At 45.4% G+C, this 57,100-nt stretch carries 62 protein-coding genes (1 of these 62 cut by a window edge); 58 read left to right on the top strand and 4 right to left on the bottom strand.

Annotated elements, in window-relative coordinates; translation table 11 throughout:
- The 3 genes in view from uvrA to B5D48_RS04805 are tightly spaced (at most 35 nt apart) and all read left to right on the top strand, a layout consistent with a single transcriptional unit that may run on beyond the window.
- On the top strand, positions 1-1,082 hold the 3' portion of the coding sequence (uvrA, locus tag B5D48_RS04815) for an excinuclease ABC subunit UvrA (protein WP_023935693.1). 1,747 nt of this gene lie to the left of the window's left edge; 1,082 of the gene's 2,829 nt are visible here — the last part of the coding sequence; its start codon lies beyond the left edge, outside the window; its stop codon occupies positions 1,080-1,082.
- Between the two features lie 35 nt (positions 1,083-1,117).
- On the top strand, positions 1,118-2,494 hold the full coding sequence (locus B5D48_RS04810; protein ID WP_036888278.1) for a hypothetical protein: 1,377 nt from the start codon (positions 1,118-1,120) through the stop codon (positions 2,492-2,494).
- A 4-nt stretch (positions 2,495-2,498) separates the two neighbouring features.
- Positions 2,499-4,838, top strand: a complete 2,340-nt coding sequence (locus B5D48_RS04805; protein ID WP_023935688.1) for an ATP-dependent helicase — start codon at positions 2,499-2,501, stop codon at positions 4,836-4,838.
- 109 nt (positions 4,839-4,947) lie between these two features.
- Here B5D48_RS04805 and B5D48_RS04800 read toward each other — a convergent pair whose 3' ends face one another.
- Positions 4,948-5,184, bottom strand: coding sequence for a protease inhibitor I9 family protein (locus B5D48_RS04800; protein ID WP_036888073.1), 237 nt, complete (start codon positions 5,182-5,184; stop codon positions 4,948-4,950).
- A 93-nt stretch (positions 5,185-5,277) separates the two neighbouring features.
- Positions 5,278-6,873: a S8 family peptidase gene (locus B5D48_RS04795; RefSeq protein WP_023935684.1), complete on the bottom strand. Its 1,596-nt coding sequence runs from the start codon at positions 6,871-6,873 to the stop codon at positions 5,278-5,280.
- A 448-nt stretch (positions 6,874-7,321) separates the two neighbouring features.
- On the opposite strand from B5D48_RS04795, the gene pnp reads away from it, so the two are divergent.
- From pnp to B5D48_RS04530, 53 genes are all read left to right on the top strand, one after another.
- Positions 7,322-9,538: a polyribonucleotide nucleotidyltransferase gene (pnp, locus tag B5D48_RS04790; protein ID WP_023935678.1), complete on the top strand. Its 2,217-nt coding sequence runs from the start codon at positions 7,322-7,324 to the stop codon at positions 9,536-9,538.
- A gap of 207 nt (positions 9,539-9,745) precedes the next feature.
- Positions 9,746-10,246, top strand: a complete 501-nt coding sequence (locus B5D48_RS04785; RefSeq protein WP_036888275.1) for a DUF4199 domain-containing protein — start codon at positions 9,746-9,748, stop codon at positions 10,244-10,246.
- Positions 10,247-10,290: 44 nt separating this feature from the next.
- A complete protein-coding gene (locus B5D48_RS04780) occupies positions 10,291-11,247 on the top strand; it encodes a glycosyltransferase family 2 protein (RefSeq protein ID WP_036888274.1) in 957 nt (318 codons plus the stop codon).
- 286 nt (positions 11,248-11,533) lie between these two features.
- Positions 11,534-12,118, top strand: coding sequence for a BamJ family beta-barrel-assembly machinery protein (locus tag B5D48_RS04775; protein ID WP_023936950.1), 585 nt, complete (start codon positions 11,534-11,536; stop codon positions 12,116-12,118).
- A gap of 48 nt (positions 12,119-12,166) precedes the next feature.
- A complete protein-coding gene (locus B5D48_RS09300) occupies positions 12,167-12,928 on the top strand; it encodes a BamJ family beta-barrel-assembly machinery protein (RefSeq protein WP_023936949.1) in 762 nt (253 codons plus the stop codon).
- Between the two features lie 113 nt (positions 12,929-13,041).
- Positions 13,042-13,878 (top strand): FKBP-type peptidyl-prolyl cis-trans isomerase, encoded by an 837-nt coding sequence (locus tag B5D48_RS04765; protein ID WP_036888272.1) that lies wholly within the window; start codon positions 13,042-13,044, stop codon positions 13,876-13,878.
- A 157-nt stretch (positions 13,879-14,035) separates the two neighbouring features.
- A complete protein-coding gene (panD, locus tag B5D48_RS04760) occupies positions 14,036-14,386 on the top strand; it encodes an aspartate 1-decarboxylase (protein ID WP_023941348.1) in 351 nt (116 codons plus the stop codon).
- 75 nt (positions 14,387-14,461) lie between these two features.
- The gene (gene ffh / locus B5D48_RS04755) at positions 14,462-15,805 is read left to right on the top strand and encodes a signal recognition particle protein (RefSeq protein ID WP_023936943.1); all 1,344 of its coding nucleotides are present in this window, start codon (positions 14,462-14,464) and stop codon (positions 15,803-15,805) included.
- Positions 15,806-16,040: 235 nt separating this feature from the next.
- Positions 16,041-16,433, top strand: a complete 393-nt coding sequence (gene rpsL / locus B5D48_RS04750; RefSeq protein WP_036888070.1) for a 30S ribosomal protein S12 — start codon at positions 16,041-16,043, stop codon at positions 16,431-16,433.
- 264 nt (positions 16,434-16,697) lie between these two features.
- Positions 16,698-17,174, top strand: a complete 477-nt coding sequence (gene rpsG, locus B5D48_RS04745; RefSeq protein ID WP_023936940.1) for a 30S ribosomal protein S7 — start codon at positions 16,698-16,700, stop codon at positions 17,172-17,174.
- 9 nt (positions 17,175-17,183) lie between these two features.
- Complete coding sequence (gene fusA / locus B5D48_RS04740) at positions 17,184-19,307, top strand: elongation factor G (protein ID WP_023936936.1); 2,124 nt, start codon at positions 17,184-17,186, stop codon at positions 19,305-19,307.
- An 18-nt stretch (positions 19,308-19,325) separates the two neighbouring features.
- On the top strand, positions 19,326-19,631 hold the full coding sequence (gene rpsJ, locus B5D48_RS04735) for a 30S ribosomal protein S10 (protein ID WP_036888069.1): 306 nt from the start codon (positions 19,326-19,328) through the stop codon (positions 19,629-19,631).
- Between the two features lie 32 nt (positions 19,632-19,663).
- Positions 19,664-20,281, top strand: a complete 618-nt coding sequence (gene rplC, locus B5D48_RS04730) for a 50S ribosomal protein L3 (RefSeq protein ID WP_036888067.1) — start codon at positions 19,664-19,666, stop codon at positions 20,279-20,281.
- On the top strand, positions 20,281-20,919 hold the full coding sequence (rplD, locus tag B5D48_RS04725) for a 50S ribosomal protein L4 (RefSeq protein WP_023936931.1): 639 nt from the start codon (positions 20,281-20,283) through the stop codon (positions 20,917-20,919). The genes rplC and rplD overlap by 1 nt, the downstream gene beginning before the upstream one ends.
- A 3-nt stretch (positions 20,920-20,922) precedes the next feature.
- Positions 20,923-21,216, top strand: coding sequence for a 50S ribosomal protein L23 (gene rplW / locus B5D48_RS04720; RefSeq protein ID WP_023936930.1), 294 nt, complete (start codon positions 20,923-20,925; stop codon positions 21,214-21,216).
- An 8-nt stretch (positions 21,217-21,224) separates the two neighbouring features.
- Positions 21,225-22,049, top strand: a complete 825-nt coding sequence (gene rplB, locus B5D48_RS04715) for a 50S ribosomal protein L2 (RefSeq protein ID WP_023936929.1) — start codon at positions 21,225-21,227, stop codon at positions 22,047-22,049.
- 19 nt (positions 22,050-22,068) lie between these two features.
- Positions 22,069-22,338 (top strand): 30S ribosomal protein S19, encoded by a 270-nt coding sequence (gene rpsS / locus B5D48_RS04710; protein ID WP_023936928.1) that lies wholly within the window; start codon positions 22,069-22,071, stop codon positions 22,336-22,338.
- A gap of 60 nt (positions 22,339-22,398) precedes the next feature.
- The gene (gene rplV, locus B5D48_RS04705) at positions 22,399-22,809 is read left to right on the top strand and encodes a 50S ribosomal protein L22 (protein ID WP_023936927.1); all 411 of its coding nucleotides are present in this window, start codon (positions 22,399-22,401) and stop codon (positions 22,807-22,809) included.
- A gap of 6 nt (positions 22,810-22,815) precedes the next feature.
- Positions 22,816-23,565, top strand: coding sequence for a 30S ribosomal protein S3 (gene rpsC / locus B5D48_RS04700; RefSeq protein ID WP_023936926.1), 750 nt, complete (start codon positions 22,816-22,818; stop codon positions 23,563-23,565).
- A 21-nt stretch (positions 23,566-23,586) separates the two neighbouring features.
- Positions 23,587-24,012 carry a 50S ribosomal protein L16 gene (gene rplP / locus B5D48_RS04695; protein ID WP_023941352.1) on the top strand — a complete coding sequence of 142 codons (426 nt, stop codon included), beginning with the start codon at positions 23,587-23,589 and terminating at the stop codon, positions 24,010-24,012.
- Positions 24,013-24,030: 18 nt separating this feature from the next.
- Positions 24,031-24,228, top strand: a complete 198-nt coding sequence (gene rpmC / locus B5D48_RS04690) for a 50S ribosomal protein L29 (RefSeq protein ID WP_023936923.1) — start codon at positions 24,031-24,033, stop codon at positions 24,226-24,228.
- A 2-nt stretch (positions 24,229-24,230) separates the two neighbouring features.
- Positions 24,231-24,488 (top strand): 30S ribosomal protein S17, encoded by a 258-nt coding sequence (gene rpsQ / locus B5D48_RS04685; protein WP_111759316.1) that lies wholly within the window; start codon positions 24,231-24,233, stop codon positions 24,486-24,488.
- Positions 24,488-24,853 carry a 50S ribosomal protein L14 gene (gene rplN / locus B5D48_RS04680; protein WP_023936919.1) on the top strand — a complete coding sequence of 122 codons (366 nt, stop codon included), beginning with the start codon at positions 24,488-24,490 and terminating at the stop codon, positions 24,851-24,853. Before rpsQ ends, rplN begins: the two co-directional genes overlap by 1 nt.
- A gap of 24 nt (positions 24,854-24,877) precedes the next feature.
- Positions 24,878-25,198 (top strand): 50S ribosomal protein L24, encoded by a 321-nt coding sequence (rplX, locus tag B5D48_RS04675; RefSeq protein WP_023941354.1) that lies wholly within the window; start codon positions 24,878-24,880, stop codon positions 25,196-25,198.
- Between the two features lie 11 nt (positions 25,199-25,209).
- Positions 25,210-25,764, top strand: coding sequence for a 50S ribosomal protein L5 (gene rplE / locus B5D48_RS04670; RefSeq protein ID WP_394341827.1), 555 nt, complete (start codon positions 25,210-25,212; stop codon positions 25,762-25,764).
- 1 nt (position 25,765) lies between these two features.
- Positions 25,766-26,035, top strand: coding sequence for a 30S ribosomal protein S14 (gene rpsN, locus B5D48_RS04665; RefSeq protein ID WP_023936913.1), 270 nt, complete (start codon positions 25,766-25,768; stop codon positions 26,033-26,035).
- A gap of 148 nt (positions 26,036-26,183) precedes the next feature.
- The gene (gene rpsH, locus B5D48_RS04660; protein WP_023936909.1) at positions 26,184-26,582 is read left to right on the top strand and encodes a 30S ribosomal protein S8; all 399 of its coding nucleotides are present in this window, start codon (positions 26,184-26,186) and stop codon (positions 26,580-26,582) included.
- A 15-nt stretch (positions 26,583-26,597) separates the two neighbouring features.
- Positions 26,598-27,149, top strand: a complete 552-nt coding sequence (gene rplF, locus B5D48_RS04655) for a 50S ribosomal protein L6 (protein WP_023936907.1) — start codon at positions 26,598-26,600, stop codon at positions 27,147-27,149.
- 21 nt (positions 27,150-27,170) lie between these two features.
- A complete protein-coding gene (gene rplR / locus B5D48_RS04650; RefSeq protein ID WP_036888061.1) occupies positions 27,171-27,515 on the top strand; it encodes a 50S ribosomal protein L18 in 345 nt (114 codons plus the stop codon).
- A gap of 8 nt (positions 27,516-27,523) precedes the next feature.
- Positions 27,524-28,042 (top strand): 30S ribosomal protein S5, encoded by a 519-nt coding sequence (rpsE, locus tag B5D48_RS04645; protein ID WP_036888060.1) that lies wholly within the window; start codon positions 27,524-27,526, stop codon positions 28,040-28,042.
- 24 nt (positions 28,043-28,066) lie between these two features.
- The gene (gene rpmD / locus B5D48_RS04640; protein ID WP_023936902.1) at positions 28,067-28,246 is read left to right on the top strand and encodes a 50S ribosomal protein L30; all 180 of its coding nucleotides are present in this window, start codon (positions 28,067-28,069) and stop codon (positions 28,244-28,246) included.
- Between the two features lie 25 nt (positions 28,247-28,271).
- Positions 28,272-28,718 (top strand): 50S ribosomal protein L15, encoded by a 447-nt coding sequence (rplO, locus tag B5D48_RS04635; protein WP_023936900.1) that lies wholly within the window; start codon positions 28,272-28,274, stop codon positions 28,716-28,718.
- 3 nt (positions 28,719-28,721) lie between these two features.
- Positions 28,722-30,059, top strand: a complete 1,338-nt coding sequence (gene secY / locus B5D48_RS04630) for a preprotein translocase subunit SecY (protein ID WP_023936898.1) — start codon at positions 28,722-28,724, stop codon at positions 30,057-30,059.
- A 23-nt stretch (positions 30,060-30,082) separates the two neighbouring features.
- Positions 30,083-30,868, top strand: a complete 786-nt coding sequence (gene map / locus B5D48_RS04625; RefSeq protein ID WP_023936896.1) for a type I methionyl aminopeptidase — start codon at positions 30,083-30,085, stop codon at positions 30,866-30,868.
- Positions 30,869-30,871: 3 nt separating this feature from the next.
- Complete coding sequence (gene infA, locus B5D48_RS04620; RefSeq protein WP_023936894.1) at positions 30,872-31,090, top strand: translation initiation factor IF-1; 219 nt, start codon at positions 30,872-30,874, stop codon at positions 31,088-31,090.
- 15 nt (positions 31,091-31,105) lie between these two features.
- Positions 31,106-31,222, top strand: a complete 117-nt coding sequence (gene ykgO, locus B5D48_RS04615; protein WP_023936892.1) for a type B 50S ribosomal protein L36 — start codon at positions 31,106-31,108, stop codon at positions 31,220-31,222.
- Positions 31,223-31,262: 40 nt separating this feature from the next.
- Positions 31,263-31,643, top strand: a complete 381-nt coding sequence (gene rpsM, locus B5D48_RS04610) for a 30S ribosomal protein S13 (RefSeq protein WP_023936890.1) — start codon at positions 31,263-31,265, stop codon at positions 31,641-31,643.
- 10 nt (positions 31,644-31,653) lie between these two features.
- Positions 31,654-32,040 (top strand): 30S ribosomal protein S11, encoded by a 387-nt coding sequence (gene rpsK / locus B5D48_RS04605; RefSeq protein WP_023936888.1) that lies wholly within the window; start codon positions 31,654-31,656, stop codon positions 32,038-32,040.
- 286 nt (positions 32,041-32,326) lie between these two features.
- Entirely contained in the window at positions 32,327-32,932 is a 606-nt protein-coding gene (gene rpsD, locus B5D48_RS04600) for a 30S ribosomal protein S4 (protein ID WP_023936886.1), read from the top strand.
- A gap of 11 nt (positions 32,933-32,943) precedes the next feature.
- Positions 32,944-33,942 carry a DNA-directed RNA polymerase subunit alpha gene (locus tag B5D48_RS04595; protein WP_023936884.1) on the top strand — a complete coding sequence of 333 codons (999 nt, stop codon included), beginning with the start codon at positions 32,944-32,946 and terminating at the stop codon, positions 33,940-33,942.
- A gap of 12 nt (positions 33,943-33,954) precedes the next feature.
- Positions 33,955-34,434, top strand: a complete 480-nt coding sequence (gene rplQ, locus B5D48_RS04590) for a 50S ribosomal protein L17 (RefSeq protein ID WP_023941362.1) — start codon at positions 33,955-33,957, stop codon at positions 34,432-34,434.
- An 847-nt stretch (positions 34,435-35,281) separates the two neighbouring features.
- Complete coding sequence (gene ftsY, locus B5D48_RS04585) at positions 35,282-36,235, top strand: signal recognition particle-docking protein FtsY (RefSeq protein ID WP_023936878.1); 954 nt, start codon at positions 35,282-35,284, stop codon at positions 36,233-36,235.
- Entirely contained in the window at positions 36,232-37,539 is a 1,308-nt protein-coding gene (rimO, locus tag B5D48_RS04580) for a 30S ribosomal protein S12 methylthiotransferase RimO (protein WP_023936877.1), read from the top strand. Before ftsY ends, rimO begins: the two co-directional genes overlap by 4 nt.
- A gap of 23 nt (positions 37,540-37,562) precedes the next feature.
- On the top strand, positions 37,563-38,966 hold the full coding sequence (locus B5D48_RS04575; RefSeq protein WP_023936876.1) for a LysM peptidoglycan-binding domain-containing protein: 1,404 nt from the start codon (positions 37,563-37,565) through the stop codon (positions 38,964-38,966).
- A gap of 3 nt (positions 38,967-38,969) precedes the next feature.
- Positions 38,970-39,968, top strand: coding sequence for an AAA family ATPase (locus B5D48_RS04570; protein ID WP_023936875.1), 999 nt, complete (start codon positions 38,970-38,972; stop codon positions 39,966-39,968).
- Between the two features lie 17 nt (positions 39,969-39,985).
- Positions 39,986-40,873 (top strand): DUF58 domain-containing protein, encoded by an 888-nt coding sequence (locus B5D48_RS04565; protein WP_023936874.1) that lies wholly within the window; start codon positions 39,986-39,988, stop codon positions 40,871-40,873.
- Complete coding sequence (locus B5D48_RS04560; protein WP_023941370.1) at positions 40,870-41,868, top strand: hypothetical protein; 999 nt, start codon at positions 40,870-40,872, stop codon at positions 41,866-41,868. Before B5D48_RS04565 ends, B5D48_RS04560 begins: the two co-directional genes overlap by 4 nt.
- Entirely contained in the window at positions 41,865-42,848 is a 984-nt protein-coding gene (locus B5D48_RS04555) for a vWA domain-containing protein (RefSeq protein WP_023936872.1), read from the top strand. The genes B5D48_RS04560 and B5D48_RS04555 overlap by 4 nt, the downstream gene beginning before the upstream one ends.
- Before the next feature lie 12 nt (positions 42,849-42,860).
- Positions 42,861-43,880, top strand: a complete 1,020-nt coding sequence (locus B5D48_RS04550; protein ID WP_023936870.1) for a VWA domain-containing protein — start codon at positions 42,861-42,863, stop codon at positions 43,878-43,880.
- Positions 43,877-44,578, top strand: a complete 702-nt coding sequence (locus B5D48_RS04545; RefSeq protein WP_023936869.1) for a tetratricopeptide repeat protein — start codon at positions 43,877-43,879, stop codon at positions 44,576-44,578. Before B5D48_RS04550 ends, B5D48_RS04545 begins: the two co-directional genes overlap by 4 nt.
- Positions 44,578-46,416: a BatD family protein gene (locus B5D48_RS04540; RefSeq protein ID WP_023936867.1), complete on the top strand. Its 1,839-nt coding sequence runs from the start codon at positions 44,578-44,580 to the stop codon at positions 46,414-46,416. Before B5D48_RS04545 ends, B5D48_RS04540 begins: the two co-directional genes overlap by 1 nt.
- Positions 46,413-47,303: a tetratricopeptide repeat protein gene (locus tag B5D48_RS04535; protein WP_023936865.1), complete on the top strand. Its 891-nt coding sequence runs from the start codon at positions 46,413-46,415 to the stop codon at positions 47,301-47,303. Before B5D48_RS04540 ends, B5D48_RS04535 begins: the two co-directional genes overlap by 4 nt.
- Positions 47,304-47,898: 595 nt before the next feature.
- Positions 47,899-48,093 carry a hypothetical protein gene (locus tag B5D48_RS04530; RefSeq protein WP_023938507.1) on the top strand — a complete coding sequence of 65 codons (195 nt, stop codon included), beginning with the start codon at positions 47,899-47,901 and terminating at the stop codon, positions 48,091-48,093.
- Between the two features lie 722 nt (positions 48,094-48,815).
- Here B5D48_RS04530 and B5D48_RS04525 read toward each other — a convergent pair.
- Both B5D48_RS04525 and B5D48_RS04520 read right to left on the bottom strand, forming a co-directional pair.
- Positions 48,816-49,871 carry a L,D-transpeptidase gene (locus tag B5D48_RS04525; protein ID WP_023938510.1) on the bottom strand — a complete coding sequence of 352 codons (1,056 nt, stop codon included), beginning with the start codon at positions 49,869-49,871 and terminating at the stop codon, positions 48,816-48,818.
- Between the two features lie 225 nt (positions 49,872-50,096).
- Positions 50,097-51,917, bottom strand: a complete 1,821-nt coding sequence (locus B5D48_RS04520; protein ID WP_023938511.1) for a DUF349 domain-containing protein — start codon at positions 51,915-51,917, stop codon at positions 50,097-50,099.
- Positions 51,918-52,435: 518 nt separating this feature from the next.
- Between B5D48_RS04520 and B5D48_RS04510 the strand changes: the two genes are divergently transcribed.
- Together B5D48_RS04510 and B5D48_RS04505 are read left to right on the top strand one after the other, a co-directional pair.
- Positions 52,436-55,207, top strand: coding sequence for a T9SS type A sorting domain-containing protein (locus tag B5D48_RS04510; protein WP_078801683.1), 2,772 nt, complete (start codon positions 52,436-52,438; stop codon positions 55,205-55,207).
- 433 nt (positions 55,208-55,640) lie between these two features.
- Positions 55,641-57,100, top strand: a 1,460-nt coding sequence (locus B5D48_RS04505; protein ID WP_143742807.1) for an InlB B-repeat-containing protein, incomplete at its 3' end; no start/stop codon positions are given.

Here is a 57,100-nt window from a genome sequence, read left to right as displayed (position 1 = left end):
ATCTTGTAGGGAGGAGAGAAATCTCCGTACCTGTCGAGAGACGAAAGGGAAAAGGAGTGGAGCTGGTACTCAAGGGTGCTATGGGGAATAACCTCAAAAGTTTGGATGTGCATTTCCCTCTTGGTACTCTTATTTGTGTGACTGGAGTCTCAGGTAGTGGCAAAAGTACCCTCATCAACGAAACGCTCTATCCTATCCTGAGCCAGCATCTTTATCGATCTCTCGAAAAACCTTTGCCTTACAAGGAACTGCAAGGAGTGGAGCATGTAGATAAGGTGATAGCAGTAGATCAGTCTCCTATTGGGAAGACTCCTCGCAGCAATCCAGCTACTTACACAGGGCTGTTTACCGATATTCGAGCCTTATTTGTAGCTTTGCCGGAGGGTAAGGCTCGTGGCTACAAACCGGGTCGGTTTTCTTTCAACGTGGCTGGTGGAAGATGCGAAACCTGTAGTGGCAATGGCTTCAAAAGCATTGCTATGAATTTCCTGCCCGATGTATTGGTGCCTTGTGAAGATTGCGGTGGTAAGCGATACAGTAGAGAAACCCTTGAGGTGCGCTACAAGGGGAAGTCTATAGCGGATGTGTTGGATATGACCATCAATGTGGCCATAGAGTTTTTTGACCAGGTTCCACAGATAAGACGCAAGTTGGATGTGTTGAAAAGCGTAGGGCTTGGCTACATCAAGTTGGGTCAGCCATCAGCAACGCTCTCGGGAGGAGAGAGCCAGAGAGTGAAGCTTGCCACGGAATTGATGAAAAAAGACACCGGACGCACCGTGTATATCCTCGATGAGCCGACCACCGGCCTGCATTTTGAAGATATCAGAGTGTTGCTGGATATTTTGAATAGATTGGTTCACCGCGGCAATACGGTGATTGTGATTGAGCATAACATGGATGTGATCAAGTGTGCAGACTATATTGTGGATATAGGTCCCGAAGGGGGAGCGCAAGGAGGGCAGCTCGTCTTCGAAGGAACGCCAGAGAATTTGATCACTTGTGGAAGAGGCAGTACTGCCATTTATCTGAAAGAAGAGTTGGAGCGTAGCACTGATGAGAAAGCAGTTGCGTTAACCTGAACCTAATAATGTATTGGTAGTTTATGGACTTGAAAATGAATGAATCGAGACTTTCGAATAAGATTTGTCCGGAAGGGATGAGTGTGGAGGAATGGCAGGCTCAGCTTAGAAGAGAAAGCGCTGCCGAGGCGAATTTTCAGATAGAGCACCTGGATGACAACCGTATCTGGGGCGACTATCTGGTGTACAGCGGTACAGGCAAGTACAAGGTCGCATTTCGTGGGGTGAGATCGGACAAAAATTACTGCTCTTGTCTGGATTTTCGCACCAACGGTTTGGGTACTTGCAAGCATATAGAATCGGTAACAATGCATTTGGCTCAAGAGGTCCCCGGATACCCATGGGCCAATATTACCTATTCGGCTCCCTATTCCTCTATTTATGTGAGTTATAAGGGAGGTCGGTCTATCAAATTCCGAGTTGGAGATAATTTTAGTCGGGAATTTAATGCTCTCAAGAGGGAATATTTCTCCGAGGATGATACGTTGCCCGTTGAGAGGTATAAAGACTTGGATGAGATTTGCGAACGGGCGATTGCCATTGACAGTTCTTTTCGTTGTTACGAAGACGTGTTTGAGTTTGCACGGCAGATAAACGACCAAATTGTCTGGGAGAAAAATGTAGAGCAGCTTTTCCCGACACATAAGGTGGATACCCCCTATGCCATGCAGCTGCCCGAGTCTTTGAGAGCTAAGGTTTATGATTATTGTCACCAGGGATATGGTTTGATAGTCAATATCACAGATACTGTCGTTGCACATGAAATACTGGCTTTGGCAGAGGCTATATGTACAATTGAGACTGATCATGAGCCTTTGGGTATAATCCTTGTGGAGGATGTGATTCGCCTGAATTACTGGAGAGCTTTGCTCGATCAGTCCGGTTTGGATGACCTGCCTATACAGGTGGTCATAGACCAACAGTTTGCCAAGCAGGTATATACAACAAGCCCTACCAGCTCTTTCGTGTATGTGGATAAGGCCGATAATCTGAAAGAGTGGCGCAATCCGGTTTCTTCGGCTCTGAAGAGATTCAAGACCGAACATTTGTACATGCGTATCTCTAATATCTCAGCCCTTACGCCCGTGCAGCTGTCTTCTATTTTGCAGCATATCAATCCATATGTGTTAGGGCCGTTCTACAAGTTCATTCACCAGTATAGACCCATTTTCCCTCTGCATAATGACGGATCCAATTTGCCCGACCTCTTAGCTCCTTTTGTTTTTTTCCACGACAAGGAGGATATCACAAGGACAACCAAGGATCTGATGCGAATGGTGCCGAATGTCCTGACTCCCGGTATTGAGACCAACAACAAAAAGGTGAGTGATTTTATCGCAGCCTTGGGTCAGGTATTGGAAGATCAGACTGCCAGAGAGAAATTATTGGAGCTACTCAAAAGGTGCATATAGACAGGTGACAGAGGGACAAGAGACCTATCTCGACCATTTGAGTCCGGCGCAGCGAGAAGCTGTGGAGTATATCTCCGGGCCAGCTCTAGTTATTGCCGGAGCTGGCTCCGGCAAGACGCGTGTGTTGGTGGCTAAGGTGATCCACTTGCTGCAACAGGGGCTGTTACCCCAGGACATCATGGCTCTCACTTTCACCAACAAGGCTGCCAAAGAGATGAAAGAGCGAATTTCCAGGGAATTGAATATGCGACTGCCTTGGAATTTCAGAGTTGGTACTTTCCATTCCATTTTTTTGAGAGAGATCAGGAATCATGCCGAAAGGCTTGGACTGAAGTCGGATCTTACCGTTTATGATACTGTGGATCAGAAGTCGCTTGTCAAACTTGTTGTCAAGGATTTGCTGTTGGATGATAAGGTCTATACACCCAAATTCTGTTTGTCACGAATATCCAATGCCAAGAATCGCTTGATAGATGCTCGCGAGTATGCAGAGAACAGGGAGTTTGTTGCTTATGATGCAAAGAATAGAGTTGGTCGATTTGCAGATGTCTATTCCCTCTATCAGTCTCGATTGAGAGCTTCTAATGCTGTTGATTTCGATGATATATTGGTTTGTACTAATGTCCTTTTGAGAGATTTTCCCGATTTGAGGGATGAGATGAGAGCACAGACCAAGTATCTGCTTATCGATGAGTATCAGGATACCAATTTGGCGCAATACGAAATTGCTTATCGTCTGATGGGCGAGAATGGCAAGGTCTTTGCCGTAGGAGACGATGCCCAATCGATCTATTCTTTTCGAGGGGCTAATTTGGACAATATCTTGAAGTTCCAGCAGGCTTTTCCCACAGCAAGGCTCTTTAAGTTGGAGGAGAATTATCGCAGTACACAAAATATCGTGCGCACGGCCAATCGTTTGATCGCTCGCAATACACGACAGATTCCCAAAGAAATTTATTCATCCAGGCCAGAAGGGGATGAGGTAGAGGTACATTCTTGTTATACGGATATTACCGAAGCTGTGTATATCTCGGAACAACTGAGTGAATTGCATCAAAGTGAGCACATCCCATTTGCCCAGATGGCAGTTCTTTACCGCACCAATGCCCAGTCTCGTCTCTTGGAGCAAGAGTTGAGGAAGAAATCTATTCCTTTTCATATACATGGAGGGATGTCTTTTTTCTCCTACAAGGAGATAAAAGATATTATGGCATATTTGAAACTCATTGTCAATCCTGATGATGAGGAGGCTATCTATCGCACAATAAATTTTCCACGTCGAGGGATAGGCGATACAACGATTGCCAAGTTGAGAGTACTTTCCCGAGAGAAGGGGCTCTCTCTCTCGGAATTGATAGCTTCTCCTGCACGGATGAGTGAGGCGAATATTCAGCGATCTGCAATAGTCAAGATCTCCGGCTATGTCGAATTGCTCGATAGGTTGCGGCAGATGGCACAGGATGATTTGACAGCATTGGTTCGGGAAGTGATGTCCGACACTGGTATTGCAGATTTCTATTTCGGAGACAAGAGTGTGGAAGGTATTTCGCGTCAGGAGAATATCCGAGAGTTGCTCAGTGGCATTGCACAGTATCAAGAAGCAGAAAATGAGGATGGCCGTGTACCTACTCTCACTTCATTCCTCAATGATATGGCTCTGCTTACTGATCAGGATCGTTCTGACGAGGAGGAAGATCAGGTTACTTTGATGACCATTCACGCAGCCAAAGGTCTGGAGTTCCCCTATGTCTTTGTTGTTGGTTTGGAGGAGAATCTTTTTCCCAGTTCTTTGTGCAATACTCCCGGAGAAATGGAGGAGGAGCGAAGGTTGCTCTATGTCGCCATTACACGAGCGAAAGAGAAATGTGTACTTACGTTTGCGCATAACCGTTACCAGTCCGGTCGTTCCGAGATGCGTGCACCAAGCCGTTTTATCAAAGAATTGCAGGGAGAAGGTTGTAGGACTGCTGGCAAATTGTCGAACCTTGGTGTTTTCTCTGGTTTGAAAGATCAGTATGGGAATGGACAGGAGCGTCCGGAATGGATGTTGCGTCCGGCCACTGACATGGAGCATGCGCCCGAGCATCAACCTAAAACATCCGGTCGTAAGCTCAGGAGAATTTCCTCTGGAGGAAATCTTCTGGCAAAATCTTTCGGGGAAACCCAAGAGGGAGAGACAGAGGATTTTGCTGTCGGAGACAGAGTCCTTCACAGTCGTTTTGGAGCCGGTGTGGTCACATCTTTGGATGGATTGGGGAGCGATGCAAGAGCTACGGTTTTGTTCGATACTGTTGGGCAAAAGTTGCTTTTGCTTCGCTTTGCCAAATTAAAGAGAATAGGATGAAGGTTCTGCTTATCGATAGAAAAGAAAAAGGTATCAGAATAACCATTCTGATACCTTTTTTCTTTATGCTTACCGGCTTCTCCCAGTCGGGGCTTGCAAAAGCCTGAGTTTAGAGAATCTCTACCTCGGAATCTTCTTCTATTGCGAGGATTTCAGGCTTTTTGCTCAACTCTCGTATCTCTTGGGGGCTTAGAATGGCTGAGATAACATTAGGGGTTAGAGTTTTATAGGACTGCAACCCAAGAGAGCTTACTTCGCTATCCTCTTTCATAACGAGCAGTACACTCATCGGTTTTGCTTCATTTGTTTGGAGGAGTTGCTCCAACTGCGGATGTATTTTAGCCATGGTTGTATTGTATTTGATCAAAAAAACTTGAGACTGTTTCGTTCACTGACTTAGAGAGTCAATCCCAAAACAGTCTCAAGCTGCTAAAAGGTTTTATTTCGTTGCCTCATCGCAATTGATGAGCCCTGCTCCATGGGCGGTGTCGAATCCACTGCTTCCAAGGTCAATGGATGTTGCAGCTATTGCTCGTTTGATTTTGGCGACTCTTTCCGAGGCCGGAACTTTTTCGAAATGTTGTGTCAGCAATGCAGCCAGACCAGCAACGTGCGGACAAGCCATACTGGTCCCTGATTTCAGGCCATAAGAGTTGCCGAGTATCGTAGAGTTAACTCTATACCCGGGAGCCACGCAAGTGACAGGGTTCCAGTCGGAATGTCTCGTTCCTCTGGAAGAGAAATATGCGATGGTACCTCTCTTATCCACTGCTCCCACAGCAATTGGGCTAGCATTAGGGCGACCCTTTATAAAGGAATTGGCAGGGCAGTTTACCCAAGGGAATTCCGGATTATCAAAATCATTCCCTGCAGCTACAACAACTGTTATACCCTGATTTTGGCATCTCTCTATCGTCGATGCGTAGGCCACTGAGGGACCATTTAACGATCCTAAGCTCAAGCTGGCTACATGGATGTTGTTCTTGAGACACCATTCCAATCCCGCTATTATGTGGCTATCCCTACCTGCTCCATTTTTATTCAACACTTTTACTGCATAGAGATTAGCCCCTGGTGCTACACCCACCACTCCGGATGAATTGTTTTTTGCTGCAACAATACCGGCACAGTGGGTTCCGTGGCTATGATCATCACTGTAACTGCTCACTCCTGGAACAAAAGAAACACCTCCGGATATCGAAAGGTCTACGTGAGAGGCAATGCCTGTATCCAGGATTGCTACATTCACGCCCTTGCCGGTGATTTTTCTATTCCATGCGGAAGGAGCTTGTACCAAGGAGATGTTCCAAGGAGTGTCCTGATACTCAGGTGGAGTGTAAGGTTCATACCCTCTGTTGGGGATGTTCCTCAATAGGGATTGATACACGTCATTCATTATTTTGCGCATGATCTCCCTTTTCCATGGACTGATGAGGGGGGGGAAAGGTGGCACGGGTCTTACAGGTCGCTCGGGTTTCATAGGAGGCCAAGGCTTGGGCAAAGGCCTGAACCACCATGGAGGTGTCGGACAGGGATCTCCCGGGATGGGTCCTGGGATAGGTCCTGGACGAGGTATTTTATGAGGGGGGCGGATTGGTATATTAGGCCTCAAGATACCGTCTGGGATTCTGTTCCGCCTAGCTGATATCTCCTCCCCTGCATCTTCATATCCTTCATCGGCATACCTCCCTTCTAAACTGTAGTCTGATTCGTCGTAGGCCCTTTCTAACAGACTTTCCAATAGGTCTTGTTCTTCTTCGCTGAGGTAGGATACGAAGACTTCTCTATCTTCTTCCACAGCTAATACCTCTTCCTTGCGTTGCAATTCAGCGACTTCAGTCTCTGACAAATCCAGCATAGAAACACCCATCTTCTCGAAGTGCAGGACATCCGATCCTCCCGGAGCCTTTTCCTGACTCAAGATTTCGATGCCGTCTTTACACTTCGTCTTGGGGATTCCCAAAACACTCATCGCATCTTCCTTGCTCACGTTCCCACTGGTGTAGGTGACTAGATACGTTTTCTTCTTTTCCATATTTTCTCTTATTATGTCGTTATGTGCTCCTCCTTGTTCTCTCTTGAGGAGAAGCTTTTTGTATTCTGCTCCAAGTTGATCGGATTTGTATACCCCGACCCTATCTAGATTCTCTTATTCCGATCTCTTTTTCTTTCTCTATGGCAAATGTATGTATGTTTTTCATATATCAAACAAAAAAGATTCGCTCTGGGGCGAATAAATATCCGAATGGATAAAAAATGGCTTTTTGTTGGTATTTTTGTTCGTACAGCTAAAGCTCAATCGCCAATTCCTCTTTTTTTATCTCAATAACTCTCTGTCTGTGCCAATCAAGAATAGAGTGATTGGGGGGATATTCTTCCGTAGTACATTGATTTTTAGGCTCATCAAAAATGATAGCGCCGTTTATTTGTGTACCTTTGCAGTCGAAACTTAGAGTGTGAAAAAATAAAGCATTACAAAATTCATGAATGTAATCAGTAAGACGATAGTGTTGCCGGATGGGCGTGCTATTACTATTGAAACCGGCAAGTTGGCTAAACAGGCTGATGGTGCCGTGACAGTAACCATGGGTAATACGGTACTCTTGGCTACTGTTTGTGCAGCCAAAGATGCAAATCCTGGCTGCGACTTTATGCCTTTGCAAGTAGAATACAAAGAGAAATATTCGGCATTTGGCCGCTTTCCTGGAGGCTTTACCAAAAGAGAGGGTAAGGCATCGGACAATGAGATTTTGACTTGTCGCTTGGTGGACCGGGCTTTGCGTCCTCTTTTCCCGAGCGATTATCACGCAGAAGTGTTTGTCAATGTGATTCTGTTTTCTTCCGATGGTATAGATATGCCTGATGCATTGGCTGGTTTGGCTGCTTCGGCAGCCCTGGCTGTCAGCGATATCCCATTCGAAGGCCCTATTTCGGAGGTGCGTGTAGCTCGTGTTAATGGGCAGTTGATTATCAACCCTACATTTGAGCAGCTTGAGAATGCCGATATCGATATGATGATCGGGGCTACGGAGGAGAATATCATGATGGTGGAGGGCGAAATGGAAGAAGTGCAGGAGAGTGAAATGCTCGAGGCAATCAAGTTCGCACATGAGGCCATCAAGCAGCAGTGTCGAGTTCAAAAGGAACTTGAAGCCGCTGTCGGAAAAGTTGAAAAACGTGTTTACTGTCATGAGGTAAATGATGAAGACTTGCGCAAACTCGTGCACGATGAGTGTTACAGCAAGGCTTATGCAATTGCTACATCCGGAACTGACAAGTTTAGTCGTTCCGAGGCATTCGAGGAGATTGTGACAACATTCAAGTCTCGCTATACAGAGGAAGAGCTGGCGGAAAAAGAAGAGATGATCAACCGCTATTACCATGATGTAGAAAAGGAAGCGATGCGTCGCGCTATCTTGGACGAAGGTAAGCGTCTCGATGGCCGAAAGACAACTGAGATACGGCCTATCTGGATAGAAACGGCATGTTTACCTGGCCCTCACGGATCAGCTATTTTCACCCGAGGTGAAACCCAATCTCTTACCACTGTTACATTGGGAACCAAAAGTGACGAAAAGCTTGTGGATGACGTCCTTAATCGCTCCTATGAAAGATTTTTGCTGCACTACAACTTCCCTCCTTTCTCCACAGGAGAGGCCCGTCCTCAGCGTGGTGTGGGGCGTCGCGAGATAGGTCATGGTAATTTGGCTCACCGGGCTCTCAAGCGAATGATTCCGGCTGATTATCCCTATGTGGTGAGAGTTATGAGTGATATATTGGAGTCTAATGGCTCAAGCTCCATGGCTACTGTTTGTGCTGGAACTTTGGCTCTTATGGATGCTGGTGTAAAGATCAAAAAACCTGTGTCTGGTATTGCCATGGGTTTGATCTCTGAAAATAAGGGACAGAATTATGCTATCCTGTCCGATATTCTCGGAGATGAAGACCATTTGGGAGATATGGACTTCAAGGTGACCGGTACAAAAGATGGTATCACGGCTACCCAGATGGACATCAAGGTAGATGGGCTCAGCTATGAAATCTTGGAGAATGCTTTGGCACAAGCCAAGGCTGGACGTATGCATATCCTGGGTAAGATTACAGAAGCTATGCCTGCTGTTCGTGAAGATCTGAAGCCCCATGCTCCTCGTATCGAGGTTCTCCACATCGCCAAGGAATTTATCGGTGCTGTTATTGGCCCGGGTGGAAAGATTATTCAGGGTATTCAGGAGAAGAGCGGAGCTTCTGTGAATATCGAAGAGCTAAATGGAGAAGGAGTAGTTGAGATCAGTAGCAATAATAAGGAATCTTTGGAGGCTGCTTTGGCTATGGTCCGCTCTATCGTGGTAATGCCGGAGGTGGGAGAAACCTATCATGCCAAGGTAACTTCCGTGATGTCTTATGGATGTTTCGTGGAGTTTCTCCCCGGCAAAGAAGGCTTGCTGCATATTTCCGAAATTGATTGGAAGCGTTTCCAGACAATAGAGGAGACCGAGTTGAAAGAAGGGGATGAGTTGGATATTAAACTGCTTGACATAGATGCCAAGACAGGTAAGTTCAAGCTCTCTCGCAAAGCTTTGATACCTAAGCCAGAAGGCTATGTGGAGCCACAGAGACGGGAGCGTCCGGCTCGTACTGATCGTCCCGACCGTGGAGGAGAGAAGGATGGTGGAGACCGTCGTTATTCTCACCATAGATAATACACGTATAGGCAAAGGGGATTATCTGCATCCCAGTAGAGAATAGAAAGGGAAAGGGGGTGCCACAAAATAGAGATTTGTGGCACCCCCTTCTTCTTGGGAGAAAGGATATGTTTCAGGGGAGGAAGGAGTCCCGTGCAACAGTTTCATTGCAATGTCTCAGTCAAGATGTTACCTTTGCTCTCAGATCAATCTGTACACAATTCGATGCAAAGAACTTCCAGTCTCTATGGAGCAGCCGCGACCTATGGCCTTATTTTTGGAGCTTTTTGGGTGATTAAGTATGTCTTCTTTATGAGTGCTTTCAGGTCACCCCTGTTGGGTCTGCTCTATTTGCCTCTTACATCTTTGGACCCCGTAGTTGCCTACTATCTGACTCGGCGATATCGCAATAGTTTGCCAGAGAGAGCTTTCAGTTTTGGCCAAGGCTGGCGTTTCGGGGTTTTGTTATACTTTTTTGCTGCCATATTGGTTTCGATACCTCACTATTATTTCTACCACAGTATATTGCCACAACATTTACCCTTGTTTATGGAGCAAATGGAGGAGGTTCTACGGCCAATGATGGACTCTTCTGTGTGGGAGGAAATGCAGAGAAACCTAACTTCTACCTCTCCGATCAAACGGGTGATCAATGATATTTGGAGTAACTGTATTTGGGGGATCCTTCTCTCTCTGCCCGTTGCTGCCATACTCAGACGCAACTGATTTTTCCTTGTTTTGTGTATGTGGACAAGAAGTGTTAAATGGCTATGCTAGATGTATCAGTAGTTATTCCTCTGTATAATGAGGCCGAATCTCTTCCGGAACTGGAGAGCTGGATTCGTCGAGTGATGGAAAGCAATCACTTGAGCTATGAGATCATATTTGTCGATGATGGAAGTAAGGATAATTCCTGGCAAGTGATTGAGCAACTGAGCCAACTCAATCCGGCTGTACGAGCAATCCGATTTCGGCGCAATTATGGTAAGAGTCCCGGCTTGCATTGTGGTTTTGCTCGGGCTGAGGGAGAGGTCGTAATAACTATGGATGCCGACTTGCAGGATAGTCCAGAGGAAATCCCCGGCTTGTATCGCATGATTACGGAGGAGGGATACGATTTGGTGAGTGGTTGGAAGAAAAAACGCTATGACCCGAAGTTTAGTAAGAATCTTCCTTCAAAGCTTTTCAATGCCTCAGCCAGGCGTATTTCCGGAATACATAATCTGCATGACTTCAATTGTGGCCTTAAAGCATATAGAAACAATGTGGTAAAGTCTATCGAGGTCTACAACGATATGCACCGATACATCCCCTATTTGGCCAAGGAGGCCGGATACACACGCATTGGAGAGAAAGTGGTACAGCATCAGGCTCGCAAGTATGGTAGTTCTAAGTTTGGTATCAATCGTTTTTTTAATGGGTATTTGGATCTGATCACGCTTTGGTTTACTTCTTCTTTTGGTAAGAAGCCAATGCACTTTTTTGGTTTTCTCGGATCTCTGGTCTTCTTGCTCGGCTTTATTGCCTTGTTGATTGTGTTGATTATCAAATTTGTCGCTATCATACAAGGAACCACTGCTCCCTTAGTAACCGATAGACCCTATTTTTTCATTTCTCTCACTGCAATGATCATAGGTTCTCAACTTTTCTTAGCTGGTTTTATAGGAGAGCTTATCAGTAGACAGGCTGCCGATCGTAATGCTTACAAGATAGAGCATGAGATTTGACTGCGAGTGAGGCAAAAGATCATAAGAAACATGAATAGTAGGGAGTGGGTGAGCTTTGGCAGGCCGACTCCTCTTGTAGGGGTTGCGAAAAATAGGCCTGCGTATTCTCATGCATGTTGAGAGGTTTTCGTTGGTTTATCCTCCCTCAATTAAATATTCGCTACTTTTGCCTCGATTGGGAGTCTTGTTTCGGACCTGAGTCGGGAGAGAATAAAAAAACAGTCTTCCCTCGAAGTCTCGGAGACAGGACCTGATGAGTATTCATGCATTTGTAATAGAAGTAAGAATGGACAAGATTAGTTATGCGCTCGGTCTGAGCATTGCCAATAACTTTAGAGCTACCGGTATAGAGACAGTCGATATGGACGAATTTGTACGTGCTATGAATGATGTGATGCACGGAAAACAGACTGCAATCACTTATGAAGAAGCACAACAGGTCCTGAATAGTTTTTTTGCTGCTTTGCAGGAGAGAGTAAAAGATCAGAATAAAGAGGCCGGAAAAGAGTTTCTTAAAATTAATGGAATGAAACGAGGTGTGACTACAACTGAGACAGGTCTGCAATATGAAATTCTGGTCAAAGGGGATGGTCCCAAACCGAAGCTCGAAGATACTGTGCGTTGCCACTATCATGGTACGCTAATCAATGGAGAGGTTTTTGACAGCTCTAAGCAAAGAGGAGAGCCAGCCGAATTCCCCCTCAAGGGGGTTATTTCAGGTTGGACTGAAGTCTTGCAGTTGATGCCTGTTGGCTCTACCTGGCGTGTCACTATCCCAAGTGAATTGGCGTATGGCGAGCGTGGAGCAGGATCCTCCATTGGTCCCAACTCAACTTTGATTTTTGATATTGAGCTGCAAGCAATTGTTTGAGCTAATTTTATGTAGAAAATAATTATTGACTGATAAATAAGGATTTATATGAAGCGAATTTGTTTCCTATTGGCTTGTTCTCTTTGTGTGAGTGCAGTCTGTATGGTGGCTTCTGCTGCCAATCCCAAGAAGAAAAAGAAAGATGCAATAGTCTTGAAGACGCAGATCGACTCTGTGGCTTATGCGATAGGGGCTTTGAATGGAGAGGGCTTTAGACGCAATCTTGAGGAATTCCCTGGAGATTCTCTCGATTTTGCTCTGGTGATGAAATCTTTTCAACAGGCTTTTGAGGGTAGTGATGTTCTGATTTCTCAAGAACAATCCAAGACATTGGTGTCGGACTACTTTCGTCGTATGCAGGAAGTAGAGGAGAAGGCTCATAAGGCAGAGAATGAGGCCTTTATGTCTGAATACAAGATGCAGGAAGGTGTGAAAACAACAGCCAGTGGATTGGCGTATAAGGTTATTTTTGAAGGGAATGGACAAAGACCGACAGTTCAGGATACTGTTGTTGTGCACTATGTGGGCAAGACAATCGATGGCAAAGAGTTCGATAGTTCTATTTCGAGAGGAGAGCCTGCTACTTTTGCCCTGCTTCAAGTGATCCCGGGTTGGACCGAGGGGCTTTGCCTGATGAGTCCGGGAGCTAAGTACGAGCTCGTGATTCCTCAAGAGTTGGGTTATGGTAGCAGAGGTGCCGGAGGTATGATTAAGCCTTATTCCACCCTCGTATTTGAAGTAGAGTTGTTGGAAGTGAAACCGTATGTGGAGCCAAAAGGCTTAGTGGAAGTATCGGCAGACAAAGACTGAATGTTGAGTTAAAGAGTAAACTTTTTGTTCCTCTTCAGATTTTGATATTAGGTTGCTCTTACTCCGAGAGAGAATGATAAGTAAATAGTATGAAATCAACTGATAAAAAGATTATGAAAAAAGTATTTGTTGCGGCTGCAGCCGGTTTGATGTTTATCGGTGTGGCTTGTAATCGTACAGTTACTCCAGAGGCACCCAAGACTGCCGAAGATAGTTTGTCTATGGCCTGGGGTGTATTTGATGGATCTCAATGGATGCAGAATCTTAAGATCTCTGCACAGCAGAAGCGTCCAATTGACTCTATGGCCTTTTTCAAAGGCTACGAAGAGGGGCTGAACGACACAACTCGTTTTTCTTATTTGGTGGGAGCCATCACTGGTGTGCAGAGGCGTATGTCTATAAAGAATGATACAATTGATTATGCGAAATTCTTGGCATCATTTCGTGCTGCACTCTTTTCCGATTCTACTAACGTGTTGATGACTCCAGAGGATGCTCTCTCTTATATTCGTGCCAATGAGGAGAAGAAGCAAGAGCGTGAGCTGCGTGCGCAGTATGGCAAGAATATCGATGCTGGGAAAGAATTTATCGCCAAATACTGCAAAGAGCATTCTGATTGCAAGAAAACCAATTCAGGATTGATCTACCGTGTGATTGCTGAAGGTACTGGCGATGCCATGCCGAAGGATGGTCAGGTTGTTAAGGTGAAGTATGTGGGAACAACCATAGATGGTAAGGAATTTGACAAGAATGAAGATGGAGCGGAATTTGGCTTGGGTCAGGTAATTCCAGGCTGGACAGAGATGCTCAAGCTGATGAAGAAGGGTCAAAAAGTGGAATGCGTAATTCCTCAAGAGCTGGCTTATGGCTCAAGAAGTGTTTATCTCATAGAGCCTTTCAGTACACTTGTTTTTACAGTGGAACTGCTTGACTTCAAAGATGCTGAATAAAGTCGCATAATAGGGTTTTCCCTTGGCTCCCAGTCAAGAGCCTCGGAGGAGAGTTCGTTCTCCTCTGAGGCTCTTTGTCTTTCCTTTTTGAGCTGGCTCGGAACCCTTTATGGACAAATGCTTACCTTTGCGCGGATTTTAATCTATGCGGATGCATATGTATGTAGAAGTTCTTAAGTCAAAAATTCACAGGGCTGTAGTTACCGAGGCTAATCTTTCTTATGTGGGAAGTATTACCATAGATCAGGACCTGATGGATGCGGCCCGCATTCTGCCGGGGGAGAAAGTGCAGATAGTAAATAATAACAATGGGGCCAGGCTGGAAACTTATGTGATTGCTGGTCCTCGGAGGAGTGGCGTGGTCTGTCTCAATGGAGCAGCTGCTCGCTTGGTACAGCCGGGTGATATTGTAATTATCATGGCTTATGCCTGGATGTCTCTGGAAGAAGCCAACGACTTTGAGGCTTCTGTGGTTTTCCCTATGCCGGGAAATAAACTTCCGCAGTAAGTGAGAGATATCCGAAGAGTTAGGTCTTTTTAGACCCTGTTGTAGAAAAATAAAATCTAACCAGTATACATTCCTATGTTTGAGAATCTAAGCGAAAGGTTGGAGCGGTCATTCAAGATCCTTAAGGGTCAAGGGCAGATTACAGAGCTTAACGTGGCCGAGACGCTCAAAGACGTACGCCGAGCTTTGCTCGATGCAGACGTCAATTATAATGTAGCCAAGAAGCTTACAGATGAGATAAAAGAAAAGGCCATTGGTCAGAATGTCCTTACATCTGTTCGTCCTAATGAGTTGATGGTCAAGATCGTGCGTGATGAGTTGGCTGTGCTCATGGGGGGTACAGCTGCGGAGTTTAAGCTCGAAGGGAAACCTGCTATCGTGTTGATGTCGGGTTTGCAAGGCTCTGGTAAGACAACTTTCTCCGGCAAGTTGGCTTCTATGCTTAAACATAAGCAGGGACGCTCTCCTCTTTTAGTTGCTTGTGACGTCTATCGTCCGGCTGCTATTGAGCAGCTTCATATTCTTGGCGAGCAGCTGTCTGTGCCTGTTTTTAGTCGCCCTGATAGCAAAGACCCCATAACAATAGCTCGAGACTCAGTTGTTGAGGCTGAGAAGTTGGGCTGTGATGTTGTGATTATAGACACAGCGGGTCGTTTGGCCATTGACGAGGAGATGATGCAGGAGATTGAAGCAATCAAGAAAGCGGTCAATCCCTCCGAGACGCTCTTTGTTGTCGATTCGATGACAGGTCAGGACGCCGTAAATACAGCTCGTGAGTTCAATGAGAGGTTGGATTTTGATGGAGTTGTCTTAACGAAACTCGATGGGGATACTCGGGGTGGTGCTGCCTTGTCTATTCGTAGAGTCGTCGACAAACCAATCAAGTTTGTCGGAACAGGAGAGAAGATGGATGCACTGGATGTCTTCCATCCTGATCGTATGGCAGACCGCATATTGGGCATGGGAGACATTGTCTCTTTGGTAGAGAGAGCTCAACAGCAGTATGACGAAGAAGAGGCTCGTAAGCTGGAAGCTAAAATCGCGAAGAACCAGTTCGATTTTAATGATTTTCTGGCTCAGATTCACCAGATCAAAAAGATGGGTAACCTCAAGGATCTTGTGAGTATGATTCCGGGGGTGGGCAAGCTTATCAAAGACATTGATATCAGTGACGATGCTTTCAAGGGTGTAGAGGCTATTATCTATTCTATGACTCCGGAAGAGCGAAAGCATCCTTCTTTGTTGGATGGACGCAGGCGGAAACGTTTGGCAGAAGGCAGTGGTACTTCCATACAGGAGGTGAATAGGCTAATTACCCAATTCGATCAAATGCGCAAGGTAATGCGGCAGATGTCCGGAGGGAAGGGAGCCAAGTTGGCCAAAATGGCAGCTGCCAAGCATCAGCGAGGTCGCAGATGAAGGATTAAGAGTCTCTATTCTATTTTCGGTTACATAGATTTTCCGCTTGTGAGTATCCGTGTGGATACACCTCAATCGGGGAGTCCTTTGGGTGGGGGTATTTGTTCGTTTGTGAAATATCACTACCTTTGCCAGCCGATAGTATGCGTTTTTGTGCATCGGTCGGTGCTGGTGTGTGCTGTCTAGTATAGAATTGGGAATTAGTATTGATAGTTAAATAGGAGTAAAGTAAGAAATGCCTACAATTCAACAGTTGGTTAGAAAAGGCCGTACTACTTTCGAAGAGAAAGGTAAGAGCCCTGCGCTCGAAGCCTGCCCACAGCGTCGAGGTGTGTGTGTGCGTGTGTACACAACTACCCCGAAGAAGCCAAATTCGGCTATGCGCAAGGTGGCTCGTGTGCGCCTGACAAACGGCAAAGAAGTAAATGTCTACATCCCGGGCGAAGGTCACAACTTGCAAGAGCACAGCATTGTGTTGGTGCGTGGAGGTCGTGTAAAAGACTTGCCAGGTGTGCGTTATCACATTGTTCGCGGGACTTTGGATACCGCAGGTGTGAACGGCCGTACGCAGCGCAGATCGAAGTATGGGGCTAAGCGTCCTAAGCCGGGAGCTGCTGCTAAGAAGTAAGAAAATCTGCAGTTTTCGCGGAGATTTTTTCGTCTTTCGGAGTCGTTGCTCCGAGCTGGAGGGGCTGAGAGAGGCCTCGAAGGAGATTGAAGGGGAACTTCGGTCTCCAGATTCCACTCTAAGGAAGTGGTAAGTATTTTAAGAACCAGTTTTGTGTTCATTGGACAAGCTATAAAACCGGTTGAGTAAATGCTCCGGCGGGAGTGTTGAAGACAAGTTAACAGGCAACCAATCGACAGAAACGATTTTTTTGTTAGTACAACAATGAGAAAAGCAAAACCCAAAAAGCGTCAGGTACTTCCTGATCCTGTATTTGGTGATGTAAAGGTGACTAAGTTTGTTAATCACCTGATGTATGACGGCAAGAAGAATATTGCTTTCGACATCTTTTACGGTGCGTTGGATATCGTAAGAGGTAAGCTGTCTAATGAGGAGAAGAGCCCGCTTGAGATCTGGAAAGCAGCTTTGGATAATATTACTCCTCAAGTGGAAGTGAAGTCCCGCCGTATAGGTGGTGCTACTTTCCAGGTTCCTACCGAGATTCGCTCAGAACGCAAAGAGTCGATCTCTATGAAAAACCTAATTCTTTATGCACGCAAGCGTGGTGGTAAAACCATGGCTGATAAGCTCGCTGCTGAGATTGTAGACGCTTTCAATAACCAAGGTGGTGCCTTCAAGCGCAAGGAAGATATTCACCGTATGGCCGAGGCTAACCGTGCATTTGCTCACTTCAGATTCTAAGTAAAGATTATGTCCGAAAAATCAGCATTAGACCTGACGCGTAATATCGGTATCATGGCTCACATTGATGCCGGTAAGACGACTACCAGTGAGCGTATTTTGTTTTATACGGGTTTGTCTCACAAGATAGGAGAGGTGCATGATGGTGCCGCTACTATGGACTGGATGGAGCAGGAACAGGAGAGGGGAATTACAATCACTTCTGCTGCAACTACTGCATTTTGGGAATATGACAGTAAGAAATACAAGATCAACTTGATTGATACTCCGGGGCACGTAGACTTCACTGTCGAGGTGGAGCGTTCTTTACGTATCTTGGACGGAGCTGTAGCTGCGTTTTGCGCTGTGGGAGGAGTAGAGCCACAGAGTGAGACAGTATGGCGTCAAGCTGATAAGTATAATGTGCCACGTATCGCCTACGTCAATAAGATGGACCGTTCTGGAGCTAACTTTTTTGAAGTAGAGCGTCAGATGCGTGAGATATTAGGAGCCCATCCATGTCCTATCCAGATCCCTATCGGAGCAGAAGACACCTTTAGAGGTGTTGTAGACCTCGTTCGGATGAAAGCCATTGTGTGGGACAATGAAGCCATGGGTGCTAAATATGATGTGATCGACATTCCAGCCGATTTGCAAGCCGAAGCTGATAGCTGGAGAGACAAGATGCTCGAGGCCTTGGCTGAGTGCGATGATGTCTTGATGGAGAAGTACTTTGATGATCCTTCTACAATCACTGAAGAAGAGATCCGTTCGGCTATTCGTAAGGGAACCCTCTCCATGCAGATCAACCCGATGTGTTGCGGATCATCCTTCAAAAATAAAGGAGTGCAAACCTTGCTCGATGCTGTTTGTGCATATTTGCCTAGCCCGGTAGACACGCCCACTATTGAGGGGCATGATGTGAATGATCCGGAGCAGCTGATCTCTCGTAAGACTTCTCCTGAAGAGCCTCTTACTGCTTTGGCATTTAAGATTGCTACAGACCCCTATGTAGGTCGTCTCTGTTTCTTCCGTGTATATTCGGGTGAACTGCAGGCTGGCTCTTATGTCTACAATGCCCGTTCTGGGAAAAAGGAGCGTATTTCACGTCTCTTCCAGATGCACTCGAACAAACAGAACCCGAAGGAGGCGATCGGTTGTGGAGACATTGGTGCTGGTGTTGGGTTTAAGGACATTCGTACTGGTGATACTCTCTGTGACGAAAACCATCCAATCTCTCTTGAATCCATGGACTTCCCCGATCCAGTGATCGGTATCGCTGTTGAGCCTAAGACTCAGAAAGACTTGGATCGTCTAGGTGTTGGTTTGTCTAAGCTGGCAGAGGAAGACCCGACTTTCCGTGTAGAGACAAACGAGGAAACGGGCCAAACTGTGATCAGCGGTATGGGAGAGTTACATTTGGAAATTATCATTGACCGCTTGCGTCGTGAGTTCAAAGTAGAGTGTAACCAGGGGCGTCCTCAAGTATCTTACAAGGAGGCTATCACTACGCCGGTTGAATTGCGTGAAACCTACAAAAAGCAGACCGGTGGTAGAGGTAAGTTTGCTGATATTATCGTTCGCGTAGAACCAGCTGATTCGGATTTCGAAGGTTCGTTGCAGTTTGTAGATGAGGTGAAAGGAGGTAACATCCCCAAGGAGTTTATCCCCTCAGTGCAGAAGGGCTTTGCTAAGGCTATGGAAAATGGCGTTTTGGCAGGCTATCCTTTGGACAAGCTCAAGGTAACTGTAATTGACGGCTCATTCCACCCGGTAGACTCAGATCAGCTTTCGTTTGAGATTTGTGCTATTCAGGCTTTTAAGAGTGCTTCTGAGAAGGCCGGTCCTGTGCTCCAAGAGCCCATCATGAAGATAGAGGTTGTAACTCCGGAAGAAAACATGGGTGATGTGATTGGAGACTTGAATAAGCGTCGTGGCCAGATCGAAGGGATGGAGAATAGTCGTACTGGCGCTCGCATCGTGAAGGCGAAAGCTCCTCTGGCAGAGATGTTTGGATATGTAACAGCCTTGCGTACCATTACTTCTGGCCGTGCCACTTCCACCATGTCTTTCTCTCACTATGCAGAAGTATCCAGCAACATTGCTCGAGACGTTCTTACAGAAGTGAACGGCCGGGTAGATCTGATCAAGTAAAATACATAATCGATAATAATGAGCCAAAAGATTAGAATTAAGCTGAAGTCTTACGATTATATGCTTGTAGATAAATCTGCAGAGAAGATCGTAAAGACTGTGAAGACGACCGGTGCCGTAGTTAGCGGTCCCATTCCTCTGCCCACTCATAAGAGGATCTTCACTGTGAATCGCTCTACATTTGTGAACAAGAAATCACGTGAGCAGTTTGAACTCTCTTCCTACAAGAGACTTATTGACATCTACAACGCTACAGCGAAGACGGTAGATGCGTTGATGAAGTTGGAGCTTCCTAGTGGAGTAGAGGTTGAAATCAAGGTTTGATCATAGGACAATCCTGTAAATAGTAAAAAGAAATGCCAGGTTTATTAGGAAAGAAAATCGGAATGACATCCGTTTTCAGTGCCGATGGAAAGAATCTTCCATGCACTGTTATCGAAGTAGGTCCTTGTGTGGTGACCCAAGTCAAAACCCTGGAGAAGGATGGCTACGAAGCTGTACAAATTGGCTTCATGGAAGCAAAGGAGAAAAATACCTCCAAGCCGATGGCCGGACATTTTCAGAAGGCTGGGACAACCCCCAAGAGACACTTGGCCGAGTTCAAAGATTTTGAGAATACACCCAATCTGGGAGATGTATTGGATGTGCAGTTCTTCGAAGGAACCAACTATGTGGATGTGATAGGGACTTCCAAAGGAAAGGGATTTCAGGGAGTTGTTAAGCGTCATGGTTTCGGTGGTGTAGGTCAGACAACTCATGGTCAGCACAACCGTTTGCGTGCCCCGGGTGCGATTGGTGCCTGTTCGTATCCTGCGAAAGTTTTCAAAGGGATGCGTATGGCCGGCCAGACCGGAAACCAGCGTGTGACGGTACAGAACCTCGAAGTGATTAAGATTATGCCCCAGCACAATTTACTGCTTGTAAAAGGTAGTGTGCCTGGAGCCAAAGGTTCAATCCTTCTAATCGAAAAGTAATGGAACTGAGTGTATATAATATCAAGGGTGAAGATACTGGTCGTAAGGTCGTTTTGGACGATTCTGTCTTTGCTATCGAACCCAATGACCATGCGATTTACCTCGCTGTAAGGCAGTACATGGCTAACCAACGTCAGGGTACTCATAAAGCCAAGGAACGCTCGGAGCTGTCCGGTAGCACGCGTAAATTGATTCGCCAGAAAGGTGGTGGTGGAGCTCGCAGGGGGGATATCAATTCTCCTCTCTTAGTGGGTGGTGCTCGTGTGTTTGGCCCCAGACCTCGTAGCTATGGCTTCAAACTGAACAAGAAGCTTAAGGCTCTTGCTCGGAAGTCAGCTCTTACTTATAAGGCTCGTAAGGGAGAGATCAAGGTAATTGAGAACATTGAGATGGAAGCCCCAAAAACCAGAGATTTTGTTTCTATCAACAAGGCTTTGGGTTTGGAGAATATGAAGACTCTGTATGTTTTTGATGAGATTGCGCAAACTGTCTATCTGTCGGCTCGCAATCTTCCTAGGACGGCTCTTATTCGTGCTTCTCAGTTGAATACATATGCTGTGTTGAACAATGCAGTGCTGGTGCTTACTGAACAGTCTGTAGACTTGCTCAATCAACAACTTAAGGCAAAAGGAGAATAAGCAATGGGAATCATCATTAAACCGATTATTAGTGAGAAAATGACTGCTATCACCGAGAAGATGCCCCAGAGGTATGCTTTTCGCGTTTCTCCTACAGCCAACAAGATTGAGATAGCAAAAGCCATAGAGGCAATGTACAATGTAAAGGTCGAGTCTGTCAATACCATGAGGTATACCGGCAAGTCCAAGAATCGCTATACTCGTAGTGGCCTTATAGAAGGGCGTGCAGCTTCTTTCAAGAAAGCTGTCGTGACACTGAAGGAAGGTGATGTAATCGACTTTTTCAGTAATATCTAAGCAAAGTAATGGGAACACGTAAATTGAAGCCCACTAGCCCGGGGCAAAGACATAAGATTATTGGAGCTTTCGATACAATCACTGCGTCGGCTCCAGAGAAGTCTCTTGTTGTTGGTCGGAGAAAATCCGGTGGCCGTAACAACACTGGTAAGATGACCATGCGTTACATTGGTGGAGGTCATAAGCAACGCTACCGTTTGATTGACTTTAAGAGAAGGAAAGATGGCATCCCTGCTACCGTCAAGACTATCGAATACGACCCTAACCGTTCTGCTCGTATTGCTCTGCTCTACTATGCAGATGGAGAAAAGTCCTATATCGTAGCCCCAGATGGTTTGGAAGTAGGCCAAACAGTGATGTCTGGGGAAATGGCTGCTCCAGAAATTGGTAACGCTCTCCCTCTAGCCAAAATCCCTGTAGGTACGATTATCCACAATATTGAACTCAGACCTCAACAGGGAGGTAAGCTCGTTCGTTCGGCTGGAACGTTTGCTCAGTTGACCTCTCGTGAAGAAAAGTATGTGGTGATTCGTATGCCGTCTGGTGAGACTCGCCGAATATTGTCGGCTTGTAAGGCTACTATCGGAGGAATAGGAAATAAGGATCATAGCCTTGAGTGTTCGGGTAAGGCTGGACGTACCCGTTGGCTTGGTCGCAGACCTCGTGTGCGTGGCGTGGCTATGAACCCTGTAGATCACCCTATGGGTGGTGGTGAAGGCCGTGCATCCGGAGGACATCCTCGCTCTCGTAAGGGCTTGTATGCAAAGGGTCTTAAGACTCGTGCTCCGAAGAAGCATTCGTCTAAGTATATCATCGAAAGGAGAAAGAAATAAAGTTTAAATCACACGAATTATGAGTCGTTCAATTAAGAAAGGCCCCTATATCAACCTGAAGCTGGAAAAGAAGGTTCTCGCTATGAACGAGAGCGGTAAGAAGGCCGTGGTTAAGACTTGGGCAAGAGCATCGATGATATCTCCAGACTTTGTAGGGCATACCATAGCGGTGCATAATGGAAATAAATTCATTCCTGTATTTGTAACGGAGAATATGGTTGGTCACAAGTTGGGTGAATTTGCTCCAACTCGTACTTTCCGAGGTCATGCTGGTAATAAGAAGAAATAATCTTTCGGTTGAGATTATTTGACAATAACTCAGGAAACTGATCAAAAAACAATTAGAACAATGGGTGCTAGAAAAAGAATATCAGCCGAAAGAAGAAGGGAAGCACTTCGTGCTGTGTCCTTTGCACAGCTCAGGAATGTGCCTACTTCTCCCCGTAAGATGCGCTATGTAGCAGATATGGTGCGAGGGATGGAAGTAGATAGAGCTTTGGGCGTGTTACGTTTTTCTCAAAAAGAAGCTGCAGCTCGTGTGGAAAAACTACTTCGTTCGGCTATTGCAAACTGGGAAGAAAAGAATCAGCGCAAGGCTGAGGCTGGGGAACTCTATGTTTCTCGTATAACTGTAGACGAAGGCATGATGCTTAAGCGTCTGAGACCGGCTCCTCAGGGTAGAGGATATCGTATTCGCAAAAGATCAAATCATGTGACTCTCTTTGTGGATGCTGTTAGTAACAACGAAACCAATAATTGATGTAGGATGGGACAGAAAACAAATCCAATTAGCAACCGCCTTGGTATCATTAGAGGATGGGATTCCAACTGGTTCGGTGGTCGCAATTATGGGGAAACATTGCTGGAGGATAGTAAGATACGTCGCTATCTGGATGCCCGTCTTGCAAAGGCCAGTGTGTCGAGAGTGGTTATTGAACGGGCCCTTAAGTTGGTTACCGTTACGATTTGCACTTCCAGACCAGGTCTGATTATTGGCAAGGGAGGTCAGGAGGTTGATAAGCTCAAAGAGGAGCTGAAGTCTCTTACAGACAAGAAAGATGTCCAGATCAATATTTTCGAAATACGGAAGCCTGAGCTCGACGCAAAGATCGTTGCGGATGGTATTGCTCGTCAGCTTGAAGGTAAAATTAACTACCGTAGGGCTATCAAGATGGCTATTGCTTCCTCTATGCGTATGGGAGCGGAAGGCATCAAGGTGCAGCTTTCTGGTAGATTGAATGGGGCAGAAATGGCTCGCTCAGAGATGTACAAAGAAGGACGTACCCCTCTGCATACTCTACGTGCGGACATTGATTATGCACAGGCTGAGGCCTTGACCAAGGTTGGCTTGATTGGTGTAAAGGTTTGGATTTGCAAGGGAGAGGTCTATGAGAAGCGCGATCTTGCCCCTTCATTTGCAGTTGCCAAGAATGCTGGTCGTCGTGATCCTTTGGGTCGTGGAGACCGGGAGCGTGGGGGCCGTCGTCGCGGTGGAGCCAGAAGAGGTAATCGCTAACATTTATAAGTAACTAAGGAAATGTTACAACCTAAGAAAACAAAATTCAGAAGAGCTCAAAAAGGGCGCATGAAAGGCAATGCTCAGCGTGGCAACCAGCTTGCTTTTGGCTCATTTGGGATCAAATCCCTGCAAAGTAAGTGGATTACAGGTCGCCAAATAGAGGCTGCTCGTATTGCTGTAACCAGATATATGCAACGTCAGGGTCAAGTGTGGGTTAGAATCTTCCCAGATAAGCCGATTACCAAGAAACCTGCTGAGGTGCGTATGGGTAAGGGGAAAGGTTCTCCGGAAGGTTTTGTGGCCCCTGTGACTCCTGGTCGCATGATTTTTGAGATTGAGGGTGTAAGCTATGAAGTGGCAAAGGAGGCTCTGCGCTTGGCTGCTCAGAAGTTGCCTGTGACTACTAAATTCGTAGTGCGCCGTGATTATGACTTTGCTAAATAAACAATACGTATAGGGTATATGAAAATTGCAGAAATCAAGGAACTGAGTACATCTGAATTGCAGGAGCGTTTGGCGGCTGTAAGTGCAGAGTACAACCAGATGCGTATTAATCATTCAGTCTCTCCGTTGGACAATCCTGCTCAATTGACCAAGTTGCGTCGCACGATAGCAAGGATGAAAACAGTTCTTACGGAACGTAATAACAACAACGACTGATTATAATGGATAGAAATCTCAGAAAAGAACGTATGGGTGTGGTGTCCAGTAATCTTATGGACAAGACAGTCACTGTTTCGGTGAAATGGAAGGAAAAACACCCGATATATGGTAAGTTTGTCAATAAGACGAAGAAGTACCATGCTCATGATGAGAAAAATGAGTGTAATATAGGCGATACCGTACGCATTATGGAAACTCGCCCTCTCAGTCGCTCAAAGCGTTGGAGAGTAATAGAAATAGTTGAAAGGGCTAAATAATGATACAGCAGGAATCTCGTCTTTCCGTAGCAGATAATAGTGGAGCTCGTGAGGTGTTGTGTATCCGCGTTTTAGGAGGTACACGTCGTCGTTATGCCTCTGTGGGTGATATCATTGTCGTTTCCGTAAAGAGTGTAATACCTTCCAGTGATGTGAAGAAGGGGGCGGTGTCTAAGGCTATCATTGTACGTACAAAGAAGGAGGTGCGTCGTCCTGATGGCTCTTACATCCGTTTCGATGATAATGCTTGTGTGTTGCTGAACAATGCCGGAGATATGAGAGGTAGCCGTATTTTTGGTCCTGTAGCTCGCGAGCTTCGTGCCAAGAATATGAAAATTGTATCTCTTGCTCCTGAAGTTCTTTAACCATCTCAAATCGACAACAGTAAAATGAGTAAGTTACATATAAAGAAGGGCGATACTGTGATGGTAAATGCCGGCGAAGACAAGGGCAAGACCGGACGTGTCTTGCAGGTCTTAGTTGACAAGAATAGAGCCATCGTGGAAGGCTTGAATATCATTTCGAAGCATGCAAAGCCCTCTGCAAGCAATCCTCAAGGAGGAATAGAGAAGAAGGAAGCACCTATACATCTCTCAAATTTGAATGTCGTTGATCCTAAGTCTGGAAAGGGAACTAGGATTGGTCGGAGAGTCGGTGCTAATGGAAGATTAGTACGTTATTCCAAAAAATCTGGGGAGGAGATTAAGTGATGAGCCAAGTGATGACAGCAAATCTCAAGAAAGAATACGACGAGCGAATAATTCCGGCTCTTCAGAAGCAGTTTGGTTACTCTTCTGTGATGCAGGTACCTGTACTCAAGAAGATTGTTATCAATCAGGGTTTGGGTATGGCGACTGCGGATAAGAAGATTATTGATGTCGCTATCAATGAACTCACAGCTATTACTGGTCAGAAGGCAGTTGCTACATTCTCCAAGAAGGATATTTCCAACTTCAAACTCAGAAAGCGTATGCCGATTGGTGTCATGGTTACCCTTCGACGCGAGCAGATGTATGAGTTTCTGGAGCGCTTGATTCGTGTAGCTTTGCCTCGTATTCGCGACTTCAAGGGCATCGAAAGTAAGTTTGATGGCCGTGGTAATTATACTTTGGGGATCGAGGAGCAAATCATATTTCCTGAGATAAATCTTGACTCGGTGACCAAGATATTAGGAATGAATATTACCTTTGTAACCTCTGCGCTTACAGATGAGGAAGGCTATGCTCTTTTGAAAGAGTTTGGTCTGCCTTTCAAGAATGCGAAAAAAGAAAATTGATATGGCAAAAGAATCAATGAAGGCTCGGGAAGTAAAGCGAGCCAAACTCGTAGAAAAGTATGCCGAGAAGCGTAAGCGTCTTAAGGCGGAAGGTCTCTACGAGGAACTTCAGTCGCTTCCTCGTAACGCTTCCCCCGTCCGTCTCCATAATCGTTGTTCTATGACAGGTCGTCCCAAAGGCTATATGAGACAGTTTGGTATTTCTCGTATACAGTTTAGGGAAATGGCCTCGAAGGGACTCATCCCGGGGGTCAAGAAAGCAAGTTGGTAAGCTATAGATTGACTTTTCTCTTGCTCGTTTTGGCTTGGGAGGTGCTGCACTTGTATCGATGTCGATTTTGTGCAGGGTTTGCCAAGCTGAAATGGGCCTATGTTAAATATTGTCTGGCTTAGAACAGATCAATTTAATCAATAACAAAATGACAGATCCTATTGCAGATTATTTGACGCGGTTGCGGAACGCTATCGGAGCTAAGCATCGGGTAGTAGAGATACCTGCGTCCAATCTAAAGAAAGAGATCACTAAGATTCTCTTCGAAAAAGGGTACATCTTGAACTATAAGTTCGAGGAAGGAGATGCCCCTCAGGGAACAATTAAGGTTGCTCTCAAGTATGACCTTAAGAACAAATCAAATGCGATCAAGTGTCTTAAACGAGTTTCTCGACCGGGCTTGCGTCGTTATGTTGGCTACAGAGAGATGCCTCGAGTTCTTAATGGCTTGGGTATCGCTATCCTTTCAACGAGTAAGGGTGTGATGACTGACAAGGAGGCCAATGACCTCAAGGTTGGTGGTGAGGTGTTGTGTTATATTTATTGATGAAGGAGTAAGCTTATGTCTAGAATAGGAAAAATGCCCATAGCCATACCAGCGGGAGTGACGGTTTCTCTAGTAGATGAAGTCGTGACAGTAAAAGGTCCCAAAGGAGAGCTTTCTCAGAAGATAGACCCTCGTATTACCATGGAGATTGAGGATGATCACATATTGTTTTCACGTCATAGTGAAGAGAGAGAGGATCGCTCATTGCATGGCTTGTATAGATCTCTGGTTAATAATATGGTCGTAGGTGTAAGTCAGGGGTACAGCCGTACACTGGAATTGGTGGGTGTTGGTTACCGTGCCGCCAATAACGGACAGATCTTAGAGTTGTCTTTGGGATTTACCCATGCGATTTATTTCCAATTGCCAGCAGAAGTTAAAGTAGAGGCAAAGACTGAACGAAACAAAAACCCTCTCATCACTCTTGAATGTGCAGATAAGCAGCTTCTCGGCCAAATTTGTAATAAGATTCGATCTTTCCGTAAGCCGGAGCCATATAAGGGCAAGGGCGTGAAGTTTGTTGGTGAAGAAATTCGTCGCAAATCAGGAAAAGTCGCTGGTAAGTAACACCCAAAAAGGACTGAGATCATGATAACAAAACAAGCTAGAAGACTCAAAATAAAAACTCGTATTCGCAGCAGGATCAGTGGAACTGCAGAGTGCCCGCGTTTGTGTGTGTTTAGGAGTAATAAGCAGATTTATGCCCAAGTGATAGATGACGAGAGTGGTCGTACTCTTGCCGCAGCTTCATCCTTGAAGATGGATTTTCAGGGTACAAAGAAGGAAATAGCAGCCAAAGTTGGAGAAAGCATCGCTCGCAATGCTCAAGAAGCCGGGATTACGAGAGTTGTATTTGATCGTAGTGGCTATCTGTTTCACGGTAGAATTAAAGAACTGGCCGATGCCGCAAGAAGTGCAGGTCTCAAATTTTGACGGAAGAAATGGCAGGAATAATGAATCGTGTTAAATCAACGAATGATTTAGAGCTTAAGGAAAGATTAGTCGCTATTAACCGTGTGACGAAAGTTACAAAAGGGGGGCGTACCTTTACTTTCGCTGCTATTGTGGTTGTGGGCAATGAAGATGGTGTGATTGGTTTTGGACTTGGAAAAGCAGGTGAAGTTGCTGCTGCGATAGCCAAAGGAACAGAGGCCGCCAAGAAGAATCTTATACGTGTGCCCGTGCACAATGGTACTATCCCCCACGAACAGAGTGCTGCATTCGGAGGAGCCAAGGTTCTGCTCAAGCCAGCCAGTGCTGGTACCGGAGTGAAGGCTGGAGGTGCTATGCGTGCTGTGTTGGAGAGTGTGGGCATTAAGGATGTGCTTGCAAAAAGCAAAGGCTCTTCCAATCCTCACAACTTAGTGAAAGCGACTATTGAGGCCTTGTCTGAAATGCGCAGTCCTCTTATGGTGGCTCAGTCGAGGGGAATCTCTGTGGAAAAAGTCTTTAAGGGATAAAAACAACTTAATGAAGATTTTGTGATGGATAAGAAAATCAAAATCCAACAGGTGCGTAGCCGTATTGGTATGCCCAGTTGCCAAAAAAGGACTTTGGATGCATTGGGACTTCGCAAGAATAATCAGATTGTGGAGCACTCTGCAACGTCACAGATCCTTGGAATGGTAGAAAAGGTGAGGCACTTAGTGCGTATAGTAGAATAAGTCGTTTATTATAAAACAGATAAACATGGATCTATCCAGTTTGAAGCCTGCTGAAGGCTCTGTGAAATCACGCAAGCGTATCGGTCGTGGACCTGGTTCTGGACTGGGAGGCACTTCTACGCGTGGCCATAAGGGAGCTAAGAGTCGCTCCGGATACAAGAAAAAACTCGGTTTTGAGGGAGGGCAGATGCCAATTCAGCGTCGTTTACCTAAGTTCGGATTCAAGAATATTAATCGTGTAGAATACCAAGCTGTCAACCTTTCTAGCTTGCAGGATCTGGCTCAGCTTCGCAATCTCCAGAGCATCACGATCGAAGATATTAAATCTGCCGGTCTGGCCGGAAAGAATGATTTAATCAAGATCTTGGCTAAGGGAGAGATTTCGATCAAACTCGAAGTTCAAGCGAATGCTTTCAGCAAGAAAGCAGAAGAGGCCATTGTAGCAGCCGGGGGTTCTGTTGTAAAATGCTAAGGTATGCGAGTTTTTGAGACAGTAAGAAACATATGGAAGATTGAGGATCTGCGTAAGCGAATCCTCATCACCATATTGTTTGTTCTGGTGTATCGTTTGGGTTCCTTCGTGGTGATACCGGGTATTAATCCTGCTGACTTAGGTGCTCTTCAGAACCAGACTGCCGAGGGGCTTTTGGCGCTCCTCGATATGTTCTCAGGGGGGGCATTCTCCAATGCTTCTATATTCGCATTGGGGATTATGCCTTATATCTCTGCTTCTATTGTGATGCAGTTGGCTGCTATTGCTGTACCTTCCATGCAGAAGTTGCAACGTGAGGGAGAGAGCGGTCGCCGTAAGATTAATCAATGGACACGATATCTTACTGTGCTAATCCTTCTGATGCAGGCCCCAACTTATTTGATTAACCTGAATGTGCAGCTGAGCTCTGTGGGGGCGTCTCTGCCTGCTGGACTTTGGTTCCAGATCTATGCGACTATTATTCTTGCAGCAGGTAGTATGTTTGTCTTGTGGCTTGGTGAGCGCATCACTGATAAGGGGATAGGGAATGGTATTTCTTTCATTATTCTTGTCGGGATCATAGCTCGTTTGCCTCACGCTCTATTAGCTGAATTCACTTCTCGTTTGGGAAGTGCTGCTGGAGGGTTGGTTGCATTTTTGTTCGAAATTGTATTCCTTTTGTTTGTCATTGCAGGAGCAATCTTGCTTGTACAAGGGACTCGGAAGGTCCCTGTGCAGTATGCCAAAAGGGTGATTGGTAACAAACAGTATGGAGGGGCTCGCCAGTATATACCGTTGAAGGTAAATGCAGCTAATGTGATGCCAATCATTTTTGCTCAGGCTATCATGTTTATCCCCATCTCTATCATGGGGTTTGCAAAAGCGGAGGGAGGTTCTTTCATGCAGGCCTTTATGGATAATACAGGGTTCTGGTACAACTTTGTATTTGCTCTGTTGATTATTCTCTTTACCTACTTCTACACAGCTATCACAATCAATCCAACACAAATGGCGGATGATTTGAAGCGTAACAATGGTTTTGTTCCTGGAGTGAAACCTGGTAAGCCTACAAAGGATTACTTGGATGCGATCATGGACAGAATAACCTTGCCTGGTGCTCTGTTCTTAGCAGTTGTGGCTATTCTTCCTGCTTTTGCCGAGATCCTGGGAGTTAGTGGAGGTTTTGCTCAATTCTTTGGAGGTACATCTTTGCTAATTCTTGTAGGGGTTGTTTTGGATACACTTCAGCAGATAGAGAGTCACTTGCTTATGCGCCATTATGATGGTTTGCTTAAGACAGGTCGAATTAAAGGTCGTACAGGTACTGTTTCCGCCTACTAAAAACAAAGAATCTCCGATTTTCGATGATTTATCTCAAGACAGAGGAGGAAATAGAGCTGATGTTTGCAGCTAACCAGCTTGTAGGGATGACCCTTGCTGAAGTTGCTAAGCATATAGCACCTGGAGTTAGCACTAAGCATTTGGATGAGATTGCTCATGATTTCATCTGTGACCATGGTGCTGCTCCCGCTTTCCTTGGTTATGGAGGATTCCCAGCCTCTTTGTGTACCTCAGTGAATGATCATGTGGTGCATGGTATACCCTCCGAAAAGAAGATCCTCAAAGAGGGTGATATCATTTCAGTTGATTGTGGCACAAAACTTAATGGTTTTACAGGAGACTCTGCATACACTTTTGCTGTTGGGGAAATCTCTCCAGAGGTGCATTCTCTGCTTATTGCAACTAAAGAGTCTCTCTTTAAGGGGATCGAGCAGGCTATTGCAGGGAAGAGGGTAGGTGATATAGGCCATGCTGTTGAGAGCTATTGTACATCACGAGGTTATGGTGTAGTGCGAGAGCTTGAGGGGCATGGTATTGGTCGCAAGATGCATGAGGCTCCGGGAGTCCCCAATTATGGAGCTCCTCATCGCGGGCCACTGCTTCGTGGTGGTATGTGTATCTGTATAGAACCAATGATTACCCTTGGAGCTCGGAATGTGATTTTTGAGAAAGATGGTTGGACTGTTCGCACTCGCGACCATAGACCTGCAGCTCATTTTGAGCATTGTATTGCTATAACAGAAGGTATGCCTCGTATACTTTCGTCTTTTGATTTCATCAAAGAAGTATTAGGAGAAAAAGAATTCTAGAGTATGTCTAAACAGCCCGCAATAGAACAAGACGGTATTATTCTCGAAGCTCTGTCTAATGCCATGTTTAAGGTTCAACTGGAAAATGGACATGAAATAACAGCACATATTTCTGGCAAGATGCGTATGCATTATATCAAGATATTGCCAGGAGACAGGGTGAAAGTGGAGATGAGTCCGTATGACTTGTCCAAGGGCCGTATCTCGTTCAGGTACAAGTAAAAGTTACAACACAATATGAAAGTAAGAGCATCAATAAAGAAACGTTCGGACGACTGTAAGATCGTTCGTCGCAAGGGGCGTTTGTATGTAATTAACAAGAAGAATCCCAAGTTTAAGCAACGTCAGGGATGAGTACGTCCTTTCGGGGTAATAATAATCTCAAAACTAACATATGGCTATAAGAATTGTTGGCGTTGATTTGCCACAAAACAAAAGAGGGGCTATTGCCCTAACCTACATTTATGGTATTGGAAGAAGCAGTGCTGCCAAAATCCTTTCCAAAGCCGGTGTAGATGAGAACATCAAGGTCCAGGATTGGACAGACGACCAAGCAGCTGCCATTCGAGAGGTAATAGGTGCGGAATACAAGGTTGAAGGAGATTTGAGATCTGAGGTTCAGATGAATATCAAACGCCTGATGGATATTGGGTGCTACCGTGGAATACGCCATCGTATAGGTTTGCCTCTGCGTGGTCAGAGCACAAAGAATAATGCCCGTACACGAAAGGGGAAGAAGAAGACAGTTGCAAACAAGAAGAAAGCTACCAAATAAATAGGTTGATATGGCTAAAAAAACAGTCGCGAAAAAGAGAACCGTCAAAGTTGATGCTATGGGGCAGGCCCACATCAGTTCTTCTTTTAACAACATCATCATCTCTATTGCCAACAGCGAAGGTCAGGTAATTAGCTGGTCTTCAGCCGGTAAAATGGGTTTTCGTTCTTCCAAGAAGAACACACCCTATGCTGCTCAGATGGCTGCCCAAGATTGCGGCAAGATTGCCTATGATTTAGGGATGAGAAAGGTGAAGGTTTTTGTGAAGGGACCAGGTAATGGTCGCGAGTCTGCTATTCGTACTTTGCATGGTCTTGGTATTGAAGTAGTAGAGATTGTGGATGTGACTCCTATGCCCCACAATGGATGCAGACCTCCGAAGCGTAGAAGAGTTTGATCTGGGTACTGAGCACATTTGATAATAACATTTACTGAGCATTGTGTTGAGTTTAAGTAAACTCTGTGAGGAAAAGACGCAAGGGTGGAAAAACTATTTGCCTCTCCAGAAAATTAGTCGAGTGAAAAAGATTGTCTAAGCCAGCAATACTTATACCATCTCTCAATATTTTAGTCAATCGCGGCTGCACACAGACTGTTTGGGTTAGGCATAGACCAAGTCCTCCTATCATGGAAAGTAGAAGAAAGACATTGACTCTGACACTGCTCTATAATACAAGAAAATAATGGCAAGATATACAGGACCTAAAAGTAAGATTGCACGTAAGTTTGGTGCTCCTATTTTCGGACCGGATCAGGTTCTTTCTAAGAAGAATTATCCTCCCGGACAACACGGGAACAATCGTCGCCGTAAGACGAGTGAATATGGTCTGCAGTTGCGTGAAAAGCAAAAGGCTAAGTACACATATGGTGTATTGGAACGCCAGTTCCGCAACATGTTTAAGAAGGCTCAGCGTAGTAAGGGGGTAACAGGTGAGGTGTTGCTTCAATTGTTGGAACAACGCTTGGACAATGTCGTCTATCGTTTGGGGATTGCACCCACCAGAGCTGCAGCTCGTCAATTGGTGACTCACCGCCATGTAATTTTAGATGGTCGTGTGATGAATATCCCTTCTCACTTTGTTCAACCAGGTCAAGTTGTTGGAGTTCGAGAGAAGTCTAAGAGCTTGGAAGTGGTAGTTGATGCCCTTGCTGGATTCAATCACAGCAAGTATCCTTGGTTGGAGTGGGACGAATCTAGCAAGAGTGGCAAGATGTTGCACATCCCCGAGCGCGCAGATATTCCTGAAGAGATTCGTGAACAGCTCATCGTAGAATTGTATTCTAAATAATCCATAGTACCATGGCAATATTAGCATTTCAAAAACCCGACAGTGTATTGATGATGGAGGCTTCGGACTCCTTCGCGAAGTTTGAGTTCCGACCATTAGAGCCCGGCTATGGCATTACTATTGGTAATGCTCTTCGGCGCATATTATTGTCCTCCTTGGAAGGCTTTGCTATTACATCGATCAAGATAGAGGGGGTAGATCATGAATTTGCTACTATTCCGGGTGTATTGGAGGACGTCACCAATATTATTCTTAAGCTTAAGCAAGTTCGTTTCAAACAGCTACAACCGGATGTTTCCGAGGAAACCATTCGTCTTCAGATAGAGAAGAAGGTGGTTTTCAAGGCTGGGGATATGAATGAGCAACTTACCGGATTTACTGTGTTGAATCCTTCCCTTGAGGTTTGTCATCTAGATCCATCAGCTTCTATGCAGATAGAGTTGACAATTAAGAAGGGACGGGGCTATCAGTCTGCTGATGAAAATCGATCTGATTCAGATGAAATCCACACGATTGCAATTGACTCTATCTATACGCCTATCCGCAATGTGAAGTGCGTGGTGGAGAATTTCCGTGTGGAGCAGAAAACGGACTTTGAGAAGCTCTTGTTGGAGGTAAGTACAGACGGTAGTATTCACCCGAGAGAGGCTCTCAGCCAAGCTGCCGGGATTTTGATCGAGCATTTTGCTCTCTTCGCTGAGAATAATTTCTCTGTAGTCGAAGAAGCACAGGTTAGTGAAGAAGCTGTTGAGTTGAGCGAAGAGGATATGGAGATGCAAGAGATTTTAAATCGACCACTTACCGAGTTTGACCTCTCTGTTCGTGCCTTGAATTGTCTTCGAGCAGCAGATGTAGATACTATGGGTGATCTGGTGAAATGTACGAAGGCAGATCTGCTCAAGGTTAGAAATTTTGGTCGTAAATCTCTGACTGAGCTTGAAGAACTTTTCGAGAAGTGCAATCTCTCTTTTGGGATGGACGTTAGCAAATATAAGTTAGACAAAGAATAAACCCTCAAAACAATGAGACACAATAAGAAAGTACCTCACTTGGGTCGTACTAAGAGCCACCGCGAAGCTATGCTTTCAAACATGGCCACCTCATTGATCATGCATAAGCGCATTTTCACTACAGTGGCTAAGGCTAAGGCCCTTCGGGTATATGTAGAGCCGATTATTACAAAATCGAAGACAGACTCTACTCATTCTCGTCGTATGGCATTTGCCTTGTTGAGAAATAAGTATGCAGTGAAGGAGCTCTTTGGAGATATTTCTCAGAAAGTGGCTGATCGTCCTGGAGGATATACTCGTATTATCAAGACCGGTTATCGTTTGGGTGATGCTGCGGCCATGTGCTTTATCGAGCTTGTGGATTATAATGCACACATGGCTAAAGAAGGAGCTGATGCCAGCAAGCCAGCGGCTAAGCGCACACGTCGCTCTCGTGCGAAGAAAGCCGAGGCTCCTGTTGCTGAGAAACAGGAAACTTCAACAGAAGAGTAACAAAGAGATACAACAGAGAAGAACTACTTCGTTGAACAAAGGGAAATTCTCTGTTGCACTTGAAGATTTGAATAGAGAAGAGGGTTGCAGGATAGTTGTCTTGCAACCCTTTTTCTATTTTTTGTGCTGAGTTCTAGAATAGTGACGTGTATCGAAAATTATTGAAGTCCAATAAAAAGTTTTGGAGACCTTAAATAGTTTGCAATCTCAGTGGCAGGTAGTTAAAAGAGGACTTTTTTCGCAGTAAGTCTCTCTTGTTCATGTTGGGATCAACTGTCTGATAAGGAACCTTGCAAGCTCAAGCTAAAATAGAGAAATCATAAACTCTTTATTATCCTTCGAGATTGATACTTATATAAGTATCCCATTATCCTCTTTTTGAAAGATTGAAGGATTGGCTATCTGATAAAACGAGATGCAAATTGAGAGTCTTGCACGAGATTCTTTCTCTTGCATGCTCAGAGCCTAAACAGACTAAGTAAAAAAGCAGCAAATAGAGGGTGTTGAATGATGTTGGAATATGGGATCAGTTGTATTGGAGATCTACGGAGACTATTCTATCGATACGTCGGTTCGATCTTAGGAAACACATAGCAGAGACAACAAGTAGCTGTAATTCTAGACCTTCTATGATCCTTGGGATAGAAGGGGGGGCGGAAGTACCTCAAAGAGGGATAAAAAGCCTTCTGAAAGCCGTATAAATGCCGGAAAACGCGTGTAAATAGACTTTATATATTTCCTTTATATCGAACTCATGCTATTGATATATTAGTATAGAGCCAATTAGGCATAAAGCCGTTGGCAAAAGGCTTATCTTTGCACAGATTAGACATTCAGTAATAAGCATATGGGATTGTTTGGCTTTTTCAATAAAAAGAAAAAGGAAACCCTCGATGAGGGCTTAAGTAAGACCAAGACTTCTGTATTTGGTCAGATTGGTCGTGCTATTATAGGAAAGAGTACGGTAGATGATGAAGTGCTTGATAATCTGGAGGATATACTCATCACTTCCGATGTTGGTGTAGATACGACTCTGACTATCATCAAAAGAATTGAAGAGCGAGTGAAACGAGACAAGTATGTCTCTACTTCGGAGCTTACCGGCATTTTACGAGAGGAAATTGCAGCGCTGCTTAGTGAAAACGGTACAATCGATGGAGATCGATTTGAGCTACCAACTCAATCTCGCCCCTATGTGATTATGGTCGTAGGAGTAAATGGTGTAGGTAAAACGACAACCATAGGCAAGTTGGCTTATCAATTCAAATCACAGGGAAAGAAAGTTGTATTGGGGGCCGCCGATACGTTCCGAGCTGCTGCTGTGGAGCAATTGCAAATATGGGCGGATCGTTGTGATGTCCCGATCGTGAAACAACAGATGGGATCGGATCCCGCTTCTGTGGCCTTCGACACACTCAGCAGTGCCGTTTCCAACAACGCTGATGTGGTGTTGATAGATACAGCTGGACGTTTGCACAATAAGGTTGGTCTGATGCAGGAGTTGAGCAAAATTCGTCGTGTAATGCAGAAAATCATCCCAGATGCTCCTCATGAGTGTCTGTTAGTTCTCGATGGCTCTACAGGGCAGAATGCCTTTGAGCAGGCCCGGCAATTCAGCATTGCCACCGAGGTCAATGCTTTGGCCGTAACCAAACTTGATGGGACAGCCAAAGGAGGAGTGGTAATAGGTATATCCAACGAATTTAAGATACCGGTAAAATACATCGGTCTGGGTGAAGGGATAGAGGATTTGCAAGTATTCCGCAAACGTGAGTTTGTCGATTCTCTCTTTGGCGAATGAAGCGAAACAAAGTAGACGTAATCACCCTCGGATGCTCCAAAAATTTGATCGATTCAGAGCGTCTGATGCGCCAGTTTGCATTGAATGGTTATCGTGTGTCTCACGATACGGCACAGCCTGATGGAGAAATTGTTGTGATCAACACTTGTGGTTTCATCGATGCTGCCAAGGAAGAATCCATTGAGACGATTCTCACGGTTTTGGATCTGAAGAAGCGAGGTCGTGTCGGAGCAGTCTATGTAATGGGATGTCTGAGCGAACGCTACCGTGATGAATTGGGGCAAGAGCTAGATGGCGTAGATCGCTGGTATGGGAAATTCGATTGGCCTCAGCTACTCAGAGACATAGGGAAGGCCTATTACGATAGAGAGGCAACTACCCGTATGCTTACAACGCCGTCTCACTATGCCTACTTGAAAATTGCCGAAGGTTGCGATCGCAGTTGTTCCTACTGTATCATCCCAAAAATCACAGGAAGGTATCGTTCTCGCCCCATGCAGGAGATTTTGCAAGAGGCCGAAAGACTGTCGTTAGCCGGAGTGAAAGAGCTACAACTGATAGCCCAAGACCTCACCTATTACGGAATGGATTTGGATGGACATCGAGCCTTACTCCCCGAATTGCTAAGGCAACTTGTATGCATAGATGAAATCGAGTGGATCCGCCTACACTATGCTTACCCACACCACTTCCCATATGAGTTATTGGACGTCATTCGGGAAGAACCCAAGATTTGCAACTATCTGGATATAGCCTTGCAACACATCAGCGATAGAATGCTCAAACAGATGCGCCGAAATATCTCTTCCGCTGACACTTATAACTTGCTCCGAAAAATAAGAGCAGAGGTGCCAGGCATTCATCTGCGTACAACACTTATGGTTGGACACCCGGGTGAAACGGAAGAAGATTTCCAAGAATTGCTGCAATTTGTTCGTGACATTCGTTTCGAACGCATGGGAGCCTTTATCTACTCGCACGAAGAGGGCACTTGGTGCGATCAACACTATCAGGATGACGTCCCCAACGAAGTTAAGATAGACCGTCTCGACAGGCTTATGGCTCTGCAAGAGGAGATTTCCCTCTCCATCCAGCGTTCTAAAATCGATACCTCTCTGAAAGTCATAGTCGATCGCAAAGAAGATGGCTATGCAGTGGGGCGCAGTCAATACGATTCTCCGGATGTAGATCCCGAGGTTTGGATCACTGAATATCCGGGAAAAAATCTTGAGATAGGGCAGTTTGTTACCGTTTCTGTGACCGATGCGACAGCCTTTGAGTTGTATGCAGAACCTATAGAATAGACTCCTCATATACGTGTAGCATTTTGGAGAGCAATAGCCTACAACACGAGCTTTGGCTCAATCGTCTTTCTGCAGCATCATATCTGCCGGTATCGCACTCGGAGCTGCTGATATCTTGTCTGTGCGAACAGCTGAAAGTCCGGTTGGAGAGAGGTGAATCCATTAGACAACAAGGACTGGGATACTGGGAGAGCGAGACAAAGGGAGAGTTTGTTGCACTGCTACCCGATGGCAAAAGAATATTGCTTCCCCCCCGTGTTCATCTGCGTCTCTGCTCAAAGCCGAGCAAAAGGCTCTGTCCTGATGAGCAACTCGTGCGAGCCTTGAGTGAGACTTCGGGCTTGCTCCTTGATGTTTGCCAACGCTGGTGGAATATTTTGGGAGAGTTGCTTCTTCGAGATTTAGAGCTGGAGAGAGTTGTTGTTTGGCCCGAAATAGGACTCTTCAGGGCACAAGAGGGAGAGATTTGTTTTGAGCCACAGGGGGAGGTATGTGAGTATTTAGATCGGGCTTTCTCTGTATTTATCCCTGTCGAGCTGCATGAAAAGGCGGAGTTGGATGACACACCCTCTTTGCCATTCGAAAGTATAGAAGAAGCTCTGCAGCGTTGTTCTCTTCTGCGAAGAGAGGACGAGAAAGAGGAGTATTCCATTGATGAAAGCTCCCGGGAGATACCCTTCGATAATTCTCCTGAGCAGCAGCCAGAAGAGAGAAAGATAGCCTTGCCACACACTGAAGTACAAATGGAAGAAGAAGAGATATTTACACATCCGGAGGAGCCGGAAAGAGAAACGCCACCCACTGACTCTATCGAGCATCCTCGGAAAGGAAGTAACCTTGTGAAAAGTCAATGGGTATGGATTGCCTTGGTTCTTCTTTTAATTCTGTTGTTGCTTTCTGCCCTTTTTCTTTTCACTTCTCAAGGAGAAAAGAAAAAGGGCGAAAACCTCCCCAACCAATCTATCATACCACAAGAAAAATCGAGGAAAACAACCTCAACCGATACGGTTGCCATGCTTGCCGCTAACCAGAATCTAAAACCGGACAGTGATACAATGAAATCGGCTTCTCTTGCTAATGGAGAGACCAAAGAATCTACCATATCGACTTCCTCGACCACTTCCAATATCATAGAGACTTCTCAGTCAACGGAAAGGCATACAGAAAATGCGCATTGGGTGCGTATCCAGCCGGGAGAACGCCTCAATCAGATCGCCCTTCGAGAGTATGGAGACAAGGCTTTTTGGGTGTATATTTACCGGGCCAATAAAAATCGCATATCCAACCCTGACAGAGTACCATCGGGCTTGAATATCCGTTTACCTCGTATAGGGGAGTATGGTCTTACCCGCACGGACAGCGTGGGCGTCTGGCAAGCTCGCCGAGCCGAACAGGAATGGAATTTGAAGAAAACAAAACAAGAATAACGCATGAATGCAGCGGTAGATATAAAAGCAATTACTGCTCTGATAGAGAAGCATAGTCCAATCGTAGACAACCTGCGCAGGGGAATGCAGCAAAAGATTGTAGGGCAGAGTCATCTGATAGATTCTCTATTGGTAGGTCTTCTGGCCGATGGCCATATTTTGCTTGAGGGAGTACCCGGTTTGGCCAAGACTTTGGCGATCAAAACTCTTAGCTCTCTGGTACAAGCCGATTACAAACGCATACAGTTCACACCGGACCTGTTGCCTGCCGACCTCATCGGTACCATGGTGTATAGCCAACGCAATGAGGAGTTTCAGGTCAAGCAAGGACCCATATTCAGCAATTTTGTGTTGGCAGATGAGATCAATCGAGCACCTGCCAAAGTACAGAGTGCTCTGCTCGAAGCCATGCAGGAAAGACAGGTGACAATAGGAGAAACAACTTACAAACTCCCCAGCCTCTTTTTGGTACTGGCAACACAGAACCCCATAGAACAGGAAGGAACTTACCCCTTGCCAGAAGCTCAGGTCGATCGCTTCATGTTCAAAGTCCTGCTCGATTATCCGCACAAGGAGGAAGAAGCTCTTATTATACGGAGCAATCTGAGTGACCAGATCTCTCGGCCTGTATCCTCGGTCGTATCTGTGGAAGAGGTGATGCAGGCACGACAGGTTGTGCACTCGGTCTACATCGATGATAAGATCGAACGCTATATCGTAGATCTCGTCTTTGCTTCGCGCTATCCTGCCGATTATGGAATGGAAGAACTTGGCCGTATGATTACATTCGGTTGCTCTCCGAGAGCCGGGATCAATTTGGCTGTTGCAGCTCGGGCTTATGCCTTTCTGAATGGTCGTGGCTATGTCTTGCCAGAGGATATTAGAGCGATCGCCCACGATGTGCTAAGGCATAGAATTGGGCTTGGCTATGAAGCGGAGGCCGCCAATCTGACCGCTGATGCAGTAGTCGATGAGATCGTAAACAGGGTGGAGGTACCCTAAAAAGTTTTTCTCCCCGAATGAAAAAGCTTGGGACTGAAGCAATAGACCTGCTTAGGCGGGTTCGCCGTATCGAGATCAAAGCCAAACGACTCAGCAGAGAGGTGTTCGCAGGCTCTTACCAGTCTGCATTTCGAGGGCGTGGTATGGCTTTCAGTCAGGTACGCCCTTATGCTGTGGGAGATGATATCAGAGATATAGACTGGAATGTCACAGCTCGCTATCACAAGCCTTTTATCAAAGAGTTTGATGAAGAGCGTGAGTTGAGTGTAATGCTATTGGTCGATATGAGTGGAAGTCTCCTCTTCGGTACAATAGACGAGACAAAGCGAGAGTTAAGCACGGAGATTGCTGCAACTCTAGCTTTCTCTGCTATGCAGGGGAATGACAAAGTGGGGGCTATTCTCTTTTCCGATAAGGTGGATAAGTATATTCCGCCACGCAGCGGTCGTAGTCATATCTTGTACATCATACGTGAATTACTCAGCTTTGAGCCAAACTCTCCCCGAACGAATATTGCAGCCCCTCTCATGGCCCTTCGAACTGTCGTAAAAAAGCAGTGTACTGCATTCTTGATAAGCGACTTCATGGCGGAGCCTTCTTCCTACGAACAGTCTCTCGGTATCGTTGCTCGCAAGCACGATATGGTTGCTATACGCGTATATGACAGACATGATACGGCCCTTCCCTCAATGGGATTGGTATTGATGCGAGATGCCGAGACGGGAGTACAACGCTGGATAGATAGCAGCAGCAAAGGAGTAAAGAAAGGTTTTGAGCAATATCATCATCGTATAGCATCGGAGCGCAAGACTTTGCTTGACAAATATCATATAGATCGGATGGAGGTACATACAGGGGAGGATTATGTACCACCCATGATACAGTTATTCAGGAGAAGAAAGTGAGTAGAACAATACATTGTCTCAATAGGATCGCTCTGTCTCTGATACTCATTTTCATTGTGAGCATGGGAGTGGAGGCACAACGACTGGGGATAACAGCCGAAACAGACCGATCGGAGATGCTCGTGGGAGAGCAGGCTGCTATCGATTTGGTTGTGCGTACTGCCGACATTTCCGGAACTCGTATTATCATCCCTCCGGATTCATTGCAGCAAAACTTCGATTTACTCTCTTATCAGCCTGTAGATACGACAGAGTTGGGCGATGGACTATATGAGCTGTCAGCCCGTATGGTCATCACCGCTTGGGATAGCTGTTTGCTGGTTGTCCCTAAAATACGGGTTGTATGTGCCGGAGAGGAAGCTGAGGCCGGGCCATTCGTCATCAAGGTGAACGAGCCTTCGGTCGATATATCTCGCCCTGATTCTATTGCCGATATCAAAGCCCCATGGCAGGTAAAACTAAAAGTCGGCGACATTCTTACCCTTATCATCAGGCATCCCCTTTTCTACATTTTCCTGGCACTTATCCTGCTAAGCCTATTGTTCCTCCTCTGGCGCAGATACCAAAAACGAAAGGCATTGAGACTACCGGAAGTCTCACCAGCATATGTGCCAACGGCATACGAGCAGAGTAAAATACGTCTTGAACACCTCGATAGGGAAGCCGAACATTACTCTCCCAAAAACTTCTATACCGAACTTCTCGATGTATTGAGAATATACTTGGTAGAAGTCAGCGATATTCCTGCCATGGAAATGCTACCGAAGGAGTTGAGAGAGGCAATAGACGCTTCTTTTGAATTGGAAACGACAGCATTAGCCGATGTACAAACCGAAGCCAATCTGGCCAAATATGCCAAAGGAGAGTTTGCCATAAATCGCATGCGTGCAGCCATAGTCCCTGTGACAGACATGTTGGATCACATCAATACGATCCTGATCGAGAGAGAGAAAGCTGCTACTCTCCCCCAACGAGAAAAGGAGGCGGAGGTATGAATTTCGCTTTCCCTTCTTTCCTACTGCTGCTACTGCTATTGCCCCTTTTGCTGTATTGGTATATATGGCGCAGACAGAAACAACATGCCTCTCTGTTCCTTTCTGACCTTAGTCCCCTACAGGGGTTATCCGCAGGGTTGAGAGTAAAACTCAGACATCTGCTCTTTACTCTCCGTTTATTAGCCTTGGCTTGTCTGATCGTTGCGTTGGCACGTCCTCAGAATCGCAATAGTTTTCGCAAAGACACTGTGATGGGGATAGATATCATGATGGCAATGGATATTTCGGGGTCAATGCTCGCTATGGACTTGCAACCTAACCGAATGGAAGCTGCTCGAGATGTCGCCCAGCGTTTCATCAACAACCGTCCTACAGACAATATTGGGTTAGTTGTCTTCTCGGCCGAGAGTTTCACTCAGTGCCCTCTCACCACAGACCACAAACAGTTGCTCAACCGCTTGGAGGAAGTCAAGCCCGGGATGTTGGAAGACGGCACTGCCATCGGTCTTGGGTTAGCTACAGCTGTAAGCCGAATCAAAGACAGTAAAGCCAAGAGCAAGGTAATCATCCTGCTCACTGATGGGATAAATAATGTAGGGGATATATCTCCTCTTATGGCGGCCTCTTTGGCCAAATCTTTCGGAATACGTATCTACACAATCGGAGTCGGCACGCAGGGAGAAGCTCCCATGACTGTGAATACCCTCTTTGGCCCCAGAGTGCAGAATGTACCGGTAGAGCTGGATGAGCCTACACTCACAAAAATGGCAGAAATAACGGATGGAAAATACTTCCGGGCCGTGGACAATGAGAGTCTGGCCGAGGTTTACCATGCAATTGATGAACTGGAGAAAACGAAAATCATAAGCCGAGAAGAGACCGGCTACGAAGAGTTATTCTCTTTTTGGGCTGTGGCTGCTATACTGCTTCTTTTAGTCGAATTTATTTTGCGCAATACCTATTTGCGCAGTATCCCTTAAACTTCGATAGCCATGATTGGATTTGCCTCTCCCTATATTTTATATCTATTGCTTTTACTGCCATTACTGGCTGCTCTGTGCTATGCTTCTTTTTTGAGGCGTCGCTCTCTTGAGCGTCGCTATGCAGATATTCCAAGAATCAAAATGCTCAAGCCGGAGGCTTCTACTAAAAGGCGACTGTGGAAAGAGGCTTTCCTTCTGCTCTCGATGATTTTTCTGATCATAGCAATTGCTCGGCCAAGAATACCCAAGCCGACAAACGAAAACGAATTGGGCAGAGGATATGAATTGATGATCGGTCTGGATATTTCCAACTCGATGTACAGTACTGATGTATCTCCGTCTCGCTTGGACTTTGCCAAACGTATATTGAACAAACTCTTCGATGAGTTGCATGGCAACAAAGTCGGCTTGATGGTTTTTGCCGGCAGTTCGTTTACCCAAATCCCTATCACCACGGATCTGTCGGTTGCGAAAGAGATGTTACAAGATGTCGATCCTGGAATGATCTCCAATCAGGGTACCGCTATCGACAAAGTGATAGAGGCCTCTTCTGCCTGCTTCGGAGATAATGAACTTGTGGGTAAAGCTATTCTTCTACTTACGGATGGCGAGTCGCAAGAAGGGGATGCCAAAGTTGCTGCGGAGAAAGCTCTCAAACAGGGGATTCGCACCTTTGTAATCGGGATTGGATCGACACAGGGAGGTATGATCCCTATGGGAGACGAGGTGCTGAAAGCAGAGGACGGCCAACCCGTGCTCACCCGATTGAATGAAGAGATGTGCCGAACAATAGCAGAGGCTGGAGACGGTATCTACCTTGTCGGGAGCAATGCGAGTTCTATTGCCCGTGCAGTGATCAACCGTCTCGACAAATTACCAAAGGCGGACATCCATATGCCTTCTGGAGCTTCTTACTACGAAATTTATGCCTATCCACTCGCTTTAGCTTTCCTCTGTTTGCTGATCGAATTTTTTATACAAGAGCGCAAGAGCCGTTTCTTCTCACGATTCAAACTCTTTGATAGATGATTTTCCGGCACTATCCTATACGTCCTATCTGCACAATACTGCTGTGCATCTTATCCGCCTCGACATTGTGGGCACAGCAGTCGGTTACGTTGCTTAGCCGATCCGCCTTCAAGGCTTACTCTCGGCAAGACTATCAACAAGCTGCGGAATATTACCGGCAGGCTCTTGCTGTGGACAGTACTTACACTCCGGCTATCTACGGCTTAGCCGCCTCTCTCTACAGCGAAAGCAAGTATGAAGAAGCCACAAAGCAACTGGCACGACTAATTGACAACGACCAGTTGTCTCAGAGCCGTCAGGCCGATGTGATGCACAATATGGGCAACCTGATGATGCGCAGCAAACAGTACGACAAAGCCGTAGAAGCCTATAAGCAGGCACTCATACGTAGACCTCAGGACGATGAGACACGCTACAACTATACTTTGGCCAAGAAACTTCTGGAGCAAAATCAACAACAAAACAAGCAACAGCAAGAAGGGCAAAATGAAAATAACACCAATGCACAGCCTTCTCCACAGCAGACTCCACCACAGGACGGAGAACGCCAAAATGATCCGAAAGAGATAGACAAAGAGCGTGCAGAACAGATATTGGATGCCTTCAAGCAAGACGAAGAAAAGACACGCCGCCGGATAGAGATGCAAAAACGTGAAGAAGCACAACGACAACAAACCAAAGGCAAAAAGAATTGGTAATGTATCGCGATAAACTTATCCTCCTATTATTTATCTGTTTCCTGCCTATCTGCCTTTTTGCCCAGACCAGTTTTACGGTTTCGGCTCCCTCTTCGGTAGAGCTTGGGCAGCAATTCAAGGTTGTATTCGAGTTACGCAATGCTTCCGAAAAACGCTTTTCGGCACCCAAGTTCGAGGGCTTCGACATTCTTTTTGCTTCATCCGATGTTGCGATGATCCGGGAGAACAATAGGACAGAGACCCTTAATACGCATACTTATGTACTGCTCCCCAAAAGCAAAGGCAAGTTTACGATAGGAGCTGCTACTGTCGTTACGAGCGACAACAAAAGCTTGCGTACAAAAGCGACACAGATTGCAGTAGTAGATAAGGGACGCAGTAGCCGGAATACAGATCACGGTGGAAAGACTGCCGAGGCAACAGAGGAGCTCCCGACTTTGGGGGCACAGGATGTCTTTGTCCGTATCGAGCTGAATAAATCTAAGGCTTATGAGCAAGAAGAAGTTATTGCCACCTATAAGTTGTACATAGATCCCAAGTTGCGTCTTCGTCAGGTGGAATCAGTGCGTTATCCGGAGTTTGAGGGCTTTGTTTCTCAACCTGTCTATGATACACCGGAGCGTGGATTTGTGATAGAGAAGTACAACGGGCGATACTACAATGTGGTATTCCTGCAGCAATGGGTTGTCTTGGCACAGCGTCCCGGGCAACTGAATATTTCACCGGCTGAGATAGAGGTCGAGGTCTCTTTGCCACGAAAATTGAAGAGCACCGGAGACCCGATGCAGGACTTCTTGAATGCATCTCGTGGCGGTTACTTAAATTTGAAAAGACATCTCAAGACCTCCCCTGCTGCATTGACTGTTATTCCTCTGCCTTTGCCCAAGCCAGCTGCTTTTGATGGAGCTGTGGGAGAGTATATGATCAAAGCTTCTGTTGATCCTCAACAACCTGCCACGGGCGAAGCTATGACGGTACGTGTAGAAATAAATGGGCGTGGCAATATTAAGCTCTTGAAAGAACCCAAAATACAATTCCCCGAGTCTTTTGATACTTATGATCCGAAAGCAAAATCCGACATACAAGTTTCTGCAGGAGGCAGTACAGGCAGCAAAGTAATAGAGTACTATGCAGTGCCGAACAGAGTAGGGAGCTACTCTTTGCCTCCAGTAGAGATGGTCTTTTTTGATCCTGCGACAAAAAAGTACAAGAGGATTGCCACGGACCCTATTCAGCTAAAGGTGAAAAAGGGGAAAGAGCTTGCCCCAGCCGTTGCCGGTTCTTCTGCTCCAAGAGAGAATGTGCGACTACAGGGGCGTGAGCCTTCTCTGCCAAGGTTTGAGATTGATGGATCTACCATTCTTCCCGGATCGGCTTTCGCTTTCAGTCCCCTCTACTGGTCTTGTTATCTACTGGTTTTGTCATTGGGAGTCCTTTGCTATTTTCTGGTGAGACAAAAACGAAAAATGGAGGCCGACATCGACGGTACTCGCAAACGTCGAGCTGCCAAGCTGGCTCTTGAGCATTTGACCAATGCCCGAAACAGGATGCAAGCCGGAGAAGAGAGAAGTTTCTACGATGCTCTTCTTACTGCGCTGTGGGGCTATCTGGGAGACAAACTGTTGCTGCCTCTTTCCGACCTGAAGCAGGACAAAGTAGAAGAAAAATTGCAGGCATATGGAGCCGAAGTCTCTTTGATTGCTCGTTGGAAGGCTCTGATTCAGGAATTGGAGTTTGCGCGCTTTGCCTCTGTAGATACGGGCAAAAAGATGGAGGACTTTTATCAAGAAGCTGCTCAATTGATCGATCTAACTGAAAAAGTGAAAGTTCAGCCATGAAAACTAAATACCTGCGCTCCCCTCTCATCGCTTTCTTTATGCTTCTTCTTTGTGCTTCACATAATACGATTGAGGCACAGAGAGATAGTCTCCTTTCTATAACTCTTCCGACAGCCGGCCACGTCTTCGAGTCTGATTCTATACCTCAAACCGAGCCTGCTGCCCCGCACGAATTGTCAGCGATCTTCTCTTCGGACAGTTCGGCTTATGCCTATTATGCAGCAGGCCAGTATGAGCGAGCAGTAAAAAGCTATGAGCAGTTGCTGCAGAATAATCCTCATACAGCAGCACTCTACTACAATCTGGGTACGGCTTACTATCAAACCAAGCAGTATGGGCTTTCTATTCTTATGCTCGAGCGTGCCAAACGCTTGAATCCCTACGACAAGGATATTGCCAATAATCTCTCTTTGGCTCGCAGCAAAATAATAGATGCAACAGAGCCGACTCCCCTTTTCACTGCCTATTTGCTCGACCGGGTAACTGGCTTTTTGGGGCTGCGTATGCTTATTGCGATGGGCCTGTTTACGGCGGTCGTGTTTGTCGTTGCCAGTTTGTTTTTCCTACTCGGACGGAACCGCAAAGAAAGACGCATCGGTTTTTATGTCGCAAACCTGATGTTATTTTTTTCTTTGCTGTTCAACTTACTGTCTTGGTACAATTATCGGAACTACCGGGACAACAGAGATGCGGTTGTACTGTACCCACAAGTCGAACTCAAAACGGCTCCGGATCGCAGTTCTACCACTATTGCTCTCCTCCATGAAGGAGCCAAACTGCATTTACGCAAAGCAGGTAAGGAGGGCTGGTATGCTGTGAAGAGTTCGGATGGCAAGAATGGCTGGCTATTATCTGAGGAGGTTGGGCTTGTTGTTCCCCAAGAATAGAGATTTTGGCCGGATGTCTACATTTTGCAGTGATTATCTTGCACTATTAAGGTGATGTGTTTTGTAAAATTTTGGCTGTGACAAAAAGCGAAGAAATGGAGAGGAAATAGGTTGTATCTACGAATAGATATTTTCTGTTTCATATACTAAATTTCGACCCTCCAGAATACCGATGAATAGGGTATTCTGGAGGGTCGAAATTTTCACAGGAGAGAAATTTTGCTAACACAGGAGAAAAAGTTTCCTCTCACAGGAGAGAATTTTTGTTCGCTCCCGTGTTAGCCAAAAACAACTCCTTAGCAGACCGAAAAAGAGCAAAAAAACTGACCTCAGAGAGCCTGATTTAAGCAAAAAAACGAGGCCAAAAAAGAAACGTAAAACCAAATAGTAAAACATATCTTAAAAGGCTTCTCTCGAAGGGCATTCCAATTCTTTTGAGAAATTGCAGAGAGTCATCAATATCCCCTACAAGCTTGCAATTGGCAATGGAATATGCAAAAAAACAAAGCTTTGGTATATGATTGAATAAAAAAGTATCTCCGCAAAGGTAGAGGAACTTTGTCTCAGTTATTGGATGTTTATAATATGATTGCCTATGAAAAAGAACAAGTTACTGTTGTTATTCGGGCTGCTCTTAACTGTTTCATGTGCGTATGGGCAGGGTAAATACCCTACTTCTTTGGTTATCAAAAGGCTTGAAAACAAGTCTACGCAGGTCTTTTATCTGCACCAACTGCACAAGATTACCTTTGAAGCAGGCAAGATGCAGGTAACAATGCAGAATGGGTGATCTCTTCCGGAGAATGGACTTTACCCTCTCAAACAAATTGAGAAGTGTATCTTCTCCACCGATCTACAGAGTACTGATACCGAAGTAGTTCTTCCGATCAATATTGCTTACTCTTGTTATGAGGATGGAAATAATCTCAAATTCAATGGATTGGATATGCAAAAGTCTTATGCCCTTCGCATATTTGACATAGCGGGTGTTCTCATGTACTCAGCAGAGCATTTCCAACCCTCCCAGGCTATTGATATTTCTTCTTGGGCCTCCGGTCATAAGTATTAACAACCAATCTATCCTCCCGATAGTCCTAACCTGCCTTTCGAGATTGGAGATAATGAATTCACTTGGTCTAACTTGACCCCCAACACTTCTTATTATGCTGTTGCCATGGGTATGAATGCGGATAACGAATGGGGTAAGTTGACAAAAGTTGAGTTCAAAACCTTGGCGTCAAAATCTGCACCGATTACTCCCAAGAGCAAATCGGGTGTTATCAAGAGAGATGCAAAATGAATCCATGCAGGATGCCGTGTTTTGCAAGATCCGGTAGGAAGGTTGCAAAATAGCCTTTGAGGAACTTGTGCAACAGTCCCTCTGAACCTTAAATAGAAAAAGACCATCACATAGCCTAGCAAAAGGAGTGTATTTCTCCTTGCCAAGCTATGTGATGGTCTTTTTTGTGGAGAGCTACCGGTGGACGACCGGAATATTGCTGCTGAAATGCTTTACTCTATAACGATCACAAGGGTTCGTCTCAGAGGTGCCCACTTGTATATAAACTCTGCATGAGAGGAGTTGTTACGTACACACATGTGTGAGCGAGGGGTCGTGCCGAGAGTTGGGCTGTGCTCTTTGATCGGATTGTCTACTCCTACCACCGGGATTCCATGGATGTATGCTCCATTGGTGAAACGAGAGGCATAAGGTGCATACCCTTCGATTTCTCTGGTTCCATCCTGAAAGTAGTGCATCCGCCTCTTTTTTTGTTGCAGGAGAAAGATCCCGAGAGGGGTCTTTTGGGCATAGGGTGGCTTGAATCGCCCTGTGGTGGCCGGGTTGGTACTTCGTATAAGCCAATTGCCTGGAGATTCTCTTTCCAGAGTTGCAATATTCTGCTGGATCCGGTCTACAACCACTATATGCTGGAAGCTTGTGCTGTCGGGTAACTCCCGAATATAATTCTTAGGCACAAGCCATTGTCCTTCGATAAGTATTGGCTCTATGAGATAGTAATCTTCTTCTGTATCCACGATCTTGGCCAGAGTGCCATCCTGTCCATAGAGTTTGGGAGAGCTGATGTCTCCTGTGGGCGAATAAAGAGGGACTGATTGAAAGCGTTCTATTCCCAGGCTGTCTGTTATTCTGTTGTATTCATTTCGGGTATAGTTGAGGATAGTGGGAGCCTCCCCATTGATGTTTTTGTAATTCTCGAACACTACCCATTGGACCGGTTTTTGCTGCATATTTTCGATGAAAGCCAGCTTGTCACAGATAGCTTGCCATTGAAAGGAGCGTACAGTGTCTCGATAGGGATAAGTGTCTTCCAATATGTATTTGTCGAACAGTAGCTCTCGGCGGAGTTGTATGTCTTGGGCTGTCAGGAAAACGGGTTCAGGTTCTTTTTTTTGTTCATTTATAGCGATGTCGTTTGGCGAATTTTCCAAACTTTCTGCAGGGATAGAGTCCTGCATCGTTTCGGTCTCACTTGTTTTTTCTCGAATGCAAGAGAAGAGAGATAGAAGGAAAATTAGAATGGAAATGGAAGACAGCCTGTATTTCATGTCAATTTTGTGTTCAGTGAAGGAGGAGTAGATTATTTATAGATTGTAGAGGGTGTTTTAAGTAGAGACTTCTCTTTTTATTCTCTTGTGTAGGCTGTGTCATTAGTAGAGTGAAAAAAAGCCGCTCCGGACTTATCCAAGAGCGACTTTTGTTTTAGGGAATACAGCTTGCATATTGCCTGTCTGACAACTTTTCAGCTTCAATATGTCTTTGGCTGGCTGGTACTATTCGTCTGTTTGATCTATGCGTTCGTCTATCATTTTTATTTTTTGCTGCATCAATCGTATATCCTCTTCCAGACGTTCTTTCTTGCGATTCATTTCATTGAGCAAGGCATTGCCTCCTTTGCTGTCTGTGGAAAGGAAACCTAAGTTGTTGGAATAAGTTTGCAGCTCTTGTTTCATCCTATCCAGAATGCGCAACATGCGAGTCCTTTCGTTGAAAAGTTTCCCTTTGTTGCCTTCGCCCATTTCATCAAGAGTTGAGCCATAGCCCTCTAGGCGCCTGTTGTTACGGCTGACACGCAATCTATCGTATAGCTTGTCAGTGATTACCCGATATGCCTTTTGTACCTTCTCCTTGTCTTTGAAAGGAACGAAGCCCACGGAGCGGAACTTTGCGGTGAGTTCGGCCAATTTGTCTCTGGCTATTTGTTCGTCTTGCTCCTCTTCGAGTGCCTCGAGTTGGGCTATGATGTCCAACTTGAGTTTAAGGTTTTCTGCCCATGAAGCTCCACTTTCGGCATTTGCTTCCTTCTTGCGGTTGAAGAACTTGTCGCAGGCTGTACGGAAACGGTGCCAGATGGCATCACTTTGCCGACGATGTACCGGCCCAATCTCTTTCCATTTGGCTTGCAATTCGGTGAGTCTGGCTGTGGTGCCTTTCCAGTCTTCGCTGTCTTGCAGGCTTTCAGCCTCCTCTGCCATTTCTTTTTTCCGAGCATAATTCTCCTCATACTCTTTCCGCACTTTGGAGAAAAACATACTCTTGGCTGAGAAGAATGCGTCGCAAGCACCGCGGAACCTCAGGTAGATCTTTTCATTCTCTTTCTTGGGGGCGAAGCCTATACTCTTCCACTCGGCTTGTATTTGCAGCACCTGTTGTGTGGCTTGTTCCCACTGTTTAGGAGTTGTCAGCTCGTCTATCTTTATCCCCTCAACTTTTTGGCAGAGCGTGTCTTTGTGTTCCAGATTATCATTTTCGGCAGCCTTGAGCTGGTCGAAGTACTCTTGGTGTTTTTTATTGATGACAGAGGATGCAGCCTTGAAACGAACCCAAATGCTTTCCCGCAGATCACGAGCTACGGGTCCTAGATCTCTCCACTGTTTGTGCAAGTCTTGTAGCTTGCGAGCAGCTTGTACAATATCTTCGAGCTCGGAGAGGGATTCGGCCTCTTCGCAGAGAGTCGTTTTAGCTTCCAAGTTTTTTCGGAAATCGTATTCTCTGAATTCGTCGTTGATTTGCTTTAGGTCGTAGAATTGCTCTACCAATTTGTTATAGCTGTTTTGTATCTCATTGACCTGTTGCTCGGGTATCGCCCCCAAAGCATCCCAGCTCTCACGTATTTGGCGGAAGTCGGCTACGATTTTCCCAAATTCGTCGGTACTGCTAAGTAGTTCGCCGAGTTTGGTTAGCAAGTCTTGCTTTTTCTCAAGATTTTGAGCCTTGACAGCTTCCTCTTCTTCTTTCACTTTTTGGTATCTCTCTCGGAAGCTAGCCAAAAGGTCTTTCAGGCGTTCTTCGTGCACCTCTATCTTTTCGCTCAGGTCTTGCAAACTTTCTCCCCCCTCCTCATCCTGAGATTGAGGAGCTTCGAGTACTTGCTGCTTACGTCTGTAGAAGGCTTTTTTGTAGGCCTCTACATCGGTGCGGGCTGGTAGCTCTTCTGCCTGCAGCAAGACGGCCAAAGCTTCTACCAGCTCGGCTGCATTCTTGTCATTGAGCGAAGTCGTGTCCGCGATCGCACTTGTTGGTTGCAATGATTTCTTTTCCTGATCGGAGCCTGCCTGTTGGAGCTCCTGCTGAGAGTTTGTTGGTGTTTCCATAAAAGAACCTTCCTTGTTTTTACCAGCCCACCACGATCCCCCTCGGTCTTCATCGGTTGGATTTGATGGAGGGAGCTATCCCGATGGAAATGGTGTTACTATTCATGACCTCCACAAATTTAGCCATTAATCTTGATAAATGTATACAAAGAATGCTGTGGGGCGATTGGCTGATAAGAGCAAGCGTCCTGCGCATTGGCTTTTGAATCTTTGTATCCTTGATTTTGATCGGAAATGTGAAGTTCATTTAATTTCAACAGAGTAGGAGATAGCTCTGAAAGATCCGATTGACTGGATATTTTATCCGCTTGTGCATAAATATTTTTGTTCTTTTTCTTTGAATTGAAGATGGCAAAATGAAGATTTGCATTATTTCTTTTATCGTCTATCTTTGCAAGGTGAACGTATTGTTTGACCTTGTTTTTATTGTTGGAGCATTGATTTGACAATTGTGGTTCCCTTTCTTTGTTCTTGACAAAATTCTTGGCAAGGTTTTGTGTTTAATTAATTAAAATGACATGAGAAAATTACTATTAGGGAGATTGCTTCTCTCTTGTGCTGTCCTTTTTTCGGCGGTCAATTTTTCGGCTTTTGGGCTGGAAAACTCTTCTCAGACTACAGCCGCTCCAGTTGTTATGATGGAAGAATCTGGACAAACTGTTATCCTCTTCCTCCCAGGTCCTTTTGATATCCCAAATGCACGGTTTTATTGGGATGATGGAAATGTTGGCCAGGGACCAAAAGAATTCGAGGTTGGCGAGAAAGCAAAGTACTTGATCCATCTCAAACCTGGTTATGAACTTGAGTGGCTAAAACTCGGAGAGGTCGCTCTCAAGTTGAGCAAAGTGGGTGATTTTGTATACAGAACTGAGCATACGGTAAGTTTGGCAGACAAAGGCCAGTCGCTCACGGCCGAAATTAAAAAGACTGCCGATGCAGAGTCTATCTTCATTGTAGAGGAAACACAATCAGTGGAAGATGAGAGTGATAGTCAATTTGGTGATGATATTGAGGCAAATTTGACTGGAACCAAGAAGACCCCTGGTTATAGGTACGTAAAACTTGGAGATAAACTAGAGGTTACTTTCAATAAAGCCTATCCTTTCCCTCATGGATGGAGCGTAGTGGTGAAAGCTGGTGATGTGCAAATCAATCCGGATGCAGAGAAGAGATTCCGCTTCGCTGTTTCGGAAAACATGATCAAAGAGGAAAAGTTGGTTGTAAGAACAACTTTTACTTATGACCCCAATGTAGAGCCTCCTCAAAAGCATCTGTTGACAATACAAAGTGGTGTTAAGAATGGTAGATTGTCAGTTAAGGATGTAGATAATAGGACAATCAAAAATGGAGCAACGTTGACAGAAGGGACCGATCTTTTTCTTTTGGCTAAGCCTAACCAAGGTTACACTCTGGACTATGTGAAGGTGAATGATGTTGCGCTTGAAATGACTCCTGCAGGAGATGGCTTCGAGGGTAGTTTTAGTATATCCGAGCCTACTACGATAACTTATGCGTTCAAACAAAAGACCGAACAGCCACAAGAAAAGGTCACTGTGACTTATGCAGCTCCTCAGAATGGACAATTCTCTGTGAAGAACGGCTCAGATGCAGTTGTTACCGGTTCTACTGTGGACAAAGGCTCTACTCTTTCTTTGACAGCCGTAGCTGATGAAGGTTATGAGCTGGATAAGGTAATGGCTGGCGAAATATCAGTAGCCATGACAGCTGGAGCTGATCGTACTTATACAGGTACATATCAGGCTGATGCCAATGTAACCTTTGTTGTTACTTTTAAGGAAAAGGTGATCGAAACGGTAACTATCAACTATGCTGCACCTGATCATGGTGCATTCACGGTTAAGAATGGAGAGGCCGATGTTGCCAATGGCTCTACTGTGGAGAAAGGTTCTACTCTTTCTTTGACAGCTGTAGCAAACGAAGGTTACAAGCTGGATAAGGTGATGGTTGGACAAACCGAAGTTACTATGACACTTGGTTCTGACCGCACTTACACCGGTACCTACAAGGCTGATGCAGATGTGACATTTGTTGCTACTTTCAAAGCTCATTCATCGCAGATGTTTACTGTGACGATAAAAGAATCAGATAATGGTGTTATTACGCTCAAGAAAAAAGGAGGAGAAGACATTGCTTCCGGAGCTCAAGTTGAAGAAGGAATAGTTGTGTCCGTAGTATCGACCCCTAATGAAGGTTACATATTGAAAGAGCTGAAAGCGAATGAAGAAGATATTCTTGCTAGTAAGGAATTTGTAGTCTCTGCAAATACTGAAGTTTCGGCTGTGTTCTCTAGAGGATATAAGATTACTCTCAAGGAATGTGAGAATGGTAAGGTTGTGATTTTGAATAAGGGTATTGATCCTAATGCTGTACCTAAACAGACAATTCTTTTCGTAAGAGCAATTCCTGATGCTGGTTATAGACTGAAGACTTTGCATATTGGCCAGCTCTCCAGCGCAAAGGAGATTTACAGTTTCTATGTTAGTAAGAGCTTGGAGATTTATGCCGAGTTTGAGCAAGGGGAACCTGCAGCTCCGGAAGATGGTTTCTTGCTCGAACCAGAGATTGAAGGACAGGGAGCCATTGCAATAGAGGTAGACGGGGAGGAATATAATAGATTCCCAGTTTTGGATTTGGATGAGGACAAGTCTTGTGCTATCCGTGTAACTCCTGCTGCCGGGTGGAAGCTTGCTGAGTTGACTGCAAATGGTGTTGATGTACTGGAAGTCAAGACCTTCAAGGTCAAATTGGGAGAAAATAAGATTTTTGCCAAATTTATCCCTGGTGAAGGAACTAAGTACACAGTTACGATTGCTCCTACCGAGAATGGTACAATCGCCTTGAAGGATAGAACCGGCAAGGATATTGCTTCCGGTTCTCAGGTATTTGCCGGCACGGAGTTGGTGGTAGTTGATACTCCTGCAGATAAGTACAAATTAGACAAGCTGATGGTTGGAGAAGAGGATATCACTAGAACAAAGAAATTCGTTGTGAATGCAGATGTTACTGTAAGAGCTGTTTTTGTTAACGATGGAGCCTCTGAAACAGTTGCTGCATTTGGTCTTCGTGTTTATCCTAATCCGGCGTCCGACTATGTATTGGTGCAGGGAGAGGCTCTTGCTAACGTGCAGCTCATCTCCCTTGATGGACGTGTAGTATTTGCAACTCTCGCTGATGCAGAAGGTTTCGTGCGTATCGACCTTGCTTCTATTGCCAATGGCACTTATGTGCTTGTAGTAAACGATAAGGCTACTAAGCTCGTGGTGAAGTAAGAGAGATCTTGCTTTGATATTTTTCGAGATGGGGCATCGGAATTGTAAGTTTCGATGCCCCATTTTTGTGTTTATAGTCAATGGAGTTCTGCTTTTTTTGTGCCACAGAGTTGTTTTTATGGACTTGCTTTTTTTTGAACACTTGTGGGATGCTGTGATTTAAGAAAAAGAGGGCCTGAAAGGGAATAATAAGATGGTTATGTGAATAGAAAGATCTGAATATCAAGGATAAAAAGAGAATGCGAAATTGATTGATACCTTTAATTTTATTTTTTTAGAACATTGCTAATCTCAACAGTAATACTTATCTTTGGCAAAAGCAGTTGGACGCCCTCCTAGAGATTATTCTCGTTTTTTTCTGAACAAGGGCGTTCCCTTTTATCTTTTACTTCTCGGGAGAGTTTTTTTGAGTGTTTAATTAATAATTTGTGGTATGAAAAGATTACTGGTTTGGAGGTTAATCCTCTCTGCAGTTGTCCTATTCTCCATGCTTGGTTTTCTGTCCCCTCTTTCTGTAGAGGGACAGACTACTTATTATGCAATTACTCTTAATAAGGAGGGGAGTGGGACTGTCAAATTTACATCCGAAGGTGTCGATATCCCAGATATCACTAAGGTCGCCTCTGGAACCAATGTGAAGATTACCCTTCTCCCTGATGAAGGGTATGAGGTCAAGTTTGCTGAGTATATTGAGGGTTCTGCCTTTTCGGGTACTCCATTTGAAAGTGGAGACTTGGTCCGCATGTACAGCAACTTGACTGTAAATGTCAAGTTTGCACAAAAGCAAGTCCAGCCGATTCGGTTTTATCTGCCTGATGCTTTCTCCGTACAGAACGGAGAACTTATGTGGGGAAATGGAGTAACGAGTGTTTCTCAGGAGTTTTCGCCAGGAGAGGAAATGCCTCTAGAAGCTAGAGCTGATGTAGGTTATGAGTTGGACTATATCAAGGTTGGTGATAAGCCAGTTCAAATGATCTATAGCGATGCTACTCAAACTTACAGCGGAAAGCATCTTGTTAGCGAGGAAGACAGAGGAAAAGACATTAGTGCTGCATTTAAGCGCAAACCGGATGCTCCTGCTTCTTATTACATAGAGTTGAGGGAGGAGCATGAGTATAATGGAGAGGACGATGGTTCCGGTGATGATCAATCTGCCAATATCAAGGGAGCCAAGATAGATGCATCTGGACGTAAATACGTGAATATAGGAGATCAATTGGAAGTTGACATCTTGGGCAAACTCCCCAATTGGTCTGTAAACGTCTATGTTAATCTCGAAGAAGTTATTCCGAACTTAGAGGGACTGTATAAGTTTCAGGTTGGCGAGAATATGATTTCGGAAGACAAGTTGAAGGTGAAAGTTGTATTCAAAGAATCTTCCGAAGACCCAGAACCTCCTCAGAAATATACTGTCACGATCGCCAAGGATGCAGGAGAAGGCTCCTTGTCTGTGAAGGATGATGAAAATTTTAGGCCGATACAATCCGGAGATAATGTGGCTGAAGGGACGGGACTGGTTCTCATAGCCAAACCCGATCATGGGTATACATTGGAATATGTGAAGGTTAATGGGATATCGATAGTGATGGATCCAATAGCCGGAACTAATCAATTGGAAGGCTCTGCTACAGTGTCGGCTGCTACGAATATTACTTATGCCTTCAAAGAGGCTGCTGTAGAGCAAGTGGAAGTGTCTTTTGATGCTCCTGCGAATGGAACCTTCTCAGTTAAGAAAGGCGAAACTTATATTGAGACCGGCTCTACTGTGGAGACCGGCTCAGAGTTAACCTTGATAGCAGTGGCCAATGAAGGCTATGAGTTGGATAAGGTAATGGCTGGCGAAACATCAGTAGCCATGACAGCTGGAGCTGACCGTACTTATACAGGTACATA

It is taken from the genome of Porphyromonas crevioricanis, assembly GCF_900167225.1.
GTDB lineage: Bacteria > Bacteroidota > Bacteroidia > Bacteroidales > Porphyromonadaceae > Porphyromonas > Porphyromonas crevioricanis.
Note: the sequence above shows the minus strand (reverse complement) of the source record. Positions and strands in the feature narration are given on the sequence as shown.

Bases quoted from the DNA above. Each gene is read 5' to 3' on its own strand.
- B5D48_RS04800 (WP_036888073.1), bottom strand. From the start codon at position 5,184: ATGGCTAAAATACATCCGCAGTTGGAGCAACTCCTCCAAACAAATGAA.
- rplO (WP_023936900.1), top strand. From the start codon at position 28,272: ATGGATCTATCCAGTTTGAAGCCTGCTGAAGGCTCTGTGAAATCACGC.
- rpsM (WP_023936890.1), top strand. From the start codon at position 31,263: ATGGCTATAAGAATTGTTGGCGTTGATTTGCCACAAAACAAAAGAGGG.
- pnp (WP_023935678.1), top strand. From the start codon at position 7,322: ATGAATGTAATCAGTAAGACGATAGTGTTGCCGGATGGGCGTGCTATT.
- rplN (WP_023936919.1), top strand. From the start codon at position 24,488: ATGATACAGCAGGAATCTCGTCTTTCCGTAGCAGATAATAGTGGAGCT.
- secY (WP_023936898.1), top strand. From the start codon at position 28,722: ATGCGAGTTTTTGAGACAGTAAGAAACATATGGAAGATTGAGGATCTG.
- B5D48_RS04595 (WP_023936884.1), top strand. From the start codon at position 32,944: ATGGCAATATTAGCATTTCAAAAACCCGACAGTGTATTGATGATGGAG.
- B5D48_RS04785 (WP_036888275.1), top strand. From the start codon at position 9,746: ATGCAAAGAACTTCCAGTCTCTATGGAGCAGCCGCGACCTATGGCCTT.
- rplW (WP_023936930.1), top strand. From the start codon at position 20,923: ATGGGAATCATCATTAAACCGATTATTAGTGAGAAAATGACTGCTATC.
- B5D48_RS04540 (WP_023936867.1), top strand. From the start codon at position 44,578: ATGTATCGCGATAAACTTATCCTCCTATTATTTATCTGTTTCCTGCCT.
- rplQ (WP_023941362.1), top strand. From the start codon at position 33,955: ATGAGACACAATAAGAAAGTACCTCACTTGGGTCGTACTAAGAGCCAC.
- rpsG (WP_023936940.1), top strand. From the start codon at position 16,698: ATGAGAAAAGCAAAACCCAAAAAGCGTCAGGTACTTCCTGATCCTGTA.
- rpmC (WP_023936923.1), top strand. From the start codon at position 24,031: ATGAAAATTGCAGAAATCAAGGAACTGAGTACATCTGAATTGCAGGAG.
- B5D48_RS04510 (WP_078801683.1), top strand. From the start codon at position 52,436: ATGAGAAAATTACTATTAGGGAGATTGCTTCTCTCTTGTGCTGTCCTT.
- rplE (WP_394341827.1), top strand. From the start codon at position 25,210: ATGACAGCAAATCTCAAGAAAGAATACGACGAGCGAATAATTCCGGCT.
- B5D48_RS04520 (WP_023938511.1), bottom strand. From the start codon at position 51,917: ATGGAAACACCAACAAACTCTCAGCAGGAGCTCCAACAGGCAGGCTCC.
- fusA (WP_023936936.1), top strand. From the start codon at position 17,184: ATGTCCGAAAAATCAGCATTAGACCTGACGCGTAATATCGGTATCATG.
- rpsC (WP_023936926.1), top strand. From the start codon at position 22,816: ATGGGACAGAAAACAAATCCAATTAGCAACCGCCTTGGTATCATTAGA.
- ykgO (WP_023936892.1), top strand. From the start codon at position 31,106: ATGAAAGTAAGAGCATCAATAAAGAAACGTTCGGACGACTGTAAGATC.
- B5D48_RS09300 (WP_023936949.1), top strand. From the start codon at position 12,167: ATGAAGCGAATTTGTTTCCTATTGGCTTGTTCTCTTTGTGTGAGTGCA.
- B5D48_RS04570 (WP_023936875.1), top strand. From the start codon at position 38,970: ATGAATGCAGCGGTAGATATAAAAGCAATTACTGCTCTGATAGAGAAG.
- B5D48_RS04535 (WP_023936865.1), top strand. From the start codon at position 46,413: ATGAAAACTAAATACCTGCGCTCCCCTCTCATCGCTTTCTTTATGCTT.
- rpsD (WP_023936886.1), top strand. From the start codon at position 32,327: ATGGCAAGATATACAGGACCTAAAAGTAAGATTGCACGTAAGTTTGGT.
- rimO (WP_023936877.1), top strand. From the start codon at position 36,232: ATGAAGCGAAACAAAGTAGACGTAATCACCCTCGGATGCTCCAAAAAT.
- rplP (WP_023941352.1), top strand. From the start codon at position 23,587: ATGTTACAACCTAAGAAAACAAAATTCAGAAGAGCTCAAAAAGGGCGC.
- B5D48_RS04565 (WP_023936874.1), top strand. From the start codon at position 39,986: ATGAAAAAGCTTGGGACTGAAGCAATAGACCTGCTTAGGCGGGTTCGC.
- rpmD (WP_023936902.1), top strand. From the start codon at position 28,067: ATGGATAAGAAAATCAAAATCCAACAGGTGCGTAGCCGTATTGGTATG.
- infA (WP_023936894.1), top strand. From the start codon at position 30,872: ATGTCTAAACAGCCCGCAATAGAACAAGACGGTATTATTCTCGAAGCT.
- rplC (WP_036888067.1), top strand. From the start codon at position 19,664: ATGCCAGGTTTATTAGGAAAGAAAATCGGAATGACATCCGTTTTCAGT.
- rpsJ (WP_036888069.1), top strand. From the start codon at position 19,326: ATGAGCCAAAAGATTAGAATTAAGCTGAAGTCTTACGATTATATGCTT.
- ftsY (WP_023936878.1), top strand. From the start codon at position 35,282: ATGGGATTGTTTGGCTTTTTCAATAAAAAGAAAAAGGAAACCCTCGAT.
- B5D48_RS04530 (WP_023938507.1), top strand. From the start codon at position 47,899: ATGAAAAAGAACAAGTTACTGTTGTTATTCGGGCTGCTCTTAACTGTT.
- B5D48_RS04555 (WP_023936872.1), top strand. From the start codon at position 41,865: ATGAATTTCGCTTTCCCTTCTTTCCTACTGCTGCTACTGCTATTGCCC.
- panD (WP_023941348.1), top strand. From the start codon at position 14,036: ATGTATGTAGAAGTTCTTAAGTCAAAAATTCACAGGGCTGTAGTTACC.
- rplD (WP_023936931.1), top strand. From the start codon at position 20,281: ATGGAACTGAGTGTATATAATATCAAGGGTGAAGATACTGGTCGTAAG.
- rplV (WP_023936927.1), top strand. From the start codon at position 22,399: ATGGGTGCTAGAAAAAGAATATCAGCCGAAAGAAGAAGGGAAGCACTT.
- rpsH (WP_023936909.1), top strand. From the start codon at position 26,184: ATGACAGATCCTATTGCAGATTATTTGACGCGGTTGCGGAACGCTATC.
- B5D48_RS04525 (WP_023938510.1), bottom strand. From the start codon at position 49,871: ATGAAATACAGGCTGTCTTCCATTTCCATTCTAATTTTCCTTCTATCT.
- rplX (WP_023941354.1), top strand. From the start codon at position 24,878: ATGAGTAAGTTACATATAAAGAAGGGCGATACTGTGATGGTAAATGCC.
- rpsN (WP_023936913.1), top strand. From the start codon at position 25,766: ATGGCAAAAGAATCAATGAAGGCTCGGGAAGTAAAGCGAGCCAAACTC.
- rplR (WP_036888061.1), top strand. From the start codon at position 27,171: ATGATAACAAAACAAGCTAGAAGACTCAAAATAAAAACTCGTATTCGC.
- B5D48_RS04775 (WP_023936950.1), top strand. From the start codon at position 11,534: ATGGACAAGATTAGTTATGCGCTCGGTCTGAGCATTGCCAATAACTTT.
- rplF (WP_023936907.1), top strand. From the start codon at position 26,598: ATGTCTAGAATAGGAAAAATGCCCATAGCCATACCAGCGGGAGTGACG.
- rplB (WP_023936929.1), top strand. From the start codon at position 21,225: ATGGGAACACGTAAATTGAAGCCCACTAGCCCGGGGCAAAGACATAAG.
- B5D48_RS04795 (WP_023935684.1), bottom strand. From the start codon at position 6,873: ATGGAAAAGAAGAAAACGTATCTAGTCACCTACACCAGTGGGAACGTG.
- B5D48_RS04810 (WP_036888278.1), top strand. From the start codon at position 1,118: ATGAATGAATCGAGACTTTCGAATAAGATTTGTCCGGAAGGGATGAGT.
- rpsS (WP_023936928.1), top strand. From the start codon at position 22,069: ATGAGTCGTTCAATTAAGAAAGGCCCCTATATCAACCTGAAGCTGGAA.
- B5D48_RS04780 (WP_036888274.1), top strand. From the start codon at position 10,291: ATGCTAGATGTATCAGTAGTTATTCCTCTGTATAATGAGGCCGAATCT.
- ffh (WP_023936943.1), top strand. From the start codon at position 14,462: ATGTTTGAGAATCTAAGCGAAAGGTTGGAGCGGTCATTCAAGATCCTT.
- B5D48_RS04550 (WP_023936870.1), top strand. From the start codon at position 42,861: ATGATTGGATTTGCCTCTCCCTATATTTTATATCTATTGCTTTTACTG.
- B5D48_RS04765 (WP_036888272.1), top strand. From the start codon at position 13,042: ATGAAAAAAGTATTTGTTGCGGCTGCAGCCGGTTTGATGTTTATCGGT.
- rpsE (WP_036888060.1), top strand. From the start codon at position 27,524: ATGGCAGGAATAATGAATCGTGTTAAATCAACGAATGATTTAGAGCTT.
- rpsK (WP_023936888.1), top strand. From the start codon at position 31,654: ATGGCTAAAAAAACAGTCGCGAAAAAGAGAACCGTCAAAGTTGATGCT.
- B5D48_RS04545 (WP_023936869.1), top strand. From the start codon at position 43,877: ATGATTTTCCGGCACTATCCTATACGTCCTATCTGCACAATACTGCTG.
- map (WP_023936896.1), top strand. From the start codon at position 30,083: ATGATTTATCTCAAGACAGAGGAGGAAATAGAGCTGATGTTTGCAGCT.
- rpsL (WP_036888070.1), top strand. From the start codon at position 16,041: ATGCCTACAATTCAACAGTTGGTTAGAAAAGGCCGTACTACTTTCGAA.